This window comes from Hydrogenophilus islandicus, assembly GCF_054657095.1.
Window position 1 is genome coordinate 1 of the sequence record NZ_BAAHXE010000008.1, and the last position, 57,421, is coordinate 57,421.

48 protein-coding genes, 4 tRNA genes, 1 other RNA gene and 1 riboswitch (1 of these 54 cut by a window edge) are annotated in these 57,421 nt (G+C 64.5%); of the genes, 15 read left to right on the plus strand and 38 right to left on the minus strand.

Going from position 1 to position 57,421, the window contains the following annotated elements; genetic code table 11:
• Positions 1-30: 30 nt before the first annotated feature.
• The 13 genes from ACYQ6T_RS04045 to gyrA all read right to left on the minus strand — a co-directional run bounded on the left by ACYQ6T_RS04045 (position 31) and on the right by gyrA (position 19,682).
• Positions 31-1,497, minus strand: a complete 1,467-nt coding sequence (locus tag ACYQ6T_RS04045; RefSeq protein ID WP_459827975.1) for a glutamate synthase subunit beta — start codon at positions 1,495-1,497, stop codon at positions 31-33.
• A gap of 18 nt (positions 1,498-1,515) precedes the next feature.
• On the minus strand, positions 1,516-6,198 hold the full coding sequence (locus ACYQ6T_RS04050) for a glutamate synthase-related protein (RefSeq protein ID WP_459827978.1): 4,683 nt from the start codon (positions 6,196-6,198) through the stop codon (positions 1,516-1,518).
• 67 nt (positions 6,199-6,265) lie between these two features.
• The gene (gene cysM, locus ACYQ6T_RS04055) at positions 6,266-7,159 is read right to left on the minus strand and encodes a cysteine synthase CysM (protein WP_459827980.1); all 894 of its coding nucleotides are present in this window, start codon (positions 7,157-7,159) and stop codon (positions 6,266-6,268) included.
• A gap of 14 nt (positions 7,160-7,173) precedes the next feature.
• Positions 7,174-8,355 carry a hypothetical protein gene (locus ACYQ6T_RS04060; protein WP_459827983.1) on the minus strand — a complete coding sequence of 394 codons (1,182 nt, stop codon included), beginning with the start codon at positions 8,353-8,355 and terminating at the stop codon, positions 7,174-7,176.
• Positions 8,356-8,361: 6 nt separating this feature from the next.
• Positions 8,362-8,637, minus strand: coding sequence for a lipopolysaccharide assembly protein LapA domain-containing protein (locus ACYQ6T_RS04065; RefSeq protein ID WP_459827986.1), 276 nt, complete (start codon positions 8,635-8,637; stop codon positions 8,362-8,364).
• 9 nt (positions 8,638-8,646) lie between these two features.
• Positions 8,647-8,934 carry an integration host factor subunit beta gene (locus tag ACYQ6T_RS04070; RefSeq protein ID WP_459827988.1) on the minus strand — a complete coding sequence of 96 codons (288 nt, stop codon included), beginning with the start codon at positions 8,932-8,934 and terminating at the stop codon, positions 8,647-8,649.
• 11 nt (positions 8,935-8,945) lie between these two features.
• A complete protein-coding gene (gene rpsA / locus ACYQ6T_RS04075; RefSeq protein WP_459827991.1) occupies positions 8,946-10,652 on the minus strand; it encodes a 30S ribosomal protein S1 in 1,707 nt (568 codons plus the stop codon).
• Between the two features lie 40 nt (positions 10,653-10,692).
• A complete protein-coding gene (aroA, locus tag ACYQ6T_RS04080; RefSeq protein WP_459827994.1) occupies positions 10,693-12,690 on the minus strand; it encodes a 3-phosphoshikimate 1-carboxyvinyltransferase in 1,998 nt (665 codons plus the stop codon).
• Complete coding sequence (locus tag ACYQ6T_RS04085) at positions 12,687-13,592, minus strand: prephenate dehydrogenase (protein ID WP_459828001.1); 906 nt, start codon at positions 13,590-13,592, stop codon at positions 12,687-12,689. Before ACYQ6T_RS04085 ends, aroA begins: the two co-directional genes overlap by 4 nt.
• Positions 13,589-14,731, minus strand: a complete 1,143-nt coding sequence (gene hisC / locus ACYQ6T_RS04090; protein ID WP_459828004.1) for a histidinol-phosphate transaminase — start codon at positions 14,729-14,731, stop codon at positions 13,589-13,591. The genes ACYQ6T_RS04085 and hisC overlap by 4 nt, the downstream gene beginning before the upstream one ends.
• A 33-nt stretch (positions 14,732-14,764) precedes the next feature.
• The gene (gene pheA, locus ACYQ6T_RS04095) at positions 14,765-15,946 is read right to left on the minus strand and encodes a prephenate dehydratase (protein ID WP_459828009.1); all 1,182 of its coding nucleotides are present in this window, start codon (positions 15,944-15,946) and stop codon (positions 14,765-14,767) included.
• Between the two features lie 27 nt (positions 15,947-15,973).
• Positions 15,974-17,071 (minus strand): 3-phosphoserine/phosphohydroxythreonine transaminase, encoded by a 1,098-nt coding sequence (gene serC, locus ACYQ6T_RS04100; protein WP_459828011.1) that lies wholly within the window; start codon positions 17,069-17,071, stop codon positions 15,974-15,976.
• 22 nt (positions 17,072-17,093) lie between these two features.
• Positions 17,094-19,682, minus strand: a complete 2,589-nt coding sequence (gene gyrA / locus ACYQ6T_RS04105) for a DNA gyrase subunit A (protein WP_459828014.1) — start codon at positions 19,680-19,682, stop codon at positions 17,094-17,096.
• A 59-nt stretch (positions 19,683-19,741) separates the two neighbouring features.
• Between gyrA and ACYQ6T_RS04110 the strand changes: the two genes are divergently transcribed.
• The 7 genes from ACYQ6T_RS04110 to ACYQ6T_RS04140 all read left to right on the plus strand — a co-directional run bounded on the left by ACYQ6T_RS04110 (position 19,742) and on the right by ACYQ6T_RS04140 (position 27,184).
• Positions 19,742-21,112 carry a TRZ/ATZ family hydrolase gene (locus ACYQ6T_RS04110; protein WP_459828016.1) on the plus strand — a complete coding sequence of 457 codons (1,371 nt, stop codon included), beginning with the start codon at positions 19,742-19,744 and terminating at the stop codon, positions 21,110-21,112.
• Positions 21,113-21,191: 79 nt separating this feature from the next.
• Positions 21,192-21,878 carry an OmpA family protein gene (locus ACYQ6T_RS04115; protein ID WP_459828018.1) on the plus strand — a complete coding sequence of 229 codons (687 nt, stop codon included), beginning with the start codon at positions 21,192-21,194 and terminating at the stop codon, positions 21,876-21,878.
• Between the two features lie 59 nt (positions 21,879-21,937).
• Positions 21,938-22,663, plus strand: coding sequence for a bifunctional 2-polyprenyl-6-hydroxyphenol methylase/3-demethylubiquinol 3-O-methyltransferase UbiG (gene ubiG, locus ACYQ6T_RS04120; protein ID WP_459828021.1), 726 nt, complete (start codon positions 21,938-21,940; stop codon positions 22,661-22,663).
• Positions 22,664-22,679: 16 nt separating this feature from the next.
• Positions 22,680-23,054: a transfer-messenger RNA gene (gene ssrA, locus ACYQ6T_RS04125) on the plus strand.
• 88 nt (positions 23,055-23,142) lie between these two features.
• Positions 23,143-23,361 (plus strand): GDCCVxC domain-containing (seleno)protein, encoded by a 219-nt coding sequence (locus tag ACYQ6T_RS04130; protein ID WP_459828023.1) that lies wholly within the window; start codon positions 23,143-23,145, stop codon positions 23,359-23,361.
• Between the two features lie 193 nt (positions 23,362-23,554).
• Entirely contained in the window at positions 23,555-24,337 is a 783-nt protein-coding gene (locus ACYQ6T_RS04135) for a phosphate/phosphite/phosphonate ABC transporter substrate-binding protein (RefSeq protein WP_459828025.1), read from the plus strand.
• 54 nt (positions 24,338-24,391) lie between these two features.
• Positions 24,392-27,184, plus strand: a complete 2,793-nt coding sequence (locus ACYQ6T_RS04140) for an EAL domain-containing protein (RefSeq protein ID WP_459828028.1) — start codon at positions 24,392-24,394, stop codon at positions 27,182-27,184.
• Between the two features lie 42 nt (positions 27,185-27,226).
• Here ACYQ6T_RS04140 and ACYQ6T_RS04145 read toward each other — a convergent pair.
• The 3 genes from ACYQ6T_RS04145 to ACYQ6T_RS04155 all read right to left on the minus strand — a co-directional run bounded on the left by ACYQ6T_RS04145 (position 27,227) and on the right by ACYQ6T_RS04155 (position 30,205).
• Positions 27,227-27,302, minus strand: a tRNA-Phe gene (locus ACYQ6T_RS04145).
• Positions 27,303-27,441: 139 nt separating this feature from the next.
• A complete protein-coding gene (locus ACYQ6T_RS04150; RefSeq protein WP_459828031.1) occupies positions 27,442-29,712 on the minus strand; it encodes a heavy metal translocating P-type ATPase in 2,271 nt (756 codons plus the stop codon).
• A 10-nt stretch (positions 29,713-29,722) separates the two neighbouring features.
• Complete coding sequence (locus ACYQ6T_RS04155) at positions 29,723-30,205, minus strand: SPOR domain-containing protein (RefSeq protein WP_459828034.1); 483 nt, start codon at positions 30,203-30,205, stop codon at positions 29,723-29,725.
• Positions 30,206-30,518: 313 nt separating this feature from the next.
• On the opposite strand from ACYQ6T_RS04155, the gene ACYQ6T_RS04160 reads away from it, so the two are divergent.
• Both ACYQ6T_RS04160 and ACYQ6T_RS04165 read left to right on the plus strand, forming a co-directional pair.
• Entirely contained in the window at positions 30,519-31,607 is a 1,089-nt protein-coding gene (locus tag ACYQ6T_RS04160; protein WP_459828037.1) for a peptidoglycan-binding domain-containing protein, read from the plus strand.
• On the plus strand, positions 31,608-32,057 hold the full coding sequence (locus tag ACYQ6T_RS04165; RefSeq protein ID WP_459828040.1) for a DUF1178 family protein: 450 nt from the start codon (positions 31,608-31,610) through the stop codon (positions 32,055-32,057).
• A gap of 42 nt (positions 32,058-32,099) precedes the next feature.
• On the opposite strand, the gene ACYQ6T_RS04170 is transcribed toward ACYQ6T_RS04165, so the two are convergent.
• From ACYQ6T_RS04170 to ACYQ6T_RS04190, 5 genes are all read right to left on the minus strand, one after another.
• A tRNA-Gly gene (locus ACYQ6T_RS04170) sits at positions 32,100-32,175 on the minus strand.
• Between the two features lie 15 nt (positions 32,176-32,190).
• A tRNA-Cys gene (locus ACYQ6T_RS04175) sits at positions 32,191-32,264 on the minus strand.
• Positions 32,265-32,267: 3 nt separating this feature from the next.
• Positions 32,268-32,343, minus strand: a tRNA-Gly gene (locus ACYQ6T_RS04180).
• A 39-nt stretch (positions 32,344-32,382) separates the two neighbouring features.
• A complete protein-coding gene (locus ACYQ6T_RS04185; protein ID WP_459828140.1) occupies positions 32,383-33,300 on the minus strand; it encodes a lysophospholipid acyltransferase family protein in 918 nt (305 codons plus the stop codon).
• Positions 33,301-33,340: 40 nt separating this feature from the next.
• Complete coding sequence (locus ACYQ6T_RS04190; RefSeq protein WP_459828043.1) at positions 33,341-34,216, minus strand: lysophospholipid acyltransferase family protein; 876 nt, start codon at positions 34,214-34,216, stop codon at positions 33,341-33,343.
• Positions 34,217-34,386: 170 nt separating this feature from the next.
• Between ACYQ6T_RS04190 and metK the strand changes: the two genes are divergently transcribed.
• From metK to ACYQ6T_RS04220, 6 genes are all read left to right on the plus strand, one after another.
• Positions 34,387-35,553, plus strand: a complete 1,167-nt coding sequence (metK, locus tag ACYQ6T_RS04195; protein WP_459828045.1) for a methionine adenosyltransferase — start codon at positions 34,387-34,389, stop codon at positions 35,551-35,553.
• Positions 35,554-35,610: 57 nt separating this feature from the next.
• The gene (locus ACYQ6T_RS04200; RefSeq protein ID WP_459828048.1) at positions 35,611-36,708 is read left to right on the plus strand and encodes a calcium/sodium antiporter; all 1,098 of its coding nucleotides are present in this window, start codon (positions 35,611-35,613) and stop codon (positions 36,706-36,708) included.
• Positions 36,709-36,725: 17 nt separating this feature from the next.
• Positions 36,726-36,796, plus strand: a riboswitch (S-adenosyl-L-homocysteine riboswitch).
• Positions 36,797-36,863: 67 nt separating this feature from the next.
• Positions 36,864-38,297, plus strand: a complete 1,434-nt coding sequence (gene ahcY, locus ACYQ6T_RS04205) for an adenosylhomocysteinase (protein ID WP_459828051.1) — start codon at positions 36,864-36,866, stop codon at positions 38,295-38,297.
• Positions 38,298-38,318: 21 nt separating this feature from the next.
• On the plus strand, positions 38,319-39,281 hold the full coding sequence (locus ACYQ6T_RS04210) for a TlyA family RNA methyltransferase (protein WP_459828142.1): 963 nt from the start codon (positions 38,319-38,321) through the stop codon (positions 39,279-39,281).
• A gap of 10 nt (positions 39,282-39,291) precedes the next feature.
• Positions 39,292-40,104 (plus strand): methylenetetrahydrofolate reductase, encoded by an 813-nt coding sequence (locus ACYQ6T_RS04215; protein ID WP_459828054.1) that lies wholly within the window; start codon positions 39,292-39,294, stop codon positions 40,102-40,104.
• Positions 40,105-40,143: 39 nt separating this feature from the next.
• Positions 40,144-41,268 (plus strand): C40 family peptidase, encoded by a 1,125-nt coding sequence (locus ACYQ6T_RS04220; RefSeq protein WP_459828057.1) that lies wholly within the window; start codon positions 40,144-40,146, stop codon positions 41,266-41,268.
• 9 nt (positions 41,269-41,277) lie between these two features.
• On the opposite strand, the gene ACYQ6T_RS04225 is transcribed toward ACYQ6T_RS04220, so the two are convergent.
• From ACYQ6T_RS04225 to ACYQ6T_RS04305, 17 genes are all read right to left on the minus strand, one after another.
• Positions 41,278-42,453: an acyl-CoA dehydrogenase gene (locus tag ACYQ6T_RS04225; protein WP_459828060.1), complete on the minus strand. Its 1,176-nt coding sequence runs from the start codon at positions 42,451-42,453 to the stop codon at positions 41,278-41,280.
• A gap of 15 nt (positions 42,454-42,468) precedes the next feature.
• Entirely contained in the window at positions 42,469-42,954 is a 486-nt protein-coding gene (locus ACYQ6T_RS04230) for a DUF1850 domain-containing protein (protein ID WP_459828144.1), read from the minus strand.
• 40 nt (positions 42,955-42,994) lie between these two features.
• Entirely contained in the window at positions 42,995-44,980 is a 1,986-nt protein-coding gene (locus tag ACYQ6T_RS04235; protein ID WP_459828147.1) for a TRAP transporter permease, read from the minus strand.
• Between the two features lie 147 nt (positions 44,981-45,127).
• Positions 45,128-46,087 (minus strand): TAXI family TRAP transporter solute-binding subunit, encoded by a 960-nt coding sequence (locus tag ACYQ6T_RS04240; protein ID WP_459828063.1) that lies wholly within the window; start codon positions 46,085-46,087, stop codon positions 45,128-45,130.
• A gap of 39 nt (positions 46,088-46,126) precedes the next feature.
• Positions 46,127-47,377, minus strand: a complete 1,251-nt coding sequence (locus ACYQ6T_RS04245; protein WP_459828066.1) for a CaiB/BaiF CoA transferase family protein — start codon at positions 47,375-47,377, stop codon at positions 46,127-46,129.
• On the minus strand, positions 47,374-48,087 hold the full coding sequence (locus ACYQ6T_RS04250; RefSeq protein ID WP_459828149.1) for a uracil-DNA glycosylase family protein: 714 nt from the start codon (positions 48,085-48,087) through the stop codon (positions 47,374-47,376). The genes ACYQ6T_RS04245 and ACYQ6T_RS04250 overlap by 4 nt, the downstream gene beginning before the upstream one ends.
• Before the next feature lie 80 nt (positions 48,088-48,167).
• Positions 48,168-48,887: a dienelactone hydrolase family protein gene (locus ACYQ6T_RS04255; protein ID WP_459828069.1), complete on the minus strand. Its 720-nt coding sequence runs from the start codon at positions 48,885-48,887 to the stop codon at positions 48,168-48,170.
• 26 nt (positions 48,888-48,913) lie between these two features.
• The gene (locus ACYQ6T_RS04260; RefSeq protein WP_459828072.1) at positions 48,914-49,312 is read right to left on the minus strand and encodes a DUF2237 family protein; all 399 of its coding nucleotides are present in this window, start codon (positions 49,310-49,312) and stop codon (positions 48,914-48,916) included.
• 18 nt (positions 49,313-49,330) lie between these two features.
• A complete protein-coding gene (locus tag ACYQ6T_RS04265; RefSeq protein ID WP_459828075.1) occupies positions 49,331-49,771 on the minus strand; it encodes a DsrE family protein in 441 nt (146 codons plus the stop codon).
• A complete protein-coding gene (mobB, locus tag ACYQ6T_RS04270) occupies positions 49,768-50,418 on the minus strand; it encodes a molybdopterin-guanine dinucleotide biosynthesis protein B (protein ID WP_459828078.1) in 651 nt (216 codons plus the stop codon). The genes ACYQ6T_RS04265 and mobB overlap by 4 nt, the downstream gene beginning before the upstream one ends.
• The gene (locus tag ACYQ6T_RS04275; protein ID WP_459828081.1) at positions 50,415-51,443 is read right to left on the minus strand and encodes a formate dehydrogenase subunit gamma; all 1,029 of its coding nucleotides are present in this window, start codon (positions 51,441-51,443) and stop codon (positions 50,415-50,417) included. The genes mobB and ACYQ6T_RS04275 overlap by 4 nt, the downstream gene beginning before the upstream one ends.
• A gap of 13 nt (positions 51,444-51,456) precedes the next feature.
• Entirely contained in the window at positions 51,457-51,684 is a 228-nt protein-coding gene (locus ACYQ6T_RS04280; RefSeq protein WP_459828083.1) for a hypothetical protein, read from the minus strand.
• Complete coding sequence (fdh3B, locus tag ACYQ6T_RS04285; protein WP_459828086.1) at positions 51,681-52,322, minus strand: formate dehydrogenase FDH3 subunit beta; 642 nt, start codon at positions 52,320-52,322, stop codon at positions 51,681-51,683. Before fdh3B ends, ACYQ6T_RS04280 begins: the two co-directional genes overlap by 4 nt.
• Before the next feature lie 15 nt (positions 52,323-52,337).
• Positions 52,338-55,226, minus strand: a complete 2,889-nt coding sequence (locus tag ACYQ6T_RS04290) for a formate dehydrogenase subunit alpha (RefSeq protein WP_459828088.1) — start codon at positions 55,224-55,226, stop codon at positions 52,338-52,340.
• Positions 55,227-55,277: 51 nt separating this feature from the next.
• Positions 55,278-55,484: a hypothetical protein gene (locus tag ACYQ6T_RS04295; RefSeq protein ID WP_459828091.1), complete on the minus strand. Its 207-nt coding sequence runs from the start codon at positions 55,482-55,484 to the stop codon at positions 55,278-55,280.
• 17 nt (positions 55,485-55,501) lie between these two features.
• Positions 55,502-56,119, minus strand: a complete 618-nt coding sequence (locus ACYQ6T_RS04300) for a TorD/DmsD family molecular chaperone (protein WP_459828093.1) — start codon at positions 56,117-56,119, stop codon at positions 55,502-55,504.
• Position 56,120: 1 nt separating this feature from the next.
• Positions 56,121-57,421: the 3' portion of a 4Fe-4S dicluster domain-containing protein gene (locus ACYQ6T_RS04305; RefSeq protein ID WP_459828096.1), read on the minus strand. 340 nt of this gene lie beyond the right edge of the window; 1,301 of the gene's 1,641 nt are visible here — the last part of the coding sequence; its start codon lies off the right edge, out of view; it ends in the stop codon at positions 56,121-56,123.

The window sequence follows — 57,421 nt, forward strand, 5'->3', positions numbered from 1 at the left end:
TTAAGGCCTCACCCGCGGTTCATCATGCGCTTAACGGGGGAGGATCGAACGGCCCATCAACGCTTCATCCACGGCGCGGGCGCATTGCCGCCCCTCGCGAATCGCCCAGACGACGAGCGACTGTCCACGACGGCAGTCGCCCGCGACGAAGACGCCGGGAACGTTGGTCGCGTAGGCGTTGCCTCCATCGGTTGGCGCCGCGGCATTCCCGCGCGCATCCTTGGCGATGCCAAAAGCGTCAAGCAGCTCCTGCGCGGGGTGGAGGAACCCCATCGCGAGGAAGACGAGATCGGCGGGGAGCTCAAATTCGCTCCCCGGAATCTCGACCGGTTTGCCGCTCGACCAGTCGAGCCGCGCCAAACGGATCGCGCGCACGTGCCCCTTTTCGTCGCCGATGAACGCCTTTGTCGTCACCGCCCACTCCCGCGTCACATTCCCCTCTTCGTGCGAACTCGAGGTGCGCAACTTGTGCGGCCAGTAGGGCCAGGTGACGAGCTTCTCTTCCTTCTCCGGCGGCTTAGGCAGTAGCTCAAGCTGCGTCACCGAGAGCGCCCCGTGACGCAGACTCGTCCCAGTACAGTCGGCGCCCGTGTCGCCCCCGCCGATGACGATCACGTGCTTGCCTTGCGCGTTGATCGGGTTGGGCCCATCGCCGGCAACCGCCTTGTTCTGCGGCGCAAGAAACTTCATCGCGAAATGGATCCCTGCAAGCTCCCGCCCGGGGACGACGAGATCGCGTGGGACTTCCGCGCCGACCGCGAGCACCACCGCGTCGAACTGCGCGCGCAGCTCCTCGGGGGTGATCGTCTCCACCGCGTCATCATTGACCGACTCCGGCAGCTTCGGCCCGACGCGAACCCGCGTGCGAAAGAGCACCCCTTCGGCCTCCATCTGCGCGATGCGGCGGTCGATCTGCCACTTTTCGAGTTTGAAGTCGGGAATCCCGTAACGGAGGAGCCCGCCGATGCGATCGCTCTTCTCAAAAACGGTGACGCTGTGGCCGGCACGCGCGAGCTGTTGCGCACACGCCAACCCCGCGGGGCCAGAGCCGACCACCGCGACGCGCTTGCCGCTCTTTTCACTTGCCGGTTCGGGGAAGATCCACCCGTGTTCCCAGCCACTATCGGCAATATAGCGCTCGATCGATTTGATCCCCACCGGATTGTCGTCAAGGTTGAGCGTGCAGGCCGCCTCGCACGGCGCCGGACAGATCCGGCCGGTGAACTCCGGGAAGTTGTTGGTGCTGTGGAGCACCGTCACCGCCTCGCGCACTTTACCGCGATAGACCAGGTCGTTCCAGTCGGGGATCAGGTTATTGACCGGGCAGCCGTTGTTGCAAAAGGGGATGCCGCAGTCCATACAGCGCGCCCCTTGGATCTTCGCTTGCTCGTCGGTAAGGCGCGAGACAAACTCTTTGTAGGAGTGGACACGTACCTCTGGCGGCTCGTAGGCCTCCGCGACGCGCGCAAATTCCAGAAAACCGGTTGGTTTACCCATCGTCAGTTCCTTTATCGATCAAGCCGACTGCGTTTCGCGCGCTTGGGCCATCTCGCCCAGCGCCCGGCGATATTCGTGCGGGAAGACCTTGACGAAGCGCGACCGCCAATGGCTCCAGTGCGCAAGGATCTCTTTCGCACGGCGGCTGCCGGTAAATTGAGCGTGGCGCTCGATCAGCCCTTTGAGGATCAGCTCGTCGCCCATCGTCAGATGGTCGATGCGGACGAACCCGTGCGCTTCGAGCTCCGGCCCGCAGTCGCACTGGGCGCGCGCCTCGATCTCGTCCGGCAACGGTTCGAGCGCGACCATCGCCAGGTTGCACCGATCGGCGAAGGTGCCCTCCTCGTCCAACACATAGGCGATCCCTCCCGACATGCCTGCGGCGAAGTTGCGTCCGGTACGCCCGAGCACGACGACGGTTCCACCGGTCATATACTCGCAGCCGTGGTCGCCGACCCCCTCGACCACCGCAACAGCCCCCGAGTTGCGCACCGCAAAGCGCTCGCCGGCAACGCCACAGAAGTAGGCCTCACCCTCGATCGCGCCATAGAGCACCGTGTTGCCCACAATAATATTCTGCGTCGGCTCACCCCGGAATTGGGGATCAGGACGGACGATCACCCGGCCACCCGAAAGCCCTTTGCCGACGTAGTCGTTCGCCTCGCCAATCAGATCGAAGGTGACGCCGCGCGCGAGGAACGCCGCAAAGCTCTGCCCTGCGGTGCCGCGCAACGTCACATGGATCGTGTCGTTGGGAAGTCCCGCGTGGCCGTAACGCTTTGCCACCTCGCCCGAGAGCATCGCGCCCACCGTCCGGTTGATGTTGCGCACTGCGACGTCGATCCGCACCGCCTCCCGGCGCTCGAGGGCCGGTTGCGCCTGCCGGATCAGTTGATGGTCAAGCGCTTTCTCCAAGCCATGGTCTTGCGACTCACAATGGAAGTGGGGGGTCTCGCCGTACCCTTTGGGTTTGGCGAGAATCCGCGAAAAGTCGAGTCCCTTCGCCTTCCAGTGGTCGATCGCCGGCCGCATCTCCAAAAGCTCGTGGGCGCGGCCGATCAGCTCGTCAAACCGGCGTACGCCCAATTCGCTCATCAACTGCCGCACCTCTTCGGCGACGAAGAAGAAGTAGTTGATCACATGCTCGGGTTGTCCGACAAAGCGGCGGCGGAGCTCCGGGTCCTGCGTCGCGACCCCAACGGGACAGGTGTTGAGGTGGCACTTACGCATCATGATGCACCCTTCGGCAACGAGCGGCGCGGTCGCAAAACCGAACTCGTCGGCACCCAAGAGCGCCCCGATCACCACGTCCCGCCCCGTCTTCATCTGCCCGTCGACCTGAACGCGCACGCGGCCGCGCAAGCGGTTGCGCACGAGCGTCTGCTGGGTCTCCGCAAGCCCCAGCTCCCACGGGGTTCCCGCGTGTTTGATCGACGAGATCGGGGAGGCCCCCGTGCCGCCGTCGTGACCGGCGATCACAATGTGGTCCGCTTTCGCCTTCGCCACCCCCGCAGCAACGGTGCCGACGCCGACTTCAGAGACGAGCTTCACCGAGATCGACGCGCTCGGGTTGACATTTTTGAGGTCATGGATCAACTGCGCCAGATCTTCGATCGAATAGATGTCGTGGTGGGGCGGTGGCGAAATGAGTCCGACGCCCGGCACCGAGTGGCGCAGAAAGCCGATGTACTCAGAGACCTTGTGGCCGGGGAGTTGCCCCCCTTCACCCGGTTTCGCCCCTTGCGCCATCTTGATCTGGATCTGGTCGGCGTTCACCAGATATTCGGTGGTGACGCCAAAGCGGCCCGACGCCACCTGCTTGATCGCCGAACGGAGGCTGTCGCCCGCTTTGAGCGGGAGATCCCGCACCACCCGGTCTTGGCCGAGTACTTCGGCAAGGGTCGTGTCGCGCTCGATGGGGCGAAAACGGGCGGGATCCTCGCCCCCTTCACCGGTGTTCGACTTGCCGCCGATGCGGTTCATCGCGATCGCCAGGGTGGTGTGCGCCTCAGTCGAGATCGACCCGAGCGACATCGCGCCGGTGGCGAAGCGCTTGACGATCTCGCTCGCGGGCTCGACTTCGTCCAACGGAACCGGTTTTTCCGCCTTCTTGAACTGGAAGAGGCCGCGCAGCGTCATCAGCCGCTTCGACTGGTCATTGATGATCCGCGCATACTCGGCGTAGGTCTCGAACTTGCCGGTGCGCACTGCGTGCTGCATCTTCGCGATCGCCTCGGGCGTCCACATGTGCTCTTCGCCGCGGTGGCGCCAGGCGTACTCGCCGCCGACGTCGAGCATTTTCGCCAGCGTCAAATCTTTGCCGTACGCCGCTTGGTGCATCCGGATCGCCTCCTCCATGATCGTGAAGAGGTCGATCCCTTCGACTTGGCTCACCGTACCGGTGAAGTACTTGTCGCACACCGCCTGCTGGATCCCCACCGCTTCGAAGATCTGCGCCCCGGTGTAGGACATGTAGGTGGAGATCCCCATCTTCGACATCACCTTCATCAACCCCTTACCGACGGCCTTGATGAAGTGTTGGGTGTACTTCTCCTCAAGCGCCTCGTCGCCGTTCGCGAGCTCTTTGAGGGTCATGAGCGCCAAATAGGGATGGACTGCCTCAGCGCCGTAGCCCGCGAGCACGGCAAAATGGTGCACTTCGCGCGCGGAGCCGGTCTCGACCACCAGCCCCGTACGGGTCCGAAGCCCCTTATTCACCAAATGTTGATGAACCGCCGAGAGTCCCAGGAGCGCGGGAACGGCAACTCGATCGCGGTCGACCTTGCGGTCGGAGAGAATCAAAATGTTGTAGCCGTTGGTGACCGCATCCTCAGCCTGCGCCTGGAGCGACGCAAGGAAAGCTTCGACCGCCTCTTTCCCCCACGCCACGGGGTAGGTGAGGTCGAGCTCGAAGCTCTTGAAGCGGCCGTCGGTGTAGCGGGCGATGTCGCGCACCTTGGCCATCGCCGCAAAGTCGAGCACCGGTTGCGGTACCTCGAGGCGGTAGGGGGGGTTGATCTCGTTGAGTTCGAGGATGTTGGGTTTGGGGCCGATGAACGAGACGAGCGACATCACCAACTGTTCGCGGATCGGGTCGATCGGCGGGTTGGTGACCTGGGCAAAGAGTTGACGGAAGTAGTGGTAGAGCGGTTTGGGACGGTGGGAGAGCACCTCAAGCGGCGCGTCGTTCCCCATCGATCCCACCGCCTCTTCACCGGTCTTGGCCATCGGCTCGAGGATGAACTTGAGGTCCTCTTGCGTGTAGCCAAACGCCTGCTGCAAATCAAGGATCGGCTGCGGGCTCAACCCTGCGGCGATCGCGGTGGCGCTCGGCACCGGCAGCGAATCGATGTGGATATTGATCCGCTCGAGCCACTCGCGGTAGGGTTTGGCATTCGCAAGGGTCGTCTTCAGCTCTTCGTCTTCGATGATCCGTCCCTGCGCCATGTCGATCAGGAACATCCGCCCAGGCTGCAGCCGCCATTTGCGGACGATCCGCTCTTGCGGAATCGGCAATACGCCCGCCTCTGAGGCCATCACGACGACGTCGTCATCGGTGATGAGGTAACGCGCCGGCCGCAGGCCGTTGCGATCGAGCGTCGCGCCGATCTGCCGCCCGTCGGTAAACGCCACCGCTGCGGGACCATCCCACGGCTCCATCATCGCCGCGTGGTATTCGTAGAAGGCGCGGCGGCGAGGATCCATCTTGGTGTGGGCTTCCCACGCTTCGGGAATCAGCATCATCATCGCGTGGGCGAGCGAATAGCCCGCCATCACCAGAAGCTCGAGCGCGTTATCGAACGAGGCGGAGTCGGACTGTCCGGGGTAGATGATCGGCCAGAGCTTCTCCAGATCTTGCCCGAGGAGCGTGGAGGAGACGCCGCGCTCGCGGGCGCGCATCCAGTTGTAGTTCCCCCGCAAGGTGTTGATTTCGCCGTTGTGGGCGATATAGCGGAACGGGTGGGCGAGGCGCCACTCCGGGAAGGTGTTGGTGGAAAAACGCTGGTGCACGAGCGCCAACGCCGATTCCGCACGGGGATCGAGGAGATCGCGGTAGTATTCGCCGACTTGATGCGCGAGAAGCTGCCCTTTGTAGACGATGGTCCGCGCCGACATCGACGGGACGTAGAACTCTTTCGCGTGTTCGAGCTTGAGCGCAAGAATAGCGTTCGCTGCCCGCCGCCGGATCACGTAGAGTTTGCGCTCGAGCGCATCGGTCACCATCACGTTGGGACCGCGGCCGATGAAGATCTGCCGGATCACCGGCTCTTTCGCCTTCACTGCCGGCGACATCTCCATCTCGTGATTGACCGGGACGTCGCGCCAACCGAGCACCACCTGCCCCTCGGCCACCACTGCCCGCTCGAGCGCCTCTTCGCACGCGCGGCGCGCCGCCGGCTCTTTGGGGAGGAAGATCATCCCGACTCCATATTCGCCCGCAGGCGGCAACGAGACGCCCTGCTTCGCCATCTCCTCGCGATAGAGGCGATCGGGAATCTGAATCAAAATGCCTGCGCCGTCGCCCTGGAGGGGGTCAGCGCCGACCGCACCGCGATGGTCGAGATTGCACAAAATCTCCAGACCTTGCCGGATGAATTCGTGCCGCTTCTCCCCGCGAATGTGGGCGACAAAACCCACACCACAGGCGTCGTGTTCGAAATGGGGGCGATAGAGCCCACTCTCTGTCGTATGCTCGGACATCGTGTTTCCTTCGTTCGTGCGGATCGAGCCAAAAGGCGGACAAACCAATCTATTTTAGCGCAAAATGTCAAGCAGGGAAAACCCCAGTGGAGAGGTAGCGGTCGCCGCGGTCACAGACGATAAAGACAATCACCGCGTCAGAGAGCTCCTCGGCAACGCGCAGCGTCACCGCGAGCGCCCCTCCCGAGGAGATACCGGCAAAGATCCCCTCCTCTTGCGCCAACCGCCGCGTCATCGCCTCCGCCTCAGCCTGAGAGACATACTCCAGCCGGTCGACCCGTCCCGGGTCGTAGATCTTCGGCAAATATTCGGGAGGCCACTTGCGAATTCCGGGGATCTGCGACCCCTCCTCAGGCTGGCAGCCGATGATCTGAATCGCCGGATTCTGCTCCTTGAGAAAACGGGAGACCCCCATGATCGTTCCGGTCGTCCCCATACTCGAGACAAAATGGGTGACCCGCCCCCCTGTCTGCTCCCAGATCTCCGGTCCCGTTCCCGTGTAGTGGGCGTAGGGGTTGTCGGGATTGGCAAACTGGTTGAGGATGATCCCTTTTCCCTCCCGCTCCATCTCTTCGGCGACGTCACGCGCAAGCTCCATCCCGCCATCTTTGGGGGTGAGCACCAACTCCGCGCCAAACGCCCGCATCGTCTGCCGCCGCTCGATACTCTGATTCTCCGGCATCACGAGGATCATGCGGTAGCCGCGGATCGCCGCCGCCATCGCCAGCGCAATCCCGGTGTTGCCGCTCGTTGCCTCGATCAAGGTGTCGCCCGGCTTGATCACCCCTCGCTCCTCAGCGCGTCGGATCATCGAGAGCGCCGGACGGTCCTTCACCGATCCTGCCGGGTTGTTCCCCTCGAGTTTCGCAAGGATCGTGTTGTTCCGCCCCGCCGTGATGCGCTGCAGCCGTACCAGGGGGGTCTTGCCCACAAACGCTTCGATCGTCGGAAATGGCTCCATCTTCGTTCCTTTCGTCACTGGCTTCTGCCCCCTTCAAAGGTGACTGTCCGATAGGGGGGGAAAGTTCCCCACTCGCCGCACGCGGGACAACGCCAATGGTGGCGTTTCGCTTTGAACCCGCAACGGCCACAATGATAGCGCGCAAGCCGTTCGACGTAGCCGTGGACGAGCGAGCGGACGCGGTCGACCTCGCCGCGCCACGTGGGCGGGGCAAGCCAACCGGCCAGACGGAGATACTCATCGAGCACCATCAAATTGGGTGCTGTGCGCATTGCCACCTGCAAGCGACGAAACGCCTCCTCGACTGAACCGTACTGCAGCTCAAAGTCGATATAGCGGTCCCAAGCGTCGATCTGCGGATAGCGGTGAAACCACCGCCGCAAGAGGGGCAACAGCTCAGGCAACCGCTCAAGCGGAAGCGCCGCAAGCGAGCGCTCCACCACCAACGCCAACCCTTCGGGTGCCGCGCGCTCGATCCGCTGCCAAACGGCGAGGGCAGCAGCGACGTCGCGCTGAGCCAACCGCCACTCCCCTTCGACGATCAGCGGGCGAAGCGCCTGGGCGCCCCCCGCGGCCACCGCAGCCGCGAGGTGTTCTTCGACCCCCCGCCACGCTTCGGCAGCAATCGCCTCCTGCGCGAGCTCGCAATGGAGGTGCATGATGAGCGCCGTCGCGCCGGGAACCTGATCAGGAGCCGCTTCGATCAGTTCAAGACAGCCGCGCCAGTTCCGTTCCGTCTGCAGGATCGCGATGAGTGCCGCTCGCGCCCAACTGCCGCGCGGTCCATCCAACATCTGACGGTAGGCCGCTTCTGCCCGGTCGAGAAAACCGGCGCGGTGGTAGTCGAGCGCCAGTTCCGCCTCCACCTCCTCACGCTCGCGCGGCGTGAGCTCGGGGCGAGCAAGGAGCGTGCGGTGAATCGCGATCGCCCGCTCATACTCACCGCGATCGCGCATGAGTGCGGCAAGCGCGAGCTGCAGTTCAACCGGTCCGGGATGGAGCTCGGCGGCGGCAAGGAGTGCCTCGAGCGCCTGGTCGCGGCGGCCGTGGAGGAGGTGGTTGAGACCGTTGAGGTAAGCGCGCGGCAGCTCGCTCGCTGCCCGAGTCACCGCTTTGAGGTCAATCCGACCGGCGACCCACCCCAAGGCAAAAAAAAGCGCCCCCAGAAGGAGCGCATACCACCATGAATCGAACATAGCGTGCTATTTCGCTTCGTTTGCGGCGGAAGGGAGCCGGGAAAGACGAAGGAGTTCGCGCCGTGCACGCCAAAGCTGCCAGCGGTGGCGGAGCGTCACCGGAAAGAAGAGGAGCACGGCGACGACCACCCCAAGAGCAAACGCGGCGACTAGGAGCCACACGAGCGGCACCTCACCCTGCCAGATCAGCCCGTGAAACGGGACCTCGTGGTGGTTACGGAACGCCAATGCCCCGGCAACGGCAAAAACCACCAAAAAAAGTGCAAGATTGAGTAGCCGCATCGGGCCTCCTTATCGTCTTGCGGCGTCAACGCGCTCGCGCAAAGTCTTGCCCGGTTTGAAATGGGGCGCCCACTTGGCCGGCACCGCCACCACCTCCCCCGTCTTGGGGTTCCGACCCAAGCGCGGGGGACGGCGATGGAGCGAAAAGCTCCCAAAACCGCGAATCTCGATTCGCCCGCCGCGGGCGAGCGTCTCGCTCATGGTTTTGAGCAAGACGCGCACCGCAGCGTCAATATCTTGCGGCGGCAGCTTGGCAAACTCGGCCGAGAGCGCGGCGATCAATTCCGAACGGGTCATCGCACGCCCATTTACCGCTTCTGTTCGTTGAGCTTCGCTTTGATGAGATCGCCAAGGGTCGCCGGTGCCGCAGGCTGCTCAGCGGAGAGGCGGCTCATCGCTGCCTCTTGCTCGGCGTGCTCTTTGGCCTTGACCGAGAGCTGGATCGAACGGTTCTTGCGATCGACGTTGGTGATCACCGCTTCGATCTCGTCGCCCTCTTTGAGCTCTTGGGTCAGGTCGTCGACGCGGTGGAGCGCAAACTCCGACGCGCGCAGATACCCTTCCACCTCATCGTCGAGCTGAATCACCGCACCCTTGGGATCGACCGATTTCACCTTCCCTTTGACGATACTCCCTTTCGGGTTCATCGCAATGTAGTTGGTGAAGGGGTCACCTTCGAGCTGCTTGATCCCGAGCGAAATCCGCTCGCGTTCGACGTCGATCCCAAGCACCACCGCCTCAACCTCGTCGCCCTTCTTGTAGCGCCGCACGGCGACTTCCCCCGGTTCGGTCCAGGAGAGGTCGGAGAGGTGCACGAGGCCATCGATCCCCCCTTCCAGGCCGACAAAGACGCCGAAATCGGTGATCGACTTGATCTGGCCGCGCACTTTGTCCCCTTTCTGGTGGTTGTGCGCGAACTCTTCCCACGGGTTGGGCTTGCACTGCTTGATCCCGAGCGAGATGCGGCGACGCTCTTCGTCGATCTCGAGCACCATCACCTCGACTTCGTCGCCCACCTGAACCACCTTCGAGGGGTGGATGTTCTTGTTGGTCCAGTCCATCTCGGAAACGTGGACCAGCCCCTCAATCCCCGGCTCGATCTCGACAAACGCGCCGTAATCGGTGAGGTTCGTCACCTTACCAAAGAGACGGGTCCCCGCAGGATAGCGGCGAGCGATCCCGACCCACGGGTCGTCGCCCAGCTGTTTGATCCCGAGCGAAACGCGCATCTTTTCGCGGTCGAACTTGAGCACCTTGACGGTGACCTCTTCGCCCACCGAAATGACCTCGGAGGGGTGACGAACCCGCCGCCACGCGAGGTCGGTGATGTGGAGCAACCCGTCGATCCCACCGAGGTCGACGAACGCGCCGTAATCGGTGATGTTTTTGACCACACCCTTGACCACCGAACCTTCGGCGAGCGCCTCCAACACCTTCTCCCGCTCGCTCCCCATCTGCTCTTCGAGCACCGCCCGGCGCGAAACGACGATGTTGTTGCGTTTGCGGTCGACCTTGATCACCTTGAATTCGAGCTCTTGCCCCTCAAACGGGGTGGTATCGCGCACAGGGCGAATATCGACGAGCGAACCCGGCAAAAAGGCGCGCAACCCCATGACGTTCACCGTGAGCCCGCCCTTGACGCGGCCCGTGACACGTCCGGTCACCGTCCGCCCCTCTTCAAAGACGCGCTCGATTTCGTCCCACGCTTCGAGCATCTTCGCGCGACGGCGCGACAGGCGCGTCTCACCGTAACCGTCTTCCAGCGCCTCGATCGCGACCTTGACGAAGTCGCCAACCTTCACCTCGAGTTCGCCTTGGGCGTCGAGAAACTCCTCTTTGGGGATAAAGCTCTCCGACTTGAGCCCGGCGTTGACGACGACAAAGTTGTCGTCGATATCGACCACCTCGGCGGTGATCACCTGACCCGGACGAAACTCCTGCATCAAGCTCTCTTCGAAAAGCTGGGCGAAACTCTCTTGAGTGGTCGGTTCAGCGACTGCAGTAACAGAATTCATGTTGCGTTGATCCAAAATAGAAAAGTATCGTGATTAACCCTTACACGCGCCGCTCATCCTCTTCGAGCGCCGCGTGCACCCTCATCAGCACCGCAGCGACTACTTCATCCACCGACATGGCTGTCGTGTCGAGAGCGTAGCTCCCAGGTGCCGCTTGCAACGGAGCCACGGCGCGCGCCCGATCCTGATGGTCGCGCGCCGCGAGCTCGCGACGCAATTCATCAATATTAGCATCGAATCCTTTTGCGATCAACTGCTTATAGCGCCGTTCGGCGCGAACCTCAGGCGAAGCGGTCAAAAAGATCTTGACGAGCGCATCGGGAAAGACGACGCTCCCCATGTCGCGCCCGTCGGCAACGAGCCCGGGACGCTGCCGACTCGCGCGCTGGAGCGCCAAAAGCGCCGCGCGCACCGCCGGCAACGCCGCGATCTGGGATGCCGCCGCCGAAACCCGCTCGGTGCGAATCGCTTCACCGATTTCGACCCCATTGACCGCCACCGACCCCTCTTCACAGGTGATCCGCGCCGCCTCAGCGAGCGCGACGAGCGCCTCGGCGTCGTCGAGCGCCACGCCCTTTTCGAGCGCAAGCCATGCGAGCGCCCGATAGACCGCACCGCTGTCGAGATAGTGCCACCCGAGCGCCGCCGCAACCCGCGCCGCAACGGTTCCTTTACCCGAAGCGCTCGGTCCGTCGATCGCCACCACCGGCACCGGGCGAACGATCGTTTGGTAATGGGTCCAGTAACCGGGGAAGGTCTTCGCGACGCAGCCAGGATCGAGGATCCGTTGGTAACAGTCGCCGAACGCCGCGAGCGACATCGCCATCGCCATGCGATGGTCGTCGTAGGTGGCGATCTCGGCCGAACGAAAGCGGCTCGGCGGGGTCACCGCGATCCAGTCGTCGCCACAGGCCACCGACGCGCCCACCTTGGTGAGTTCCGTTGCCATCGCGGCGATCCGGTCGGTCTCTTTCACCCGCCAACTCCCGATTCCGGTGAGCCGACTCGTACCGTCGCCAAACAGGGCAAGCGCCGCAAGGGTCATCGCGGCGTCGGGAATCGCCGTCGCGTCCCAGTCAATCCCCCGCAGCCGCGGCGCCGTCCGGCCATGGGGATCGAACCCGTGCGGCGCGCGCGCTTCGATCCAGTTGGGGCCTTTGGCGATCTCCGCCCCCATCTCGGCGAGCGCATCGGCAAACGCGACGTCCCCTTGCACGCTTCGCTCCCCCACTCCGACGACGCGCACCGGACCACCGCCGAGCGCCCCGAGCGCGAGGAAATAGGAGGCAGAGGAGGCGTCCCCTTCGACATACCAGATTCCGGGGCTGCGGTAACGGCTCCCTGCGGCGATACGGAAGCGGTCCCACCCCTCTTGCGCCACCGTCACGCCAAAATGGGCCATCAGCGCGATCGTCATCGCGACATAGGGGCGCGAAATGAGCGTCCCCTCGATCTCGATCACCGCCTCAACCCCAAGAAGCGGTGCCGCCAAAAGGAGCGCGGTGAGAAACTGGCTCGAGACGTTGCCGCGCACCCGCGTGACCGCCGGCGACGGAGTTGCGACACGACTCTTGACCGCAAGCGGCGGATATCCCGGCGTCCCGAGATAGTCGATCGCGCACCCCCAGTGTGCGAGCGCCGCGACGAGATCACCGATCGGCCGCTCGCGCATCCGCGCCACCCCGTCCAAGCGATACGCCCCCCCGAGCACCGCGAGCACCGCAGTGAGCGGGCGAAACGCGGTGCCGGCATTTCCCAGCATCAGGCTCGCTTCGCGGCGGGGGAAGCGCCCGGCGCACCCCTCGACCTCGAGCGACCCGTCGGGCTGCGGCCGCAACACCACCCCAAGCTGAGTGAGTGCCTCGCGCATCCGGGCGGTATCGTCGGCGTCCAAAAGGTCGACGAGTCGCGTCGTCCCTTCGGCAAGCGCCGCGAGGAGCAACACCCGGTTGGAGATGCTCTTGCTCCCGGGAAGCTTCACCTCACCCCGCGCGGCAAGCGCAGGAGGGAGATCGAGAAAAGGAAGGCGGTCGCTCACTCCAGCGCCTCCTCTTGAGCCGTTCCCCGTCCGGCCGCCCAACGGTTGCGCGCGTCACTAGCCGCCGCAAAAAGCTGGTAGAGCCCGTCGACGTTGCCGCTCAGCAAGAGCGCCCGAACCCACGCGAGCTCCGCCAGGTATTCGTCGAGCTCGGCAAGAATCGCGCGGCGATTGGCGAAACAGATGTCTCGCCACATCTCGGGGTGCGACCCGGCAATCCGGGTAAAGTCGCGAAAACCCCCGGCGGCGTAGTCAAAGAGCGTCGCGGCATTTGCGCGCCCAGCCAGCTCATGGACCAGGGCAAAGGACAACACATGGGGCAAGTGGCTCACCGCGGCAAAAACGCGGTCGTGCTCTTGCGGGCTCATCGTCGTCACTGCTGCGCCGCACGCCTGCCACAGCTCTGTGACGCGCTCGACCGCCTCCGGGTGGTTCTCGGGTAGCGGCGTCAGCACCACCTTACGGTCGACAAAGAGCGCCGCATCGGCCGCCTCGGGGCCGCTCGTCTCCTTTCCCGCGATCGGGTGGCCAGGAACCGCCCACGCAAGGTGGTTGGGAAGATCGAGGTAGAACGACTCGACCACATTCTGCTTCGTGCTCCCCGCGTCGGTCACGATCGCCTCGGGCGCGAGGTGCGGCGCGATCGCCTGCACCACGGCGCGCGTCTGACCCACCGGCATCGCGAGAAAGACCCAATCGCTCCCCTGAACCGCGCGCGCCGCGTCGGTCTCCCCGCGGTCGATCAACCCAAGCTGCTGCGCCCGCTCGAGCGTCTCCCACCGCCGCCCAAGCCCCACCACCTCACCCACGAGCCCCGCGCGGCGAAGCGCGAGCGCAAACGAGCCGCCGATGAGCCCGACCCCGACGACCGTGAGGCGCTTCACCACCACCGCGCCGCTCACGACCCCTCCCCGACGATTTCGCTCAGCGCGGCCAAGAAGCGGCGATTCTCTTCCGGCAACCCCACCGAAACCCGCAACCACTCGGGCATCCCGTAACCGGCGATCGGGCGGACGATGATCCCGCGATCCAGGAGCGCGTCATGGGCCCGCGCCGCATCCCCCACCCGCACCGCGAGGAAGTTCCCTTTCGACGGCAGATAGGTGAGCCCCAAGCGGTCGAAACCAGCCGCGAGCGCTTGGAGTCCCGCGCGGTTCACCGCCACACTCTCGGCCAAGAAGCGCTCATCCGCAAGCGCCGCAGCTGCAGCTGCCAGTGCGAAACTATTGACGTTGAAGGGCTGACGGATGCGGTTCATCGCGTCGGCGACCCGCGGGTCGGCCACCGCATACCCCACCCGCAACCCCGCCAACCCATACGCTTTGGAAAAGGTGCGGGTCACGACCAGGTTCGGGAAGCGATCGAGCCAGGCGAAGCTCTCGTAGCGGTCGGCTTCGTCGAGGTATTCGGTGTAGGCCTCATCAAGCACCACGAGCACGTCGCGCGGGACGCGCGTCAAAAAGCGCTCGATCTCGGCGCCAGTGACAAAGGTGCCCGTCGGGTTATTGGGGTTGGCGATGAAGACGATCCGCGTGTCGGGCGCGATCGCCGCGGCCATCGCGTCGAGGTCGTGGCCAAAGTCCCTCGCCGGAACGACCACCGCGCGCGCCCCAAGCGCCTGAGTCACGAGGGGATAGACGGCAAAGGCGTATTGGGAGAAGACCGCGCTCGTCCCCGGCCGCAACACGATGCGCGCGACGAGCTCCAGCACGTCGTTCGAGCCGTTCCCCAAGACGATCCGCTCGGGCGCCAAACCGAACCGGTCGCACAACGCCGCTTTCAAGATAAAGCCGTTGCCGTCAGGGTAGCGTGCGCCGTCGGCGAGCGCCGCCCCCACCGCGGCCATCGCCTTCGGGCTCATCCCGAGCGGATTCTCGTTCGAAGCGAGCTTGATGATCTGCGCGGGGTCGAGCCCGCGCTCGCGCGCGAGCTCCTCGATCGGCTTCCCCGGTTGGTACGGGGCGAGTGCCCGGATCGCTTCCGGCACATGGGCGAGAATCTCCGCGCCCCCCGCTTGCCCGCTCTGCTGCTCCGCAACCATTCCTACTCCTTTTCCGTTGTCCCGTTTCCCAACCTAAGCCACCGCAGCGGGGTAGGAGCCGAGCCGTTTGACGAACGCCGCCCGCTCTTCGAGCTCCGCCAGCGCTGCTGCGACCGCCGGATCGTGCTGGTGCCCCTCGATGTCGATGAAAAAGACATATTCCCACAGCCCCCCTTTCGCCGGGCGGGACTGGAGTTTGGTCATCGAGACGCCGTGCCGCGCCAGGGGCTCCAACAGCCGGTGCATCGCGCCAGGGCGGTTGGGGGCTGAACAGACGAGCGACGTCTTGTCTCTCCCCGAAGGGCCGGCGTCGTGTTTGGCGATCACCAGGAAACGGGTGGTGTTATTGGGATCATCTTCGATGTTGTGCGCCAAAATCGGCAACCCGTACCGCTCTGCGGCAGCCGCTCCGGCAATCGCCGCCCCGTCGGGATCGTCGCTCGCCAGCCGCGCCGCTTCGGCGTTGCTCGCGACTGGAATGCGCGCCGCGTCGGGGAGGTGAAGATTGAGCCACTCGTGACACTGCGCCAGACTCTGCGCGTGCGAATAGACCCGCTTCACCGCCCGCAGCGACGGCGCATGCCCCATCAAATGTTGATGGACGCGCAACATCGCCTCGCCACAAATCTTCAGAGGGTGGAGCAAAAGGAGGTCATGGGTGACGCCCACCGCCCCTTCGGCCGAGTTTTCGATCGGGACAACGCCGTAGTCGAGGTTACCCGCCTCGACCTCGCGAAAGACCTCGTCAATCGTCGCCATCGGGTGGAAATGGGGCGCTGAACCGAAGTGCTTGCGCGCCGCCATCTCGGAGAATGTCCCCCATGGGCCGAGAAAACCGACCTGCAGCGGCTGCTCGAGCGCCAGGCACGCCGACATCACCTCGCGGAAGATCACCCGGATCGCCTCGTTGGGAAGTGGCCCTGGGTTGGCGGCGATCAATCGGCGCAGCACCTCCGCCTCGCGCTCGGGGCGGTAGATGACCCCACCCCCTTTGAGTTCGCCGATCTGGCGGGCGCAGCTCCCCCGTTCGGAGAGGAGGCGCAAAATCTCGGCGTCGATCGCGTCGATCCGCTGCCGCACCGCAAAGAGCGCCTGCTCCGGCGACACCTGGCCTACCGGGTTGCGCGACTGCTCTTCTCCCCCCACAGTCCCTCGATCGCCCTCTGCGGGATTCCCGGCGTTACCCCTTTCACCGTTCTGCTCTTGCTCTCCCATCGCCACCCCCTTCACCCTCTGGCCACGTCAACCATACCGCTTGGCAAAGTCGTGGAGGAAGGCAACGAGCGCATCGACCCCTGCCTCCGGCATCGCGTTGTAGATCGACGCCCGCATCCCGCCCACCATCTTATGCCCCTTGAGGTACTTCAACCCCGACGCATCGCTCTCCTGCAAAAAGCGCTCGTTGAGTGACTCGTCGCGCAGCCGAAACGGCACGTTCATGCGGCTGCGCCACGGCCCTTCCACCCGGTTCTCATAAAGCGGCAGCGCGTCGATCGCCGCGTAGAGCTTCTCCGCCTTGCGCCGATTGACCGCCTCGATCGCGGCAACCCCCCCCTGCTCCTCGAGCCAGGCAAAGACCAGGTTGGCGACGTAGATCGCAAAGGTGGGGGGCGTGTTGAGCATCGACTGGTTCGCGTCCTGCGCCGCGTACTGCATCACCGAAGGGGTCCCTACCCACGGGTCGTCGATGAGATCGCGCCGCACGATGACGATCGTCAACCCCGCTGGCCCGACATTTTTTTGCGCGCCGGCGTAGATCAAACCAAAGTGGCGAATATCGATCGGCCGCGAGAGGAGATGAGAGCTCATATCGGCGACAATCGGCACCCCTTCTGCGGCGATCGCCTCAAGGTCGAGCCACTCGACCCCGTGGATGGTTTCGTTCGTGCAGAGGTGGAGGTAGGCGGCGTTCGGGTCGAGGTCGAGTTCGTCGCGGCGGGGGGCACGGGTAAAACCGCTCTCTTCGGTAGAACCAGCCAAACGGACCTTGCCGCCGAGCGCCGGGGCCAAACGGAGCGCCTCACGGTAGGCCTTCTGCGACCAGGCACCCGTGACGATGTAATCGGCAGAGCCCCCCCGCAGCAGATTCATCGCCACCTGAGCAAACTGCAGCGTCGCCCCACCCTGGAGAAAGAGGACGGCATAGTCGTCGGGGATCTGCAACAGGGCGCGCAGCCGCGCCTCCGCTTCGTCACGGACCGCCGAAAAGTGCGGCCCGCGGTGGCTCACCTCGATCAGGCTCGAACCGATCCCGTGCCAATCGAGGAGCTCCTCTTGGACCTTCTCGAGTACCGCCTGCGGCAGCACTGCCGGCCCGGCGCTGAAATTAAAGACCCGCATCGCACCACCCCTTTCCGTTGCGCTATTGTCCCTCGACCTCGTCACCCTCGGCATCACCGTTCGGCCCTTTGGCGATCTTGACGACAGCGGCCAGGAGGTCGTTGGCGTCGAGCGCCATCAACGTCACCCCCTGCGTCGACCGCCCCATCTCGCGGATATCGTCGACCGAGGTGCGGATCACGACGCCATTTTGCGACATCAGCATCACCTCGTCGCCGCTACGCACCAGGCACGCCCCGACAAGCCGGCCGTTGCGCGCGGTCGTCTGAATCGCGATCATCCCCTTCGTCCCGCGGCTGTGGCGGGTAAATTCACTCACTGCGGTCCGTTTGCCGTAGCCATTCTCGGTGGCGAAGAGCAGGCTCGCCTCTTCATCGCTCTTGCCAACCACCGTCATCGCCACCACCCGCTGCCCCTCCTCGAGCTGCATCCCGCGCACCCCGCGCGCCTCGCGCCCCATCGGCCGCACCTCCTGCTCGGCAAAGCGCACCGCTTTGCCGGCGTCCGAAAAGAGCATCACGTCGGCCTGACCATCGGTCATCGCCACGCCGATCAGGCGATCGCCATCGTCGAGCTCCAACGCGATGATGCCCGCTTTCCGCGGATGGGCAAAAGCCTCGAGCGCCGTCTTCTTGACCACCCCCTGCGCGGTCGCAAAGAAGAGGTAGGCGTCGGTGGCAAACGATTTCACCGGAAGCACGGCCTGGATCCGCTCGCCCGGCTGGATCGGCAGCAGATTGACGATCGGTTTGCCGCGCCCGGTCCTCCCCCCTTCCGGCAGGTCGAAGACCCGCAACCAATAGACCCGACCCCGGCTCGAGAAGCAGAGGAGCCAGTCGTGCGAATTGGCCACGAAGAGCTGCTCGGCAAAATCGTCCTCTTTCGTCGTCGCCGCGAGCTTACCGCGCCCACCGCGCCGCTGCGCCCGATAGTCGTCGAGCGGCTGGCGCTTCACGTAACCGGAGTGGGTGAGCGTCACCACCGTCTCGTGTGGCGCGATCAGATCTTCGAGGCGAATCTCATCGGCGTCGGTAACGATTTCGCTCCTCCGCGGGTCGCCGAAACGCTCCTTCACTTCACGCAACTCGTCGGCGATGATCGCGGTGACCCGCTCCCGCCGCGCCAAGATATCAAGGAGATCAGTAATGCGGTCGATCACCTCGCGGTATTCGGCAAGGATTTTCTCCTGCTCGAGGCCCGTGAGCCGCTGCAACCGGAGCGCCAGAATCGCGTCAGCCTGTGCGTCACTCAACCGATACCCTTGCTGCGAGAGACCAAACTCCGCGGGCAACCCCTCCGGCCGGTAGGCCCGCGCGTCGGCAACCGCCCGCGCCAACATCTCTTCGACCAACGGGGAGTGCCAGCGCCGCGCCAAAAGGGCCTCTTTGGCCGCTTGCGGCGTGGGAGAGGCCTTGATGAGCGCGATAATCTCGTCGACGTTCGCGAGCGCCACCGCTAGCCCCTCGAGAATATGCCCCCGCTCGCGTGCTTTGCGCAGTTCAAAGACCGTCCGCCGGGTGACCACCTCGCGGCGATGGTCGAGAAACGCGGTCACCAGCTCTTTGAGATTGAGCGTCCGCGGCCGCCCATCGACGAGCGCCACCAGATTCATCCCAAAGGTATCCTGGAGCTGGGTCAATTTGAAGAGGTGATTCAACACCACCTCGGGATGCTCGCCGCGCTTCAACTCGATCACGACCCGCATCCCAGATTTATCCGACTCGTCGCGGATCTCGCTGATCCCTTCGATCCGTTTCTCATTCACCAGCTCGGCGATCCGCTCCAAGAGCACCCGCTTGTTCACCTGGTAGGGGAGCTCGTCGATGATGATCGCCTGCCGCTCAGACGCGCCCCGCCCCACCGTCTCGAAGTGGGTCCGCGCGCGCATCACCACGCGCCCACGGCCCGTACGGTACCCCTCGCGCACCCCTTCCAGACCGACGATCAAGCCGGCGGTAGGAAAATCGGGCGCCGGAATGAAGCGCATCAGCTCATCGACCGTCAGCGCGGGATTTTCGAGGAGCGCAAGCGCCCCATCGACCACCTCGCCCAAATTGTGCGGCGGAATGTTCGTCGCCATCCCCACCGCGATGCCGCTCGCGCCGTTGATCAAGAGGTTCGGCACCCGGGTGGGCAACACCAGCGGCTCGCGTTCGGAGTTGTCGTAGTTCGGGCCAAAATCGACCGTCTCCTTGTCGATGTCGGCAAGGAGCTCGTGGCCGATGCGCGCCATCCGGATCTCGGTGTAGCGCATCGCCGCCGCCGCGTCGCCGTCGACCGAACCGAAGTTCCCCTGACCATCGATGAGCGGATAACGCAAACTGAAATCCTGCGCCATCCGCACGATCGTGTCGTAGACGGCCGAGTCACCGTGCGGGTGGTACTTCCCGATCACGTCCCCGACGATCCGGGCCGACTTTTTGTAGGGCTTGTTCCAGTCGTTCCCCAGCTCGTACATCGCGTAGAGCACCCGGCGATGGACCGGTTTCAGACCGTCCCGCGCGTCCGGAAGCGCCCGCCCCACGATCACGCTCATCGCGTAATCGAGGTAACTGCGGCGCATCTCCTCTTCCAAACTGATCGCCAGGGTTTCCCGAGCAAACGACTCCATACGGTACACTCACACTTTTCGTTGCGGCGATTTTACCACCCTGAGGAAGGGAACGACCGATGATCTCTGCGACCGAACCACCAACTCCCCCGCACACCGCCCCCCCGTCAGAGCCCTCCCGTTTCGTCCTCGCTGCCGCCTGGGTGATCCCTGTCGACCCTCCGGGGGTGGTGCTCACCGACCACGCGATCGTCGTTGCCGACGGGCGGATCGTCGCGCTCCTCCCCACCGCGGAAGCGCGCCACCGCTACCCACCCACCCAATGGGCGTGGATCACCCGCCCCCACCACGCCGCCCTTCCCGGCTGGGTCAACGCCCACACCCACGCCGCGATGACCCTCTTGCGGGGCGCTGCGGACGATTTACCGCTCGAGCGGTGGCTCACCGAAGCGATCTGGCCCCGAGAGCAGGCGCTGGTGAGCAGCGACTTCGTCTATGAAGGGAGTTGGATTGCCGCAGCCGAGATGATTGACGGGGGCGTCACTACTGCGCTTGACATGTACTTCTACCCCGACGCCGCGGCCCGCGCCTTTAGTGAAGCGGGACTGCGGGCGACCATCGGCCTCGTTGTCCTCGAATTCCCCACCCCCTACGCGACCAACGCCGACGACTACCTCACGAAGGGACTCGCCACCTGGGAAAAGTGGCGAGACACGCCGCTCCTCTCCTTTGCGCTCGCGCCGCACGCCCCCTACACCGTCAGCGACGAAACCTTGACACGAATCGCGGCGCTTGCGAACGAACTGGAGCTCCCCGTTCACATCCACCTCAACGAAACCTCAAACGAAACCCCCCAGTCGCTCACCCAATACGGCGTCACGCCGTTGGAGCGGCTGAGCCGAAGCGGGCTCCTCGACACCCCCCGCCTCATCGCTGCCCACGGCGTTCACCTCGACCGCGACGAGTTGGGGCTGCTTGCGCACCACCGCGCGGCGCTCGTCCATTGCCCGACCTCAAACATGAAGCTCGCGAGCGGTGCAGCAAACGTCCCCGCGTGGCTCGAAGCAGGGGTGATCGCGTCGCTGGGAAGTGACGGGGCGGCAAGCAACAACCGCCTCGACCTCTTCTGGGAGATGCGCCACGCCGCGCTGATCGCGAAACTCACCCACTTTGATGCCGCAGCGCTTCCGGCGGCGACCCTTCTGACGATGGCAACCCTGGGTGGTGCGCAAGCACTCGGCCTGGAGAAGGAGATCGGTTCGCTCACCCCAGGCAAGCGCGCCGACCTCATCACCGTCTCGTTCGCCTCGTTCGCCACCCGCCCCGTTTTCGACCCGATTGCGCACCTCATTTGGGTTGCCGACCGCGAAGCAGTCTGTGACGTCTGGATCGACGGGGTCGCCAAAAAGCGCGACCACACCCTCTTGTTGCAAAAAAACAACACAGAATTGGCCTATTGGGCCGAAAAATGGGGTCAACGCGCACCATGAATGCCCCTCCCTGTTGGAATTTTGCGCAAAAGGTCTATAATGGAGCAGTAGTGATCCCAAACAACGAAAGGAAGGAGCTATGAACGTGCGTAACCTTTTGGCAGCGGCACTCGTTGCCGGTTTCTCGATGGCCGCTTTCGCCCAGGATGTTGTCGTCGATCCCAAGCAAGGCAATATTCCCTACGTCATCGATAGCCGTGGCGTTGTCGCGCGCAGCGGCACGGGTCTCTGCTGGCGGACGGGCTTCTGGACCCCGGCCCTTGCCGAACAGGTGAAGGACACCAACGGCAAACCGCTCGCCTGCTCGTGCGATCCTGACGTCATCGCCAAAGAGAAGTGCGAAGCGCCGAAAGCGCAACCCGCAGCGAAAGCGGCGCCGAAACCTGTTGCCGACAAGATCAAACTCTCGGCCGACACCCTCTTTGACTTCGACAAAGCGACGCTGCGCCCCGAAGGCAAACGCACGCTCGACGAGCTTGCGCAGAAAATCAAAGGGATCAACGTCGAGGTGATCCTCGCCGTCGGTCACGCCGACCGCATCGGCTCCGACGCCTACAACCAGAAACTCTCCGAGCGCCGTGCGGAAGCGGTGAAGAAATACCTCGTGAGCAAAGGGGTCCCGGCGAACCGCATCTACACCGAAGGCAAAGGCGAGAAGATGCCGGTCACGGGCAACAAGTGCGACAAGATCAAAGAGCGCAAAGCGCTGATCAAGTGCTTGCAACCGGACCGTCGCGTCGAAGTCGAAGTGATCGGTACCAAGTAACCTTCAACGCCACTGCTCATCAACGCCCTGCTCGATGCAGGGCGTTTTTCTCTCACGCCATGTCCGCTATTCCCAACGTCGACCCAGACGAGATCGCCAAATTCAGCGAGCTCGCCCACCGCTGGTGGGACCCCACCAGTGAATTTCGCCCGTTGCACGAAATCAACCCGCTGCGCCTCGGGTGGATCATCCATGAGTGCGGGACGCTCGCGGGCAAGCGCGTCGTCGATGTCGGATGCGGCGGCGGGATTCTTGCTGAGGCGATGGCACAAGCCGGTGCTGAAGTAACCGGAATCGACCTCTCGGAAAAGGCGCTCACCGTCGCCAAACTCCACGCGCTTGAAAGTGGTGCTCCTGTGCGCTACGAAGCGGCAAGCGCCGAGGAGTTTGCCGAACGCCACCCGGGTGCATTTGACGTCGTCACCTGCATGGAGATGCTCGAACACGTCCCCGACCCGGCGAGCACCATTCGCGCCTGCGCCACTTTGGCCAAACCGGGCGGCAAGGTCTTCTTCGCCACCCTCAACCGGACGGCAAAATCCTACCTCTTTGCGATCATCGGCGCCGAATACCTCCTCAAGCTCCTCCCCAAAGGGACCCACGACTGGCGCAAATTTCTCCGCCCGAGCGAGATTACCGCGTGGGCGGAAGCAGCCCACCTTACTCCGACCGCAATCACCGGGATGACCTACAACCCGGTCACCCAGCGCTATCGACTTTCACCCGACGTTGCGGTAAACTACCTCATCGCTTTCAGCAAATGGCCGGGAACTTCTGGTCGCTGATCGCGTCTCTCCACGTGGGGCCGTACTTGGCTTCGACGGGGACTGCAAAGCAGTCGAGGGCATGCCGAGGTCCAGTTACCTCGTAAATCCACTGGCAAAAAACAAACGCCAACGACGAGCGTTTCGCCGTCGCCGCCTAATCCCGGCGACGCGCTGCACCGGCTTCGCCTCACGGCCGGATGGTGACTTCGGTCACCTCTGCAGCGTCATCCTTTGAGGCTAGCGGGAGCTCCTTCGCCGTTTGGGAGTTCCACGCGAAACCCAAAACGGCTCGCGCAGACGTGGCGGGCGCCTTGGCCGGCGTCGGCGCTAAAACCAACAAGGCGATAAGCATGTAGTCCTCGCTGTGGAGGGTTTCCGGACGGGGGTTCGACTCCCCCCGGCTCCACCATTTTGACTCGCGCACGAGAGCCCCGCCTGTGCGCAAGGCACCTGTGCGGCAGCGCTCGATTTTCCAAAAGAGGCTGGAGGGGGTGGATATGGGTGAGCTGATCCTGCAATCGACGCTGACCTGCCCGGTCTGCGGCCACGTGACCACCGAGACGATGCCCACCGACGCCTGTCAGTGGTTCTACGAGTGCGAAGCGTGCCACACGGTATTGAAGCCTAAACCGGGCGATTGCTGTGTCTTCTGCTCCTACGGTTCTGTTCCCTGCCCGCCGATTCAGGAGCGTCGCAAGAACGACTCTCTCCGCTAGCCGATTCCGGCAGTTGCACGGGCGAGCTCTCTCCTCCGCGAGTCCGTCCTGGCAACGGCCATTCACTCCCCGACAAAAATCTTTACTCCACCGAGTGACCCGCTACGGAAACCTCGCCACGGCGATTTTTCGGCTAGAATCGGCGCGTAGCCCTGCTGAAATCCAGCCTGTTAGCGCCGCCGGGGAGAGTTCCATGACTCGTCTTGCCACTGTCTTCATCGCCCTGCTGTTGCTCCTCGCTTCCCCTGCCCGTGCAGAGAACAGCTACACCTTCGGCGTGGTGCCCCAGCGCACACCCCAGCTCACGGCCCAATACTGGAACCCCATCCTCGCCTACGTGAGCAGCAAGGCCGGCGTGCGGCTTGAGCTCGTCACCCGCAAAAATGCGGTGGAATACTCCCAGGCGGAGGCGCGCGGGGAGTTCGATTTCACCTACAACAACCACATCTTCGCCCCCGACCACGAGGCAGCCCACTACCGCGTGCTGGCGCGCCCGGCGGGCGAGCCCATCCATGGCCAGATCGTAGTGGCCGCCTCTTCCCCGCTTCGCAACCTCGAAGATTTGCGCAGCCAGGAGGTGGGCTTTCCCAGCAAGGCCGCCTTCGTCGCCTACGCCGTGCCCATGGTGGCGCTGGCAAAAGCGGGCATCACGGTCAAGCCGGTCTTCGGCGGCAATCAGGAGGGGGTAATGGCGCAACTGCGGGCGGGAACGATCCAGGCCGCCGCGGTCAACGCCCGGGTGATGGCCGAATATGCGGCGCGGGAGCAGTTCTCCTACCGCGCGCTGTGGACCTCGGAACCCTTCCTCGACCTCCCCATCGCCGTCCACCCCCGCGTCCCGCCAACGGTGGCCGAGGCGGTGCGGGAGGCCTTGGTGGGCATGGCGAAGGACCCCGATGGGCTGCGCATCCTGGAAGCCGCGGCCCGGCTCGTGGGGATGAGGCCCCCCCTACGGCTTCGTGCCGGCCCGGGATGAGGAGTACGCCAACCAGCGGGAGGTCTATCGCCAGCTGTGGCAACTGGAGGGGCGATGAGCGTACGCGCCCCCCACGCCGCCCCATGGCAGCGGCTCACGCTGCTGCAGCGCGTCCTCTTCATCAGCGGACTTGCCCTCGCCGTGGCGGGGGCGCTGCTGCTCTTCGTGTCCACGGCGCGGGATGCGGAGCACCTGCGTGACCAGATGGCGGAGAACCTCACGCTGGAGATGGAATCCTTGCTGCTCGCACTCGCCGACGACGTGGTCACCGGCGACTTCGCGAGCATCGAACAGGAGCTGAGGGAGCGAGTCAAGCGCCGCGACATCGCCCGCATGGCCTTCCTGCCTGCCCGCGGCGGCGCGGTGGAGGCGACGGACAAGGTGGAACCGCCCCGTGCCCCCACCTGGTTCGCGGCCCTCGCCCGGCTGCCCGCCCCGGAGATGCGCCGGCCCTTGGTGGTGGGGGGGCGAAACTACGGCGAGGTGGTGATCCGCATGACCACCACCCCGGCCCTCGATCGCCTGTGGCAAAACTTCGTCAGCCACCTCTCGATCCTGCTGCTGGCGGTGGCCATCGACTTCACCGGCATCTTCCTCGTCTTGAAGAGCGCCACCCGGCCCCTGGCGGCCCTGGGCGAGGGGGCACGGGCGCTGGAGCGGGGCGATCTTTCCCATCGCATCCCGCGCCAGGGCAGCCCCGAGCTCCTCGAAGTCATCGACGCCTTCAACCGCATGGCCGCGGCGCTCTCCGCGGCGCGGGAGGCGCTCCACGACGAGTCGGAACGTCTGCGGGTCACCCTGGAATCCATCGGCGACGGTGTCATCGCCACCGATACCGAAGGCCGGGTCGAATTCATGAACCGGGTCGCAGAAGCCTTGACCGGCTGGACCGCCGGCGAGGCGAGGGGCCGCTCCATCCTGGAGGTGTTCGTCATCGTCAACGAGACCACGCGCGCGGAAGTCGAATGTCCCGTCGGCCGCTGCCTGCGCGAAGGAGTGATTGTGGACCTGGCCAACCATACGCTGCTCATCGCCCGGGATGGCCGCGAGCGCCCCATCGCCGATTCCGCCGCTCCCATCCGCGGCGCGGATGGCCGCACCCACGGCGCGGTGCTGGTGTTTCGCGACCAGAGCGAAGAGCGTGCACTCATCGAGCGCCTGCGCCTCACAGCGAGCGTCTTTGAGCATTCCCTGAACGGTGTGATGATTGCCGATGCACAAAAACACCTCGTGGAGGTGAACCCTGCCTACACGCGCATCACCGGCTTTACCCGTGAGGAAGCCATCGGCGCGCCGCCCAAGTGCTTCGTTTCCGGAATCAACGATGCCCGATTGATGCAGACGGTGTTCGCCGAACTGGAAACACGGGGCCACTGGCACGGCGAGATGAACAACCAGCGCAAGGACGGAACCCTCTTTCCCATGGAGCTCGCGGTCGTCGCCGTGCGTGACGAGGAAGGCCGCCCCACCCATTACATCGGCATCTTCCGCGACCTCACCCAGATCAAGGCCCAGGAAGCCCAATTGAGGCACCTGGCCTACCATGACGCCCTCACGGGGCTGCCCAACCGGGCCTTGCTCGCGGACCGCATGCGCATCGCGCTCGCCCACGCGCAGCGCAGCGGTGAGCGGCTGGCGGTGTGCTACCTCGATCTCGATGGCTTCAAGCCCATCAACGACCGCCTGGGCCACGCCGTGGGCGACCGCCTGCTGCAGGAGATCGCCCGGCGGCTGGAGCAGGCTGTGCGCGGCGGCGACACGGTGGCGCGCCTGGGGGGCGACGAGTTCGTGCTGCTCCTCAACCACCTCACCGGGCTCGAGCAGTGCAAAAACATTCTCGACCGCTTACTTCAGTCCGTAACCCAGCCCCTCCTCATCGACGGCGAGAGCCTCACCATTCACGCCAGCATCGGTGTCACCCTCTACCCCGACGATGCCGCCGATGCCGACACCCTGCTGCGCCATGCCGACCAGGCGCTCTACGCCGCCAAGGAGACGGGGCGCAACCGCTACCAGTTCTTCGACGTGCGAAATGCCTTCGTTTCCCGCGAGCATCGCTCGGTATTGGCCCGCCTGGAAGAGGCCCTGGAAAAGGGGGAATTCCGCCTTTACTACCAGCCCAAGGTGGATGTGCGTGAAGGCAAGGTAGTGGCGGTCGAGGCTCTGATCCGCTGGCAGCATCCGGAGCGGGGGCTGGTGCTGCCGGGGGAATTCCTGCCGCGCCTAGCCGGCTCGGAGCTGGAGCAGCGGGTTGGGGAATGGGTCATCAGCACGGCACTCGGCCAGATGGCAACCTGGCGTGCTGCGGGGCTCGACTTTCTGGTATGCGTCAACATCTCGCCCCACCATCTCGCCCAGCCGGACTTCCCCGTGCGCCTTGGGGAGCTCCTGCGCCGCCACGCCGAAGTGCCGCCGGAGAGGCTCGAGCTGGAGGTGCTGGAAAGCGCCGCGCTCGACGACATGGACAGTGTGTTGCCCTTGATGGAAGCCTGCCGCAGCCTGGGCGTGCAGTTCGCCCTGGACGACTTCGGCACGGGCTACTCTTCGCTCACCTATCTCAAGCGGCTGCCGGTAAGCGTGCTCAAGATCGACCAGAGCTTCGTGCGCGACATGCTGGACAATCCCGAAGACCAGGCCATCGTCGCCGGTATCATCGGCCTCTCTGAGGCGTTCCACATCGCCGTGGTCGCCGAAGGGGTGGAGACGAGCGCCCACGTCTGCGCCCTGTTGCGCATGGGCTGTGGTCTGCTGCAAGGCTATGGCATCGCCCGCCCCATGCCTGCAGAAGCGATTCCATCCTGGGTGGCAAACTGGCGGCCGGATGCAGCGTGGGTGAACTGTCCCTGATCGTCAGGGGACATTATGAGACACGCTGGGGACTGGAAATTTTGGTGGCCAGGGGCGGAATCGAACCACCGACACGCGGATTTTCAGTCCGCTGCTCTACCAACTGAGCTACCTGGCCGAGGAATCAAAATGATACACCAACTTCCCCCTGCCGTCAATCGTTCGAGCGCGCCGAACCACCCCTTACGAGGGTCTGCTCAACCAGAACCAATAGATGACGAACACGGCAAGCGCGATCAGCAGGATATTGAGTACGATCATCTCGCCCCCTTTTTCCCTGAGGAGGGTTGGAAAAAGCGCAGTCGGTTGGCGTTGGTAACGACGGTGAACGAGGAGAGCGACATCGCCGCTCCGGCCACCACAGGGTTCAACAACATCCCGGTGAAGGGGTAGAGGACGCCTGCGGCGATCGGAATCCCGAGGACGTTGTAGATAAACGCACCGAAAAGGTTCTGCCGGATATTGCGCACCGTCGCGGCAGAAATTTCGATCGCGTCGGCGACCCCGTGGAGCGAACCACGCATCAGTACGACGTCGGCGCTCTCGATTGCCACGTCGGTACCGGTGCCGATCGCAAAACCGACGTCCGCCTCGGCCAATGCCGGCGCGTCGTTGATCCCGTCGCCGACCATCGCCACCTTCACCCCCTGTTGCCGCAACCGCCGAACCTCCTCTGCCTTCTCGTGCGGCAGGAGCTCCGCCCGCACCTCGTCGATCCCGACCTGCTCCGCCACCGCACGAGCCGTTACCGCAAGATCCCCTGTGAGCATCACCACTTTGAGCCCGAGCCGATGGAGCCGCTCGATCGCTTCGCGACTATCGGCTTTGATCGGGTCGGCGACATAGATCACGCCGGCAATTCTCCCCGCCACCGCAACAAACAGGGGCGTCGCCCCTTGCGCGGCGTGGGCGCTTGCCCGATGCTCCCACGTGGCGCTGTCTACCCCTTCCTCACGCAACCAGCGCAGCTGCCCGATGCGCACCGACTCCCCGAGGACCGTTCCGCGCACCCCTTTCCCGGCAACCGCATGAAAGTCGGCGGCGGCTGGAATTGCAAGTTGCCGCTCGCGCGCCGCTTCGACCACCGCGAGTGCCAAGGGATGCTCCGAACCATTCTCCAAGCCGGCCGCAAGCTCGAGGAGCCGCTCCTCTGGGATTCCGTCACTCTCGATCGCGACCACCTTGGGGCGCCCTTCGGTGACGGTACCCGTTTTGTCGACGACGACAACGTCGAGTTCGCTCGCCCGCTGGAGTGCGTCGCCGTTGCGGATGAGCACCCCCGCTTCGGCCGCTTTGCCGACGCCGACCATCACCGACATCGGCGTCGCGAGCCCGAGCGCACACGGGCAGGCGATGATGAGCACCGTGGTGAGCGCCACCAACGCATGGGCCACCCGCGGCTCCGGTCCAAAGTTGAGCCAGATGAGCGCAGCGGCGATCGCGATGAGCAACACCGTCGGGACAAAGACCCCGGCGATTCTATCGGCAAGCCGCCCGAGCGCCGGTTTCGCGTTCTGCGCTGCTTTGACCATCTGGATGATCTGCGCGAGCACCGTATCCTTGCCCACCCGGGTGGCGCGAAAGAGGAAGCTTCCAGCGCCATTGATCGTCCCGCCGGTGACACGATCCCCCGGCCCTTTCGCAACCGGCATCGGCTCCCCGGTGAGCATCGACTCGTCGACGAAGCTACTTCCCTCGACCACCTCGCCGTCGACGGGGATCCGCTCGCCGGGACGGACGCGGATCAGATCCCCGACCTGGACCGCTGCGACCGGAAGGTCGCGTTCCCCCTCCGCGGTCACGACCCGTGCCTGCTTGGGCTGAAGGCCGAGGAGCCGTTTGATCGCCTGCGACGTCTTCCCGCGCGCCCGGGTCTCAAGCGCGAGGCCGAGGTTGACGAGGCCGATGATCATCGCCGACGCCTCGAAATAGACGTGCCGCGCCTCGTGCGGAACCGCCTCCGGGAAGAGCACGACCGCCATCGAGTAGAGCCAGGCAACCCCGGTACCGGTCGCGACCAGCGTGTCCATGTTCGCCGTATGTTGGCGAAAAGCGCTCCACGCCCCTTTGAAGAAGTGGCCACCGCTGTGGATGAGCACGGCGAGCGTGAAGAGGCCGACGACCAACCACCCCCAACGGCTCATTCCGGTATCGACGACCATCTCACCGCCGAAAACGCCGTAGAGCATGAGCGGCACGCCGACAAGGAGCGCGAAGATCATGTCGCGCAACCGCGCACGGGCAAAAGCCGCCTCTGCCGCCTCTTTCTCGTCAAGCGCCCGCGCCTCATCCTGCACCGGGGTGGCCCCATACCCCGCCGCCTCGAGCGCCGCAATGAGCGACGCTACAGGCGCGGTCCCTTCCACGAGCGCGGTCCGTTCAGCGAAATTGACGACTGCCCGTGTCACCCCCGGCACCCGGGCAAGCGTCTCCTCGACCTTCCGCACACACCCCGCGCACTTGACGCCTGAAAGGAGGAGTTGCACGCTCGCCTCTTCTTGCGACGCAACGACTGCTTGACTGTTCATACCTGACTCCTTAGCGATCCCACGGCTTTACCGCTTGTGCGGGGACAATCTGCGGCTGCGCGACGAGGAGCGCCGCCGGCACCGTAAAGAGCGCCTCCCGCGCCTCCACCTCTGTGGCAAAGGGACCCAAGAGCAGCAGCCACTCGCGCCGCCCGCGGGTGGTGTGGGGAACCCACACGAGGCGCTCGTCGCGCTCCGCGAGCTCCTTCTGCAGTTTGCGCAAAGCAGCCAGAGCCTCTGCCCGCTGTTCCTCCCGATACCGGCGCACGATCAACACCCACCGCTTTTTCGCCTGCCAGGAGCGCAGCAGATCGAGATTCTGCGCACGAAGCGCATCGTCCCCGTGCGGCTGTTCCTCATGAGGTGCATCTTCCCTGAGTGGCTGTTCCTCAGGAGGCGACTCCCAGGGAGAACGCTCCGGGGGAGAAGCAGTCCCCCCAGGAGCCCCCTCAGATTCGCCACTGGCCGCAACCTCCTTTGGAGGCAATGGCATGGCCAAAGGTTCCGGGGAACTTTGCGCGAGCACCCTCGGGCGTTCCGGCGATTCGAATCGATCGGCTGCGGGAGCAGTCATGACGCTAGGAACTACCCCACCCTCGTTGGCCTCCTCAGCGCCGAGGGACAACGACTGTCGCACGTCCCCTTCTTCCCACCAAAGGACAGCGAAAAACCCCGACCAAAACGCCATGAAAACCCAAACGCCACTCCACAGCCAGCGGGAAACTCGCCACGCGCTCTTTGGCATCCTTTGCCCCAGAAAAATTTCGTTACAATTCTACCCGTTTGTGCCACCTGGAAGAGCTAAAATGAGACACCCCCCCGTGAGTTTATGGATCGCCGTCGCGGCATCCCTTTCGGCCTGCGCGCAACTCAACGCCTCGAATGCAACCCCCGCCACCCCACTTCAGGCCACAGCACACCCTTCACCCACCGCACCCACCTCGTCGACAGCCACGAGTGCGCCGATTGCGGCGCAGCCGGTGCAGGGTTCGCCCGCCCCAACCCCTTCTGATCCACTGGCAACCCCCGTCGCACCGGGGCAGTGTTGGGTCCAGGCGGTCGTCTACCCCCTTCCCCGCAAGGAACCCCTCCCCGTCACCCTCCAAGAGGGGGCGACCACTTTTGAGGTCACGCCGGCGCAGCTCGCCAAAACCGAGAAGACGGTGACGATCCGCGAGGGAGGGACAACCTACCGGATCGAACCCCCCGTCTACAAAGCGGTGAAAGAGAGGGTGCTCGTCAAGCCCGAAATCCGGCGCACCATTACCATCCCGCCCGTCTATGAGACGCGCACCGAAACAGTGGTGATCGAAGCCGAACGAACAGTCCTTGAAAAGTGCCGGATCCCCGGCGTCAACCGCATGCTGGAAGGGGCGGTTCAACCGCTCTGTGCCCGCACGATCCCGGCCAAAACCCAACAGGTGAAACGGCGTGTCTTGGTGCAACCGGCAACGACCAAAGAGGAGGTGATCCCTGCCGAATACAAAGAGGTGACCCGCTGGGTGGTCGAGCGGCCCGCACGGGCGGTTCCAGTCGAAATCGAGCCGACGGTTAAGAAAATCCCCGCGCTCGAAGTCGCCCAGCCCGAAGAGGTCAAAGAGCGGGCGATCCCCCCGAAGGTGGTCGAGCTGGTTCAGACGCTCTATGAGGGAGAACCGAAGGTTGCGTTAAGGCAAGCGATCTGCGACAGCGACCTCACCCCAGAACTGGTCAAAACACTTCAAGAGAATCTCAAAGCGGCAGGTTACGACCCCGGTCCGATCGATGGCAAACTCGGCGTGGCCACAAGCCGGGCACTGATCGCCTACCAACGGAGCCACGGACTGGCGGCGGGCGCGGTGACCTTCGAGACCTTGGAGCACTTCCGTATCCCCTTACCTTCAGGTGGGCGCTGAATGGTCGTCTTCGATCTCGCCTGCGTCAACGCCCATCGATTCGAACTCTGGGTCCCTTCCGCCGAGACGCTCGACCAACAGATCGCCGCAGGGTGGGTCTCCTGCCCCCACTGCGGCACGGTCTCCGTCTCCCGCCTTCCCGCAGCGCCGGCAGTCCATACCGCTACCCAAGAGGCCGAAACTTCTCTCCCGCCCCCAAGTCGGCAAACAGGGGAACCCGAAGAAAACCTGGCGGCGCAACTCGCCCGTTTGTGGCGAGCGATGCGGCAACTCCAAAAAGAGGCGGAAGATGTCGGCGTGCGTTTCCCCGAGGAGGCGCGCCGGATTCACTACGGGGAGGCGCCACATCGCCCGATCAAAGGAAAAGCGGAGCGCGACGAGGTGGCGTCACTGCTCAATGAGGGGATTCTTGTGGTGCCACTCCCTCCCGACAAAGAGGAGATGCACTGAACTTCAGCTTAGAGGGAAAGGGGTTTCGAGAAGGGGAGATCGTGGAGCGGGAAACGGGACTCGAACCCGCGACCCCAACCTTGGCAAGGTTGTGCTCTACCAACTGAGCTATTCCCGCAGTGCTAACCAGCTCTGGAGGCGCGGGCCGGAATCGAACCGACGTCCAAGGATTTGCAGTCCTCTGCATAACCACTCTGCCACCGCGCCGCATGGAGCGGGAAACGGGACTCGAACCCGCGACCCCAACCTTGGCAAGGTTGTGCTCTACCAACTGAGCTATTCCCGCTCTGCGAGGGTTGCAATTATAACCAAGCGAGTGGCAAAGTCAACCGCTGCGCTGGCTTCGTGCCCTCCGATACCACGCCCCTTTCCCCTCGGGCTGCGTCTTGAAGCGCCGATGGACCCAGAGGTACTGCGCCGGCAGCTGCCGCACCGCCGCTTCGATCTCCCGATTCATCCGCTCAACGTCGGCAACCTCGTCCCCTGAGGGGTAGTTGGGCCACGGGGCGGAGAAGTGGGCGCAATAACCGCGGCCATTCGGCTCGATTTCGGCAACGCAGAGCACCACGGCTGCGCCCGTGAGCCGCGCGAGGCGCGGGAGCGCCGTGATCGTCGCTGCGGGTACGCCGAAAAAGGGAACGAAGATCGCCTCTTTTGCGCCGTAGTCGAGATCGGGGAGATAGTAAAACGGCCGCCCCGCGCGCAGTGCCCGCACCACCGGACGGATTCCGTCTTGCCGAGCGACAAGGAGCTGCGCCCCGAAACGGGTCCGGCCATGAAGCAACCAACGGTCGGCAACCACCCTGCGCCGCTGTCGCGAATAGACGCTGACGAAATCCCCTTCGAGGGTGAGCCTCGTCCCCACCAGATCAAGCCCGAGAAAGTGGGGCGTCACCAGAATCACCGGCCGCCCTTGCGCAATGAGCGGCGCCACATGCTCCGACCAGCCGTCGAGGGCCACTAACCGCCGAATCCGCGCCGGGGAGGCAAACCAGGCGATCCCCCGCTCCAGGAGACTTCGCCCCAACAAGCGGAAGTGGTCGCGCAACAACGCCTGCCGCTCCCGCTCACTCTTCTCCGGGAAACAGAGGGCGAGATTGACCGCCGCAATGTGGCGCCGCCGCCGTGCGAGAAGATAGAGGAGCACCCCAAACCCTTTGCCCACTTGGGCAAGGAGCGGCAAGGGCAACCACGAAAGGGTCCAGATGAGGGCCACCACCAGCCGGTCGGCCTGGCGCAGCAGCCAGAGGCGCAGCGGCGCATCCTTATGCCAAGCCCAGCGCTTACCCACGATCGACCCCTGCCGGCACTTTGAAGCGGGGATACCCCCACAGGTACTGCTCCGGCGCACGCCGGATCCACGCCTCCAACGCCCGGTTGATCTCCGCGGCACGATCGCTCACCGTGGCATCCGGCTGCGACCACGTGAGCGGCGCGAAATGGAGGCGAAACCCCTCGCCGTGGGGCAACCGCTCGCCCCAAACAAGGACGGTGGTGACGTGGGAAAGCAAGCTCAAGCGTGCCGCAAGCGTCATCGTCCACGCCGGCTGGCCGAAAAAGGGGGCCCAAACCCCCTCCCCCGCCTTCGGAGTCTGATCGGGCAGCAACCCCACCGCCTCGCCACGACGCAGCGCAGCGACGAGCTGCCGCACGCCGCTTCGCGTCGTCGGGGCCAAACGCACTCCCCCACGACCCCGCCCTGCCTCCATCATGGGTGCGAGCTCGGCGATGCGCGGCGGCCGGTAGAGCACCGTGAGCGGCACAAACTGCCCAGCCCAGAGCGAGGTGATCTCGAAGCAGCCGAGGTGGGGGGTGAGAAAGAGGATCCCCTGCCCCGCTTCGCGCGCTGCACAGACCTGATCCCACCCCTCCACGGCGCGCACCTCCGCCAATACCTCCTCGAAGGGGTGGAGCCAGAGCCAGAGGGCTTCGACGATCTGCGCCCCCGATTCGCCAATCACCCGTCGGCGAAGCGATCGGCGCCACATCCCCGCAGTTGCTAAGGTCTCATCGAGATCGCGCCGGTAGCGGGAGGAGGTGAGCCACCACACCCACCCCAAGAGCCGACCCAGCCGCTGCGCCCCCCGAAGATCGAGCCGGCGAAGCAAGCCGATCACGGTTGCGAGAAGGAGCTTTTTTGCCGTTGCCGTTGTTGCCAAAGGATGTTCCCGCCTGGACAAAATTTTGCTATGATAACTGCACATCCGCCGAGTTAATCCGACAACTTGCGGGGCGGAAGCGAAATACCGCTAAAGCGTCGGCAGCTCTGCCCCGATCCCCTCAGAGCCGCCTACGCAAGGGTAGGCGAGGGGATCGCTGGGAGAAAACCATGGGCAGAAGCTATCTCTTCACCTCGGAGTCGGTCTCCGAAGGCCACCCCGACAAGGTCGCCGACCAGATCTCCGACGGCGTGCTCGACGCCGTGCTCACCGACGACCCCACGGGGCGTGTCGCATGTGAGACCCTCGTCTCCACGGGCCTCGTTGTCATTTCGGGTGAAATCACCACGAGCGCCCACATCAACTACCGCGAGATCGCGCAGGAAGTGGTGAAGCGCATCGGCTACGACGACTCCGACATCGGCTTCGACTACAAGTCGTGCGCAGTGTTGGTCGCGATCAACCGCCAGTCCCCCGACATCGCCCAAGGGGTCGACCACGCCCACGACGATCCGCTCGATCAAGGGGCCGGCGACCAGGGGTTGATGTTCGGCTTTGCCTGCAACGAAACGCCGACCCTCATGCCCCTTCCCATCTACTACGCCCACCGCATCATGGAGCGGCAAGCTCAGGTGCGCAAAGACGGTCGTCTCCCCTGGTTGCGCCCGGACGCCAAAGCGCAGCTTACCGTCCGCTACGAAGATGGGAGACCGGTTGCGATCGACACCGTGGTGGTCTCGACCCAACACCACCCCGATGTCACTTACGACCAACTCAAAGAGGCGGTGATCGAAGAGATCGTCAAACCGGTGCTGCCGCCCGAGCTCCTCGAGGGGTCGGTGCGCTACCTCATCAACCCGACCGGCCGCTTCGTGATCGGCGGTCCCCATGGCGACTGCGGCCTCACCGGCCGGAAGATCATCGTCGATACCTACGGCGGCGCGGCGCACCACGGCGGGGGGGCATTCAGCGGCAAAGACCCGTCGAAGGTCGACCGCTCCGCCGCCTACGCTGGGCGCTACGTCGCGAAAAACATCGTCGCGGCAGGGCTTGCCGAGCGGTGCGAGGTCCAGGTCGCCTACGCGATCGGCGTCGCCCGACCGGTGAGCGTGATGGTGAACACTTTCGGGACGGGTAAAATCCCCGACGAGCGGATCGAAGCGCTCGTTGCCCGCCACTTCGACCTGCGACCGCGCGCGATCATCGAGGCGCTGAACCTTCGCCGCCCGATCTACTCGAAGACGGCAGCCTACGGCCACTTCGGTCGCGAAGAGCCCGAATTCACCTGGGAGATGACCGATAAAGCCGAAGCGCTGCGCGCAGACGCCGGACTCTAGGATGGAAGCCAGCGCTCTGACGAGGGGTGCCACCTACCGCACACACAGGGGCCTTTCATGACGCTACCCGCCTGGGGATTACTCGTCGCTGGACTGGCGGTGCTGACCGTGGGCGCCGACGCGCTCGTGCGCGGCGCTGCAAAGCTCGCCGTCCGCTTTGGCATCTCACCGCTCGTTGTGGGGCTGACCATCGTCGCCTACGGCACGAGCGCGCCCGAATTGGCGGTCTCAGTCGGCGCGGCGTTTCGCGGCAGTGGGGAACTGGCGATCGGCAACATCGTCGGGTCCAATATCGCGAACATTCTGATCGCGCTCGGCCTCTCCGCCCTCATCGCCCCCGTTGCCGTGCACCTTCAGGTGATCCGCCAGGAGCTTCCGGTTCTGCTCGGGACGTCGATCCTCTTTGCGGTGGTGGCGTTCGACGGCCGCCTCTCGCTCTTTGACGGGGCGCTCCTCTTTGCCCTCATCGTCGGTTATACGCTTTTTCTCCTCCGCCAGTCGCGCACCGCAGGGCGGGAAGCGGAAGAGGAGTTCGCCGCCGAGATTCCGCAAAGCCATTGGGACGACCCCCTACCGGTGCAGCTCGGGCTCATCGTTGCCGGGCTCGCGCTCCTCGTCTGGGGCTCCGACCTCGCGGTGAGCGGCGCGGTCGCGATCGCCCAAGCGCTCGGGGTGAGCGAGCTCGTCGTCGGCCTCACCGTCGTCGCGGTGGGAACGTCGCTCCCCGAGATCGCCACCTCGCTCATGGCCGTTTGGAAAGGGGAACGGGATATGGCGGTCGGCAACGTCATCGGCTCGAACGTCTTCAACATCCTTGCCGTGGGAGGGGCGTCGGCGCTCGCTGCGGCGCCCCACGGCGGGGTTACCGTCCCGCCTTCGGTGCTCACCACCGACCTCTGGGTGATGCTCGGCGCAACCATCTTGCTCCTCCCGATCGTCCTCGCCGGCTACTCGGTCAACCGCCAAGAGGGGGCGCTGCTTGTGGCACTCTACGCGGCCTACCTCGGTTACCTGGTGCTCGATGCGCTCGACCACCCGATGCTCCCCCTCTTTCGCGACTGGACCCTCGGCTTCGTCCTGCCGCTCTTGATCGCCGGGGTGCTCTTCCGCTACCTCGTTCACGTCGCGCGCGACCCTCGACCCCCCGCATCCTAGCTTGTGGTATCATTTTAGGTACCGAGGAGCGCTGCAAGCAGTCCCGTCTGCCCAGGCTCGGTGTCATCGAAAACGGCGCTCACCAAACCCAACCCGCCGGGTTGGGGGACTGGTGAGCCCCCGCCCGGCCACCGTTCAACGTGAAGGAGGTTCGAATGAACGCTGTGGCTGACCGTTATCCCCTGCTTGCCCAACCCTTTGCCGAGTGCGCGATCGCCGACCCGACGCTCGCGGAATGGGGGCGACGCGAAATCGCGATCGCTGAAACCGAAATGCCGGCGCTCATGGCGATCCGCCGCGAGTATGCCGGCCAAAAACCCCTTGCGGGCGCCCGCATCGCCGGTAGTCTCCACATGACGATCCAGACCGCGGTGTTGATCGAAACGCTCATCGAACTCGGCGCCGAAGTGCGGTGGGCCAGCTGCAACATTTTCTCGACGCAGGATCACGCCGCCGCGGCGATCGCTGCGCGCGGCATCCCCGTCTTCGCCAAAAAGGGGGAGTCGCTTGACGAGTATTGGGACTACACCCACCGCATCTTCGAGTGGGGGGAGGGGCGCTTTGCCAACATGATCCTCGACGATGGCGGCGACGCGACGCTGCTGCTGCACCTCGGGGTGAAAGCGGAGCGTGACCCGTCGGTGCTCGACAACCCCACGAGCGACGAAGAGCGAGCCCTCTTTGCCCGCATGAAAGAGCAGCTCGCGCGCGACCCCGCGTGGTATTCGCGCCGCATTCGCGAAATCCGGGGAGTGACCGAAGAGACGACGACGGGGGTCCATCGCCTCTACCAGATGCACGAACGGGGGGAGCTGCAGTTCCCCGCGATCAACGTCAATGACTCGGTCACCAAATCGAAGTTCGACAACCTCTATGGCTGCCGCGAGTCGCTCGTCGACGGCATCAAACGGGCCACCGACGTGATGATCGCCGGCAAGATCGCCGTCGTCTGTGGCTACGGCGACGTCGGCAAAGGGTCGGCGCAGGCGTTGCGCGCCCTCTGCGCCCAGGTGTGGGTCACCGAAATCGACCCGATCTGCGCCCTGCAAGCGGCGATGGAGGGGTACCGGGTCGTCACGATGGACTACGCCTGCGACAAAGCGGACATCTTCGTCACCGCCACCGGCAACTACCATGTGATCACCCACGACCACATGGTGCGGATGAAAGATCAAGCGATCGTCTGCAACATCGGCCACTTCGACAACGAGATCGACGTCGCGAGCCTGCGCCAATACCGCTGGGAGCGGATCAAGCCGCAGGTCGACCATGTGATCTTCCCCGACGGCAAACGGATCATCCTCCTTGCCGAAGGGCGGCTCGTGAACCTCGGCTGTGCCACCGGTCACCCGAGTTACGTGATGAGTTCGTCGTTCGCGAACCAGACGCTCGCGCAAATCGAGCTCTTCAACCACCCCGAACGCTATCCGGTCGGGGTCTATCGTCTCCCGAAGATCCTCGACGAGAAGGTCGCGCGGCTGCAGCTCACCCGGTTCGACGCCCAGCTCACCGCCCTCACCCCCGAACAGGCGGCCTACATCGGCGTCCCGGTCGAAGGGCCCTACAAACCGGAGCACTACCGCTATTGACGGGGAGTGCACCGCGTGGCGATGGACCACTTCCACGCCCGGGCGAAGCGGTGGCGACCTGCGCCCGTGCGCGCAACCGCAGAACCCCGCCGTCCGCCAGAGCACCAGCCGCTCCCCCGGGCGGCGGTCGAAGCAGCGGCGCTATCGGAGGAGCGGCTCGATAGCCGGCTCGTCGCGCTCGGGCTCGCCCCGTCGCGCACCGCCGCGCAGCGCCTGATCGCTGCGGGGGTGGTGACCGTCGACGGCGCGCCCTGCTACAAACCGGCGCAGCGGGTTGCTGCGACGGCGCAGGTCGCGCTCACGGCACACGATACCCTACGCTATGTCTCGCGCGCTGGCGAAAAGCTTGCTGCGGCGCTCGACGCGCTTGGCTGGAGGGTAGACGGCTTGACCGTGCTGGATGTTGGCCAATCGACCGGCGGATTCACCGACCTCCTCGTGCAGCGGGGGGCGCAGCGGGTGGTGGGGGTTGAAGTTGGGCACGATCAGTTGGCCGCAGCGCTCCGCGCACAGGCGCTCATCGTCCGCGCTCCGGCGCGCCCCTCGCCCGACGCGGTTGCCCGCGCGCGAATCGTCACCTTCGAGGGGATCAACGCCCGGTCGCTCACGCGCGAGCAACTCGGCGACGCCTACCCCGAAAGTGGGTTTGACCTCATCGTCGGCGACCTTTCGTTCATTTCGGTGCGGCAGGTCTGGCCAGCGGTGTTGCCGTTGGCCGCGGCAACCGGACGACTCATCTGGCTCATCAAGCCACAATTCGAACTCGGCGCTGCGGCGCTGGGGAAGAACGGCGTCGTCCGCGAGATCGCGCGCCATGAGGCGGCGCTACGCCACGCAATCGAAACGACCCTCGCCGAGCTCGGGTGGGCAAGCGTTCTCTGGCTGCCCAGCCCCCTCCGCGGCGCAGGCGTCGGCAACCAACCGGGGAATCAGGAGTTTCTCGTTGCTGCGGTTCGCCAAGCCACCGCGCCAACCCCAACGTAAGGATGATGTGATGGAATACTCGGTCGAATTTTTCCCCCCACAAACGCCCGAGGGGATGGCCAAGCTCCTTGCTGAAGCGGAAAAGCTGCGCGAAAGCGGCCTCTTTCGCTACGCCTCAGTCACCTACGGCGCGGGCGGAAGCACGCGGGAACGGACCTTTGCGTCGGTTGCAGCGCTGCAGGCTGCCGGTTGGGACGTCGCCCCCCACCTTTCGGGAATCGGCGCGGATGAAGCGAGCATCGTCGATATCCTCGACCGCTACCGCGCCGCCGGCATCCAGCGGCTGGTGCTGTTACGGGGCGACCTTCCCTCGGGCGTCGTTGATCCGGGCCCCTTTCGCTACGCGCGCGACCTCGTCGCGTTCGTCCGCGCCCGCTACGGCAACAGCTTCGCGATTGCGGTGGCCGCTTATCCCGAATACCACCCGCAAGCGCAGAGTGCCGAGGCCGATCTCGAGGCGTTCGCCGCCAAAATGGCTGCGGGCGCCGACTGCGCAATCACCCAATTTTTCTACAACCCCGACGCCTACGCCCACTTTCGCGACGAAGTGGTACGCCGCGGCGTCACCCAACCGATCATTCCGGGGATTATGCCGATCACCCAATTCATGCGCCTCGCGCGCTTTGCCGACAGTTGCGGCGCGGAGATCCCGCGCTGGATCCGGCGCAAAATGGAGGGATTCGGCGACGACACCTCGAGCATCCGGGCCTTTGGCCTTGAGGTGGTTGCGCGCCTCCTCGAACGGTTGCGCGCACTCGGCGCCCCAGGTTTTCACTTCTACACGATGAATCAGGCCGACCCCACGCTCGCCCTCTTGTCCTAACCCATTGCCAAAACGAACGTTTTCCGGCATCATACGGGGATGGCCCGTTTTTTCCCGCTCCCCCCGCTTCTTCTTGTGGCCCTTCTCCTCTCCGGCTGTGTCACGACGGGGGGAGAAAACCTCTTCTCACTTTGGGGCAAGGGCACCCCAAGCGCGGTAGCGAGTGGCGGTGCAACCTCCCCAGAAGAGGAGGAAGAAGAGGAGGGGGAAGAACCGCTCGACGCCTGGTTGCAGGCACTCACCTACCGCTCGCCCGATTACGGCCTCCAGCCCCCCGAACGTAAGCGCACACTCAGTGAAGCGCTCAAAACGGCTTTCGAACTCCAAGGTACTCCGTACCGTTTTGGCGGCAAGAGCGAAGAGGGGCTCGACTGCAGCGGGCTGGTCTGGCTCTCCTTTGCCAGTGCCGGCATCAAATTGCCCCGCTCGTCGCAAGAGCAGTTCTTCGCGACGGAACGCATCGGCCGCAACGACCTGCGCCCCGGCGATCTGGTCTTCTTCAAAACCGGGCGGACAAAAAAGCGAGCCGTTGATCATGTCGGCATCTACATCGGCAACAACCAGTTTCTCCACGCCCCACGGCGCGGGAAACCGGTGAGCGTTGCCTCGCTGGACGAACAGTACTGGACACAACGTTATGTCGGCGCGGGCCGTGTCCCCGCTGAGGGGGGCGATCGCGCCACTCTGGCGCTCGCGCAGCTAACGCCCGATTCTCGCCCACAACCGACGCTCTCCCATACCGCCACCACTGCCGAGAACAAAATAGCAGCCAAAGCAGCTGCGCCAACGGGGAGTGGCGCACGCTCCAGCGCGAGCGCGAGCCGTCACGAAGCGAAGCGGGTCGCCCAAAACCAGAAGAACCCCCCTCCCACGAAAGTGGCGTCGCACAACGCACCGCAAACGGCAAAATCGACCCAGCAAAAAAGCGAGCGTGCAACCAGTCGGCAGGATCGCGCCCCGAGGCAGGTCGCCGCCCAGCAACCGACAAGGGTCAAACCACCCTCATCGGCTCAAGCGGCTCAATCACCCTCACCTGCGAAGAGCACTGCGCAACCCGCGAACCGTTCCCGTTCCCCGACCCCGTCCGCATCGGTAACGGCGTCAGGGAAAGCGCCGGCGAAAAAAGAGGGCGCCAAACGGGACAACGCCGTCGCCTCCCGCTAACGCGAACGGCTAGAACGCGGCGATCCCGGTCTGTGCACGCCCCAGAATGAGCGCGTGGATGTCGTGGGTCCCTTCGTAGGTGTTCACCACCTCGAGGTTCACCACATGCCGAATCACCCCGAACTCATCCGAAATCCCGTTGCCGCCGAGCATATCGCGCGCATCGCGGGCAATCGCCAACGCTTTGCCACACGAGTTGCGTTTGAGGATCGACGTCGCCTCTGGGGCAGCGATCCCCTCATCCTTCATCCGTCCGAGGCGCAGACACGCCTGTAACCCGATCGCGATCTCGGTCTGCATATCGGCGAGCTTCTTCTGGATGAGCTGGTTCGCCGCAAGGGGCTTACCGAACTGTTTGCGATCGAGCACGTACTGCCGCGCGGTGTGCCAGCAAAACTCCGCCGCCCCCAACGCCCCCCACGCGATGCCGTAGCGCGCCGAGTCGAGGCAGGTAAAGGGACCTTTCAGCCCGCGAATTTCGGGAAAGAGATTCTCTTCCGGCACGAAGACCTCATCCATCACGATCTCGCCAGTGATCGAGGTGCGCAGCCCCACCTTGCCGTGGATCGCCGGTGCCGAGAGCCCTTTCATCCCCTTCTCCAGCACGAAGCCGCGAATCTTCCCCTCGTCGTCTTTCGCCCAAACCACAAAAACGTCGGCAATCGGGCTATTGGTGATCCACATCTTCCGCCCGGAGAGACGAAAGCCGCCCGGAACGGCGCGCGCCCGGCTCTCCATGCTCCCCGGGTCGGAACCGTGGTTGGGTTCGGTGAGGCCGAAACAGCCGATCCACTCGCCACTTGCAAGCTTCGGCAGGTACTTCTGCCGCTGCGCCTCGGTACCAAAGAGGTAGATCGGCAACATCACGAGCGAACTCTGAACGCTCAACATCGACCGGAACCCCGAATCGACCCGCTCGACTTCGCGCGCGATCAACCCGTAGCTGACGTAATTCATTCCGGCGCAGCCATACTCGGGGGGAAGCGTACAACCGAGGAGCCCCAGCTCCCCCATTTCGCGAAAGATCGCCGGATCGCTCTTCTCGTGGCGAAACGCCTCAAGGACGCGGGGAAAGAGCCGTTCGCGCGCGTAACGTGCCGCGGTATCGCGCGCCGCCCGCTCCTCGTCGGTGAGCTGCAGCTCCAAAAGAAAGGGGTCATCCCAACGAAACGGTGTTTGGTTCATCACGTCACTCCCTGGTTACTCACTGGATCCTGAAATCTCACACGGCTTCACCACCATCTGCCAAGAAACACTGCTCTCACCACCCGCGTCGCTGCCCCTTAAGCGGAGGTTGGGCGGCTCGAGCGGCCGGCAGCGGTCGCTCTCGTCGCACCATTCGTACGGAGCGACAAAGGGCGAGTGGGTGAGCGTCACCGCCGCAAAGAGCCGATCAGGATGATAAACCCACCCCTCCCCGTCGCGCACGGCGTCAGGAGGCGGCTCCATCCCCGCGCCGGCTCCCCACACCCGAGCCGTCACGAGACGCACCCCTCGGGGCTCTGCGCGGTACGTCTCTTCCCACAGCAGCTTCTCGATCGAGTGGCGCCAGCGCAATCTCCCCGCACGGCCCAACACTTGGACCACGGGCCAGTGGGCATCTTCGTCCGTGGGCTGCTGAAGCGGCGCCCCGCCGCGCTCCATCGGCGACCACAGGAGACAGAGGGTCGCAGCTGCCGTGATCATCGTCGCCACGAAGCCCCTCGCCTCTCTGGTTTCCCGCTCGTCACGCTGCCTTCGCCGAACGCGCAACCCACGCAAAGAGCACGGCAGCAGCAAGTACCCCAAGCAGGTCAGTCATCCCCGAAGGAGTCGCAACGAGCACGGCAGCGACCACCGCAACCAACCGCTGCGGCCAAGTGAGCGGTGCTGCGCCCCCCCAGCCGACCACCGCCATCCCCCAACAACCGATCGAGAGGAGCGCTCGCCCCACTGCCCATGCCACACCCCACCACGTTGCTTCTCCTTGAAGCATCAGTGCCGGGTCGTAGACGGCCAGATAGGGGACGGTAAACCCGGCGATCCCGAGCTGAAACGCCTTGAGGCTGGTGGGAAGTGGCGGCGACTTCGCGACGCTCGAGGCTGCGAACGCCGCCAACGCGACGGGCGGGGTGAGGTCGGCCATCAGACCAAAATAGAAGACGTACATGTGGCTGACAATGAGCGGCACCCCGAGGTCCAGAAGCGCAGGGGCGGCGATCGCGCTCACGATGATGTAGTTGGGTATCGTCGGAATCCCCATCCCCAACACCAAGCAGATCACCATCGTCAAGAGGAGCGCGAGCAACAGATGGTGTTCGCCGACGGTCAAAATGGCACTCGCCAGCGACGTCGCTGCGCCCGTGAGGGTCAAGACGCCGATGATCACCCCGACGATCGCACACGCCACCCCCACCGGGAGCGCCTGCATCGCCCCGACGATAAGGCTCTCCCTGACCAAGAGAAGGGTGTGGCGCCCCTCACGGCGCCACAGCAGCAGAAGAGCGAGGAGCGCGAGCAGCAGCAGAATGGGCACCACCCCCCAGCGGACCACCAGCGCGCCAATGAGCCCCACCGCAATCCAAAAGGTGTAGCGAAAGAGACGCCGGGAAAGCAGCGCCGCAACCGCTGTTCCCAGCACCAGCACCGCGGTGAGTGCCAGCCCCGCCATCCCCGCGTACATCGGGGTATACCCCGCAAAAAGGAGCCAGACCAAGCCGACGAGCGGCAACACCAGATACCACCGCGCTTTCAGCGCCTGCCACGCACTGGGGCACTCCTCTGGCGCAAGGCCACGCAGCCCCTGCCGTTTCGCTTCGAGGTGGACCATCCAGAAGACCGCGGCGAAGTAGAGGAGCGCCGGGATCACCGCCGCGCGCACGATCTCCGCGTAGGGGACGCCGATATTCTCCGCCATGATGAAGGCGACCGCCCCCATCACCGGCGGCATGATCTGCCCCCCCATCGACGCGGTCGCCTCGACCGCGCCGGCAAAGACCGGCGAAAACCCGCCCCGCTTCATCAGCGGGATCGTAAACTGCCCCGTCGTCAGGACATTCGCCACAGCCGAGCCGCTGATCGTCCCCATCAGCGCCGAGGAGAGGACCGAGACCTTCGCCGCACCGCCCGCAGCGCGCCCGACCAGCCCCAACGCGACATCGTTGAAGAGCTGGACCATCCCCGCGCGCTCGAGAAAGGCGCCAAAGAGGATGAAGAGAAAGATGTAGGTCGCCGAAACGAAGATCGGAATACCGAAAATCCCTTCCGCACCGAAACTGAGCTGCTCGACCACCTGCTGCCACGAATAACCGCGGTGCGCCAAAGCCCCTGGCGCCCACTGCCCGAAGAGGGCGTAGAGGAGAAAGAGGAGACAGAGGAGCGGCAACGGCCACCCCAGAATGCGCCGCGCCGCCTCAAAGCAAAGAAGAAGTAACGCCACCCCGACAACGAGGTCAGAAGCAGTTGGATCCCCAGCGCGGGCGATCAGGTCGTGCTCGAAAAAGCCGTAGTAAGCGGCAAGCAGTGCGACAACGCCGGCAAGCAAGAGCCCGAGATACCCACCGCCCAACTGGGGGAACCGTTCGTCGCCACTGCGCCGCACCGCTGGGTAGAGCAGAAAGGTGAGCACGAGGAGAAAGGCAACGTGCCACTCCCGAATCAGCTGCGACGACCACGGGTGGAAGGTGGCCACGGTCAGCTGAAAGAGCGAGAAGGCGAGCGCAACAAAGCCCACCAACCCCCGCCACGCGCGCGCGAGGGCTGCAAGGCGCGCAAGCGCCTCCGACTCCTCGGCGTGGGCAAAAGTCTGCGGGGCCGAAGGGGCATCGTCACCCCCTTCGCCTGGCAACGATGAACGGCTCACTGGACGCCTCCTGCAGGATTACGCCAAGACACCCCGTTCGCGGTAAAACCGCTCCGCTCCCGGATGGAGCGGAGCAGGAGGATTTTTCGCGGCATTTTCGAGGCGGATCGCCTTCGCAGCGCTGTGCGCGGCGACAAGCGCGTCGAGATGGTCGAACATCGCCTTCGTGATCGCATAGACCGTCGCCTCGGGAACCCCCGCATGGGTGGCGAGAAAATTGCCGATCGCAACGGTGGGCACCGCCTCCCCCTGCCCCTCGTAAGTCCCCGCGGGAACGGTCGCCGCTTGGAAAACCGGGTCACCGATCCGCTGGATGACCGACTCAGGCACGGGAACGATCACAATCGGCAACGCAGTGGCCAAGTCGCGCACCGCCGCCACCCCGAGACCGGCGGAGATCAACGTCGCGTCGAGCTGCCGGTTCTTCATCAGCTCGACCGACTCGCCGAACGAGACATACTCCACCTTCGCGAGGTCGCTGTAGGAGAGGCCGGCAGCGCGAAAGATCGCGCGCGCGTTGAGTTCGGTGCCGCTTTTCGGTGCCCCTACCGCCACCCGCTTCCCTTTGAGGTCGGCCAGTGAGCGAATCCCCGAATCGCGGGCAGCGACGATCTGAATATAGTTGGGATAGATCGCTGCGAGCGTGCGCAACGTTTTGAGCGGCTGCGGGAAGCCCGCCTCTTCGACGCCGTTCCACGCGTGCGAAAAGGTATCCCCGAGCGTGAAGGCGACCTCCCCGCGGCCCTTCGCCAGCAGATTGAGATTTTCAGACGACGCTTTGGTCGCCTGCACATTGACCTTTGCGTCGGGCAACGCCTGGCCAGCGAGCTGAGCCAGCGCAACCCCCAACGGATAATAGACCCCACTCGTCCCACCGGTGAGGATCGTCACAAAGGTCTGCCCCTGCGCATGGGCGAATCGGGCAAAGGGGAGCAGAGTCGAGGCCACCGAAAGGGTGAGAAATTGACGCCGTTTCATCGCTGTCTCCTTATGGTGTGGTTAGAAAAATAGGATAACTCAAATCACCCCTTTTTCCCGCAACGCGCCGATCTCCTCGCAAGAGTAGCCGACCGCCGTCAACACCGCGTTGGTATCGGCACCCAGCAGCGGCGGGGCGTTTCGATAGGTCACCGGTGTTCTCGAAAAGCGAATCGGGTTCGCGACCTGTGGCACGCTCCCAGCGAGCGGGTGGGGAAGAGAGCGATGCATCTCGCGCGCGATCACCTGCGGATCGGCAAAGACTGCCGCAAGATCGTTGATCGGACCACACGGCACCCCCACCTCCTCCAGCGCTGCAACCCAGTGAGCCGTCGGGCGGCGGCGTGTCTCCGCGGCAATGAGCGGAATCAACAGATCGCGATACGCGACCCGCGCGGCGTTCGTCGCGAAGCGCGGGTCATCCGCCCACTCGGGGTGGTCGAGTACGGCAGCAAGGCGCGCAAACTGTGCATCGTTGCCGACGGCGATGATGAGGTAACCGTCGGCAGAGGGGAAATCTTGATAGGGGACGATGTTGGGGTGGGCGTTGCCCATCCGCTGGGGCACCTGCCCGGAAACCAGATAGTTGAGCGCCTGGTTCGCCAGCGACGCCACTTGCACGTCCAGCAGCGCGAGATCGATCGCTTGCCCACGGCCGCTGCGCGCCCGCTCCGCCAGCGCGGCGAGAATCGCCACCGTGGCGTAGAGCCCAGTGAGGATGTCGGTGAGCGCCACCCCCACTTTGATCGGCCCGCCTCCCGGTTCGTCGTCGGGGCGACCGGTGATGCTCATCAACCCCCCCATCCCCTGGATCAGGAAATCGTAACCCGCGCGGTGGGCGTAGGGCCCGGTTTGACCGAAACCGGTGATCGAGCAATAGACCAACCGGGGATTGATCGCCGCAAGCGAAGCGTAGTCGAGACGGTAGGGCTTCAACCCGCCGACTTTGAAGTTCTCCACCACGATGTCAGCCTTTTCGGCGAGGCGGTGGAGCACCTCCTGCCCCTCGGCCCGGGTAAAATCGACCGTCACCGAGCGTTTATTCCGGTTGGCGCTGAGAAAGTAGGCCGACTCCCGCGTCGCATTCCCGTCGCGGTCGCGGAGCCACGGAGGACCCCACTGGCGGGTATCGTCGCCACTCCCTGGGCGTTCAATTTTGATCACCTCAGCGCCCAGGTCGGCAAGGAGCTGCGTCGCCCACGGGCCCGCGAGGATCCGCGAAAGGTCAAGGACAACGAGGCCACTGAGCGGCCCGCTCGCGACCCCCTCAGCAGCTTCTTGCTCACTCATCGCCACACCCCTGCCTCCTGTAACTGCGCCACCGCCTGCGCCGCCCAGCCGCGGTTCGCTGCGGGGCTTGCGGGGCTGGGGTGGAGAATTGTGGTCACCCGCGGTGCGTCGCCCATTTCGGCAAGCGCCACCCGCGCCCGCTCCGCCGCCCACTGCCCAACCCCCACGACCCACTGCGGAGCGAGGAGCGCGACCACGGCGCGCAGATAGTGGTCGCACGCGGCAAGGAGTGGCGCACGTACCGCCTGGGGGAGCTTATCGGGGGTGACGTTGCGCCCGTCGGCAAGGAACGCCAGGGGGCAGTAGTTGACGACGAAATGGTCGGCGAAGAAAGCATCCGCCGTCCCAAAACGTTCGGCAAAGAGTCCCCAGAGGCGAGCCCCCGAGACTTCGCGCCTTGGGCAGGCAAACCCGAGGACCGGTTTGCGGGGATCCTCCGCGGGTGGCCGATCGACCTCGGCGACGATCTGGAGCCAATCCCGCACGCTCGGGACGTCGCCAAACGGAATCCCCGTCTGCACCATGCCAAAGGGGCCCGGGTTCATCCCCACGAAGAGGACGCGCTTCTGCCCCACCCCGTAGCGGCGGAGATACACTTCGTGCGCCCGCCACGCGTAGGTGAGCGGTGCATAGACGTGGGTAATCGCCGGGGCAAACGGGGCAACGCCCGAAGTGCACGACCACGGTGCAGTGCGCTCGCGCAACCGCACCGTCGCGGCGACGAGCGGCAGGTCCTCTACGCTTTCCCCCTCCCCGAGCTGTTCGTTCACAGTCCCGACTCGGTCCGCTGTTACGCAAAGAGCTCCGCAAGGAAGTTCTGCATCGCTTGCCACGAGCGGGCGTCGGCTTGGGCGTTGTAGACGGTACCGAAAGCGGGATCGTTCGCTTCGGGGTTGGTGAACGCGTGCATCGTATGGCCGTAGGCGTGAAGCTGCCAATCGGCACCCGCCGCGGTCATCTCTTTGGCAAAATCGACCACCGCCTGCGGAGGCACCATCGGGTCGTCCCAACCGTGGAGCGCAAGCACCTTGGCCGCGATTCTCTTGCCCGCGGTATTCCCGGGCGGGGTGAAGAGGCCGTGAAAGCTCACCACCCCTTTCACCGGCGCGCCGACGCGGGCGAGGTCGAGCACCGACAGCCCCCCGAAACAGAAGCCGATCGCCGCGATTCTCCCAGGATCGACCTCAGGTTGCAGCGCGAGCGCGTGAATCGCAGCAACAAGGCGCTTCTGCAAGAGCGTCCGATCCTGCACGAGTGGCCCCATCAGCGCGGCGTTCTCGTCGCGGCTTCGGCCCAAAACCCCTTTGCCATAGACGTCCATCGCAAAGCCGACGTAACCGAGTGCCGCCAACCGCTTCGCCTTCTCGACCTCGAAGGGGCTGCGGCCGGCCCACGCGTGGGCGACGGCAACCGCCGGACGCTTGCCGCTCGCGCTATCGTCCCACGCCAAGATCCCCTCGAAGGTTTTGCCGTCGACGACATACTCCACTGCTCGGGTTTGAATCGCCATCGTCTTCTCCTCTCTCCGAATACCATTCACTCCAACCAGGCGTGCGCCAACAGAAGATCGAGCGAAACATGCTCGAGGACCGACTGGTCGGTTGCTGCGAGCACCACAGGGGGCGCCACGCCCGCCTCGAGCGCCTCGAGCCAGCGCCAGAGACAGACACACCAGCGGTCACCCGCTTTGAGCCCAGGAAAACGCCACTCCGGCCGCGGCGTCACCAGGTCGTTGCCCACCTCGAGCGAAAAGCGGAGAAACGGCTCGGTGACCCGCACACAGATCGTGTGCGCCCCGCGGTCGTCGGGGTGGGCCATACAATGGCCGTTGCGGGTAAAACCGGTGAGCGGGGCGAACGAACAGGGGGAGAGCGGCTCCCCCAGGACATTCACCCCCAGAACGACCGGTTCGTCATGATCAGTTGGGTTCGCCATGAGGCGTATCGTACCGCATCATGGGCGAATGTAGGCATACCCCTCTTTGGCTTGCAACCGCCCCACCTCGGCAACGCCGCTCGGGACGATTTTCGCTTCCATCGCCAGTTTTTCTTTCGGGATCTTGAACGCCGTGAGGGTGTTGTTGCATACCCGGAACTCGACGCCCCGGCTCGCCAGCGCGCTGATCCGCTCCGCAAAGGGCTTGCCGTTGTGGTCAACGGCATCCTCCAGGAGGAACTGGACCCCCTCTTTTCCGTTGGCCACTACGACGATCTTCGCGGTCGGATCGGCGTCGAGGTGGTTGCGGATATTGTTGAGGCCGCGCGCCGCCTCTTCGACGCCGTTGGTGAAGTGGTAAACCGCCTTCACCGGTTCATCGGCAAAGGCGGGGGAGAGGGTCACTGCGACGAATGCGCTTGCCAAAAAGGTTTTCAGGGCTGCTCTTCTCGAGATCATGGTGTGGTCTCCTCGTCTGCTGGGTGGGTCAAAGATTCAACCGAAGCGGCGCACGCCTCGACCCCAGCAAAAGAGAGGAGAGCGCGCGCCACGACTTCCGGCGAATCTAATGGTAGCATAAGGCAGTCACAAGGAAGATCGAGCGCCCACTCCGGGTTGGTCGCGACTGCAAAGACCCACGGGTCATCGGGCCACAACGGGGGGCCATAAACCCCTCCACGCCACACCTCGATTTTGGGAATCGCTTCCCGTTTGTACCCTTCGACGAGCACCAGAGCGCACGGGCGAAGGTGCGACAAGAGCTCAAAGAGTGTCGGCTCCTGCGACTCGTGTTCAAAGATCGCCGCCCAACGGCGCGGTGACGCGACGACGACTTGCCGCGCCCCCGCCTTGCGGTGGCGCCACGAGTCCTTACCCGGATGGTCGATGTCGCTCATGTGGTGGGCATGTTTGACCACCGCGACATCGAGCCCCCACGCGGTCAGGTGCGCCACCACCTGCGTCACCAGCGTGGTTTTGCCACTCCCCGACCACCCGGCAAAACCGATCACCGGTGCGCCGTTGGGAGCGAAAACCCGCGGCACCTCACGGGAAGCGCCGTTGGGCACCCCCCGTCGTCCGCTCCCGGGGAGGCGCCCCCCACTCATCGCCGGGTCCCTTGGAGTTCCTGATACCACAACTCATGGTGCTGTTTGGCCCACGACTCATCCACGTAGCCGGTCTTCATCCCTTCCAGGGAGCCCTCGGAGCCGATCGTGCCGATGTAGATATGGCCGAGCGCCATCGCCAACATCAGGAGCGCGGCGGTGGCGTGGATGACGTGGGCGAGCTGCATGTCGCTCCGGGTCTGGCCGAAGAGGGGAAAGTCGAGCACCAGGCCACTGGCCGCCACCGTCAACCCGAGCACCGTGACCCCCACCCAGAACCAGAACTTCTCACCGAAATTGAAGCGCCCCGAGGGAACCTCTTCATCGGAGAGGAGACCACCGAATTTCCTTGCCCACAACCAGTCGTTTGCGGTGAGGAGGTTATCTTTGGCCCACCGCACGATCATGAGGAGCAGGAAAATGGCAAAGAGCGGCCCGGTATAGTTGTGAACATTTTTCGCGACCCAGAGGAGCGCTGCATTCACGCTTGAGCCCAAAACCGGCTCGATCAGATGTTTGCCAAAGAGGAGTGACAAGCCCGACAGCGCCAGCAAGACGAAGGTGATCGCCACCACCCAGTGCACGACCCGCTCGTAGGCGGTGAACCGCAGCAGTTTCCGCCCGGTCTCGGGGTGGTGGAGCTTGATCGTCCCCCGCACCAGGTAGAAGAGGGTAATCGCCACCATCACCGCCAGGATCAACCATCCGCCCCAGACGGTGATCGGGCCATTACGGATCTGCCGCCAGGTGTTGCCCTCGGACTGGATGAGGACGTTGGCCTCAGGCGTCTGGATCGAGGTGACCCCAGGGGCGTAAAGCGTGCGGCGAACGCCGTCGAAAAAGGCAGCGTTGTTGTGCCCCTGAGGTACCACCATCTCCGCCGGCGCCTGGGGATCGATCCGCCCGCCGCGGGTCTCACCCACCTCCGCAGCGAAAGCGCCCATGCCGAAGAAGAACAACGCGAAGAGCGTGAGCAGCTGCCGCCACCCGAGCGGACGAGCTGCCGCCTGCACGATCTCGTTCATGACACGCCCTCCCTTATTGGGCACGCAGGTAGTCATTCTGCCCTTTCGCCCGTGTGGCCACCGCCTGTTCCCACTGCTGGCGGTTGCCGTTGAACTGCGGCGAGGCGTAGGGCGGAGTATCCGGCGCAGCGGTACTCTGACCCGGGGTGTAGACTTGGGGCTTCTCTTGGCAACCCGCTAGGAGCAGCCCCGCGATTGCCGCGCCAGCAAATGCGCACAGCCGTTTGGTAACCTGGCTCATTGCCCCTCTCCTTTCATTTTGCCCGATGCCGCACCTCTCTTCCCTTTGCCGTCACGCCCGTAGGCGACGCTCCAACCCCACATCTCAACCCCATAGCCGCGACGCAACACCCGCTCGCGCATGATGTCGGAGAGGATCGCAGCGTCCCCCGCAAGGAGCGCCTTCGTCGAGCACATTTCGGCGCAGAGCGGCAGCTTTCCTTCAGCGAGACGGTTGCGGCCATACTTCTTGAGCTCCTCTTCGGAGCCGTTCTCCCCCGGGCCGCCGGCGCAGAAGGTGCACTTGTCCATCTTGCCCCGTGCCGCGAATGCGGTTGCGCCGTTGGGGAATTGAGGGGCACCGAAGGGGCAGGCGTAGAAGCAGTAACCGCATCCGATGCACTTGTCTTTGTCGTGCAGAACCAACCCCTCTTCGGTCCGGTAGAAACAGTTGGTCGGGCAGACGGCCATACACGGCGCGTCGGAGCAGTGCATACAGGCCACCGAGATCGATTTCTCCCCCGGCTGCCCTTCGTTCAGGGTGACGACGCGGCGCCGCTGGATTCCCCACGGGACCTCGTGCTCGTTTTTACACGCGGTGACGCACCCGTTACAGTTGATGCACCGCTCGGCGTCACAGACGAATTTCAATCGGGCCATCGTTGTGCTCCTTCCTTATGCCTTCTTCAGACGGCAGAGGGTGGTCTTGGTCTCTTGCATCATCGTCACCACGTCATACCCGTAGGTGGTGCCGGTGTTCACCGCCTCACCGCGGACGATCGGGTGCGCCCCTTCCGGATAGAACGGCAACATATCCTGTCCCATCCAGTGCCCCGAGAAGTGGAACGGCAAAAAGACCGTTCCGGGAGGCACGCGATGCGTGACCCGCGCCTTCACCTTCAACCGCGCACCGGTCGGCGTCTCCACCCACACCCATTCGCCCGGACGGACGTTGGCGTTGTTGGCGTCGCGCGGATTGACCTCGACGTACATCTCTTGCTGCAGCTCTGCAAGCCAGGGGTTGGAGCGGGTCTCTTCCCCACCCCCTTCGTATTCGACCATCCGCCCTGAGGTCATGATGATCGGATACTCCTTGCTGATCTCCTTCACCTGCTGCTGCAGGGTCTTGAAGAGGGTCGGCAGACGCCAGAACTTCTTGTCGTCGTGGGTGGGGTACTTCTCGACCAGATCGGGCCGGGGAGAGTAGATCGGCTCACGATGTTTGGGCACCGGGTCGGGGAAATTCCACACCACCGCGCGCGCCCGTGCGTTCCCAAAGGGCAAGCAGCCGTGGTTCTTCATCACCACCCGGATGATCCCCCCTGAGAGGTCGGTCTTCCAGTTTTTCCCCTCGGCGGCCTTCTTCTCCTCTTCGGTGAGCTCATCCCACCAGCCGAGCTGCTTGAGGAGCTTGTCGTCGAATTCGGGGTGCCCCCCCTTGATGTCGGCCCCTTTGGGATAAGAGCCTTCGGCGGCGAGAAGGGAGACGCCGTTGCGTTCAATGCCGAAGTTGGCCCGGAAGTTGCCGCCCCCCTCCATCACCGGCTTGGAGGGATCGTAGAGGTTGGGTGTCCCCGGATGCCCCATTTCGGGCGTCCCCCAACAAGGCCACGGCAGACCGAAATATTCGCCGTCGCAGGGGCCGCCGTTGGCGCGCAGGGTCTTGACGTCGAAGGTGTGCATGTACTTCATGTGGCGCTTGATCCGCTCAGGCGAAATGCCGCTGTAGCCGATCGTCCACGTGCCCCGGTTGATCTCGCGCAGGATATCTTCGACGTCGGGCTCCTCCCAACCGCGCGCGTTCTTGCTGACCTTGATGTTTTTGCAGAGCTCAGTGGCAAAACCGAAGCGCTTCGCGAACGCATACATGATCACGTGGTCGGGCTGCGACTCGAAAAGCGGTTCGATCACCTTCTCCCGCCACTGGACCGAGCGGTTCGACGCAGTGCACGAGCCCTCGGTCTCGAACTGGGTCGCGGCGGGAAGGAGATAGACCCCATCTTTGCGGACCATCGCCGCCATCGCCGCTGTCGCCGAGGGGTAAGGGTCGATGACGACCAGGGTGTCGAGCTTTTTCATCGCCTCGACCATCTCTTTCCCGCGCGACTGGCTGTTCGGCGCATGGCCCCAGAAGACGACCGCTTTGAGGTTGGTCGGCTGATCCATTTTTGCGGGATCTTCCATGACGCCGTCGATCCAGCGCGACACGGTGATGCCCGGCCGCTCCATCAGCTCTTTGGAGGCAAACCGCCCTTTCATCCATTCGTAGTCGACCCCCCAGACGCGGCACCAGTGTTTCCACGACCCTTCGGCGATCCCGTAGTAGCCGGGAAGCGAATCGGGGTTGGGTCCGACGTCGGTCGCCCCTTGCACATTGTCGTGACCCCGGAAGATGTTCGTCCCCCCGCCCGAGACGCCGACGTTACCGAGCGCCAACTGCAGGATGCACATCGCCCGAACGATCGCGTTGCCGATCGTGTGCTGGGTCTGCCCCATGCACCAGACAACCGTGGAGGGGCGGTTCTCCGCCATGATTTTGGCGATCATGTAGACCTGGTCGTCGGGAACGCCCGTCACCTCTTGGACCCGCTCCGGCGTCCAGTATTCGACCTCCTTGAGCACCTCCTCCATCCCGTAGACACGGTCGGCGATGAACTTTTTGTCCTCCCAACCGTTGGCGAAGATGTGGCGCAGAACGCCGTAGATCAGGGGAATGTCACTTCCCGAACGGATGCGGACGTAGTAGTCGGCCTTGGCCGCCGTCCGGGTAAAGCGGGGGTCGACGACGATCACCTTCGTCCCGTTCTCTTTCGCGTGCAACACATGGAGGAGCGACACGGGGTGGGCTTCGGCCGCATTCGAACCGATGAAGAGGATCGCCTTGGAGAAGTGCATGTCGTTGTAGGAGTTGGTCATCGCGCCATACCCCCAGGTGTTCGCAACCCCCGCCACCGTGGTCGAGTGGCAGATGCGCGCCTGGTGGTCGCAGTTGTTCGTCCCCCACATCGAAACGAATTTCCGCAACAGATAGGCCTGCTCGTTACTGTGCTTCGACGAGCCAACCCAATAGACGCTGTCGGGTCCATGCTGCTCGCGCAACTTGAGGAGCCGCGCGCTCACCTCGTCGAGTGCCTCCTGCCAGCTGATCCGCTTCCACTTGCCATCGACGAGCTTCATCGGGTACTTCAGCCGGTGTTCGCCATGGCCGTGCTCGCGGACACTCGCCCCTTTGGCACAGTGCGCCCCCAGATTGATCGGCGAATCGAAGACCGGCTCTTGCCGCACCCAGACGCCGTTTTTCACCACGGCATCGATCGCGCACCCCACCGAACAGTGGGTGCAGACGGTGCGACGCACCACTTCGCCGCTCGCCGGATTGACCGCCGGCCCGCCCTCTGCTTGCGCCGGCGCAATCCACCTCCCCTCCGAGGTCGCAGCAAGAAAAGCACCCGCTGCCGACGCCAAACCGGCCCGCTGGAGAAATTCCCGCCGCGAGAGCGTCGGCGCAAAGACTCCGAGCGGACGGGAACCGACAGCCGCAGCCCCTTTTTTCTTCGTCAACATCGCTGATCCTCCTTCACCATTCTGCCAAGTGTCGCGGGTTCGAACCGGGCATCACAACCGGGCGGTTCGGTAATACTTCTGCTGGTGCTCCGAAAGCGGCTGCGTCCGCGCCGTGGGTGGGAGCTCCGCCACCGGAGCGGAGGCAGCAGCGCCCGTCACCGACGCCCAAAGCGCCCCTCCCCCCACGGTCGATACCGACAAAGCGCGGAAGAAGCGGCGACGCCCTTGATCGATCCCTTTTTGCACACGCTCACTCATTGCAATTCCCCTCCGTGTTACACCTCTAATTCCCAATAAAAGGCTTCCAACGTCAAAAACGCATCGAGCAGCTCGGCTACAGCCCGGTAGGCGGCAGCACCGGTTGCCGCGCCGAGCGCTGAAGCAAACTGTCCCGCCCACGGCCAGAGGAAGCGGGAGAAGAAGTGGCGTTCCGCCTCCTCATCCCCGCGCACCGCCAAGTGGCGCATCACTTCGAGCTCAGCGGCGATGTGGTCTTCTGGTTCGCTCACCTCGGCGCGACGATAGAGGCCGTTTTCCGCCCACCACGCGCGCAGCTCGGCAAGCGGCTCCTCCATCATGAAGCCGGCAAGATAGAACGAGCCGTAAGGAATCACCTCGGGGCGGGAGATCCCGTAAAAGAGTGACTCGTACTCCTCGCGCCACGCCTCGGGCGAGTAGCTGGAGAGCGCCGACGCGAGCCCCTGCCACGCAGCGGTGAGTCGTGTCGTTTCACTCCTCGCTGACCCATAATGGGCGGCCAGCGCTCTCGCCTCGTGCAAGAGCGCGTCCGAAGGGGGCTCGGCAAGGAGCGCAGCGAGAAGCGCGTAGTGTTCCGCCCGCGCCGCGGCGACCTCATCGCTCGTCGCCAACGCCATCGAGGAGTGTGTTTCCATCCTAAAGCTCCCAAACGCGCACGGGGTTCTCCTCGCGGAATTGCGCTTTGACTCGGCAATCGGCGCACAGCCGCAACAACGCCTGCTGCTCGGGGCGAGTGAAGAGCGGGTGAAGCTGAAGGGCAGCCACCATTTTGTCGATCACTGAACGGGGCCCGAGCACCACCCCACACTCGGCACAATAGGCCGGCTCCGACTGCCGCACCACTTGCGGCTGCGCCGCCGCAGCGGTGGGATTCCACCGGGGCTCGAGCGCGATCGCCCGCTCTGGGCAAGTCGCGAGGCAGAGACCACACTGAACACAGCGATTTTCGGTAAAAAGGAGAACCGGCTCCTCTTTCCCCGCCTGCAACGCCTGCGTGGGACAAACCCCTGCGCACGCGAAGCAGAGGGTGCACTGCTCGGCAACGGTCACTCCCCCCCACGCCGCTCCTCGGGGCAACGGAACGGGGCAACCAAGCCCCTGCTCCGCGGCAAGTTCCGCGAGGGCGTCGCGGATCAGGCGGAGCGAATCACTTTTGTTCGGTTGCAGCCGAAAAGCAAAACGCCCCGGCGTGACCCAATCGGGCAAGGGCGACGCCAACCGCTGCCACACCGCCTCGCTCTCCGCCCCCGAAAGGACCACCACCCGCTCCGCTGCGTGGGGATCACCCAGCGCGGCAAGGAGCGTGCAGACCACTTCTGAGGCGCGACGCGGCCCCTCTTCGTCGCGCTCGTCGACAGCGACTACCGCGACGCGATTGACCCCGCGCAACAACGCGTAGAGGAGAAGCTCCTCGTTAAAGATCGCTGCGCGCCAGATCGGCAGCGGCAAAAGATGATCTGGGAGCGGCTCGCCTGCTGCTTCCCGCTCGGCAAGCGTTCGCTGCCACCGTTCGTCGTAGCAGAGAAGCGTACAGGGCAGCCCCGCTGGCCACGCTTTGAGCGCCGTCGCCACCGTCTCCGCCCACTCCTCAGGCCGTGGATACTGGAAACGGAGGGCACCAATGGGGCAGACCCGAACGCAATCGCCGCACCCCTGACACCAGTAGGGGTCGACCACCACGTGGTCACCCTGAGGACGGATCGCTTGGGTGTCACAGGCCGAAAGACAGCGCGAACACCCCTCCACGCGATTGCGCGAATGGGCGCAGAGGGAAGGGGTGAGCCGGACGTAGCGCGGTTTTTCCCATTCGCCGACCGCTTGCACCAAAGCAAGCGCCGCCAACGCCTGGTCGAGGGGGTCACTGCCTGGCGCCCAATAGCCCTCCGGGAGTGTGAATCCGGACCAATGGGGATCGGGCTGCAGATCGAGAATCAGGT

What these genes read in the sequence shown, in the direction of transcription:
- ACYQ6T_RS04290 (WP_459828088.1), bottom strand. Translation starts at nt 55,226, where the DNA reads ATGTTGACGAAGAAAAAAGGGGCTGCGGCTGTCGGTTCCCGTCCGCTC.
- ACYQ6T_RS04150 (WP_459828031.1), bottom strand. Translation starts at nt 29,712, where the DNA reads ATGAACAGTCAAGCAGTCGTTGCGTCGCAAGAAGAGGCGAGCGTGCAA.
- ACYQ6T_RS04275 (WP_459828081.1), bottom strand. Translation starts at nt 51,443, where the DNA reads ATGAACGAGATCGTGCAGGCGGCAGCTCGTCCGCTCGGGTGGCGGCAG.
- ubiG (WP_459828021.1), top strand. Translation starts at nt 21,938, where the DNA reads ATGTCCGCTATTCCCAACGTCGACCCAGACGAGATCGCCAAATTCAGC.
- cysM (WP_459827980.1), bottom strand. Translation starts at nt 7,159, where the DNA reads ATGGAGCCATTTCCGACGATCGAAGCGTTTGTGGGCAAGACCCCCCTG.
- ACYQ6T_RS04115 (WP_459828018.1), top strand. Translation starts at nt 21,192, where the DNA reads ATGAACGTGCGTAACCTTTTGGCAGCGGCACTCGTTGCCGGTTTCTCG.
- ACYQ6T_RS04045 (WP_459827975.1), bottom strand. Translation starts at nt 1,497, where the DNA reads ATGGGTAAACCAACCGGTTTTCTGGAATTTGCGCGCGTCGCGGAGGCC.
- serC (WP_459828011.1), bottom strand. Translation starts at nt 17,071, where the DNA reads ATGCGGGTCTTTAATTTCAGCGCCGGGCCGGCAGTGCTGCCGCAGGCG.
- hisC (WP_459828004.1), bottom strand. Translation starts at nt 14,731, where the DNA reads ATGGTTGCGGAGCAGCAGAGCGGGCAAGCGGGGGGCGCGGAGATTCTC.
- ACYQ6T_RS04240 (WP_459828063.1), bottom strand. Translation starts at nt 46,087, where the DNA reads ATGAAACGGCGTCAATTTCTCACCCTTTCGGTGGCCTCGACTCTGCTC.
- ACYQ6T_RS04155 (WP_459828034.1), bottom strand. Translation starts at nt 30,205, where the DNA reads ATGCCATTGCCTCCAAAGGAGGTTGCGGCCAGTGGCGAATCTGAGGGG.
- ACYQ6T_RS04220 (WP_459828057.1), top strand. Translation starts at nt 40,144, where the DNA reads ATGGCCCGTTTTTTCCCGCTCCCCCCGCTTCTTCTTGTGGCCCTTCTC.
- ACYQ6T_RS04160 (WP_459828037.1), top strand. Translation starts at nt 30,519, where the DNA reads ATGAGACACCCCCCCGTGAGTTTATGGATCGCCGTCGCGGCATCCCTT.
- ACYQ6T_RS04200 (WP_459828048.1), top strand. Translation starts at nt 35,611, where the DNA reads ATGACGCTACCCGCCTGGGGATTACTCGTCGCTGGACTGGCGGTGCTG.
- ACYQ6T_RS04065 (WP_459827986.1), bottom strand. Translation starts at nt 8,637, where the DNA reads ATGCGGCTACTCAATCTTGCACTTTTTTTGGTGGTTTTTGCCGTTGCC.
- metK (WP_459828045.1), top strand. Translation starts at nt 34,387, where the DNA reads ATGGGCAGAAGCTATCTCTTCACCTCGGAGTCGGTCTCCGAAGGCCAC.
- ACYQ6T_RS04300 (WP_459828093.1), bottom strand. Translation starts at nt 56,119, where the DNA reads ATGGAAACACACTCCTCGATGGCGTTGGCGACGAGCGATGAGGTCGCC.
- ACYQ6T_RS04060 (WP_459827983.1), bottom strand. Translation starts at nt 8,355, where the DNA reads ATGTTCGATTCATGGTGGTATGCGCTCCTTCTGGGGGCGCTTTTTTTT.
- ACYQ6T_RS04260 (WP_459828072.1), bottom strand. Translation starts at nt 49,312, where the DNA reads ATGGCGAACCCAACTGATCATGACGAACCGGTCGTTCTGGGGGTGAAT.
- ACYQ6T_RS04110 (WP_459828016.1), top strand. Translation starts at nt 19,742, where the DNA reads ATGATCTCTGCGACCGAACCACCAACTCCCCCGCACACCGCCCCCCCG.
- gyrA (WP_459828014.1), bottom strand. Translation starts at nt 19,682, where the DNA reads ATGGAGTCGTTTGCTCGGGAAACCCTGGCGATCAGTTTGGAAGAGGAG.
- ACYQ6T_RS04255 (WP_459828069.1), bottom strand. Translation starts at nt 48,887, where the DNA reads ATGGCGATTCAAACCCGAGCAGTGGAGTATGTCGTCGACGGCAAAACC.
- ACYQ6T_RS04070 (WP_459827988.1), bottom strand. Translation starts at nt 8,934, where the DNA reads ATGACCCGTTCGGAATTGATCGCCGCGCTCTCGGCCGAGTTTGCCAAG.
- ACYQ6T_RS04215 (WP_459828054.1), top strand. Translation starts at nt 39,292, where the DNA reads ATGGAATACTCGGTCGAATTTTTCCCCCCACAAACGCCCGAGGGGATG.
- ahcY (WP_459828051.1), top strand. Translation starts at nt 36,864, where the DNA reads ATGAACGCTGTGGCTGACCGTTATCCCCTGCTTGCCCAACCCTTTGCC.
- ACYQ6T_RS04230 (WP_459828144.1), bottom strand. Translation starts at nt 42,954, where the DNA reads ATGATCACGGCAGCTGCGACCCTCTGTCTCCTGTGGTCGCCGATGGAG.
- ACYQ6T_RS04295 (WP_459828091.1), bottom strand. Translation starts at nt 55,484, where the DNA reads ATGAGTGAGCGTGTGCAAAAAGGGATCGATCAAGGGCGTCGCCGCTTC.
- ACYQ6T_RS04140 (WP_459828028.1), top strand. Translation starts at nt 24,392, where the DNA reads ATGAGCGTACGCGCCCCCCACGCCGCCCCATGGCAGCGGCTCACGCTG.
- fdh3B (WP_459828086.1), bottom strand. Translation starts at nt 52,322, where the DNA reads ATGGCCCGATTGAAATTCGTCTGTGACGCCGAGCGGTGCATCAACTGT.
- ACYQ6T_RS04050 (WP_459827978.1), bottom strand. Translation starts at nt 6,198, where the DNA reads ATGTCCGAGCATACGACAGAGAGTGGGCTCTATCGCCCCCATTTCGAA.
- ACYQ6T_RS04210 (WP_459828142.1), top strand. Translation starts at nt 38,319, where the DNA reads ATGGACCACTTCCACGCCCGGGCGAAGCGGTGGCGACCTGCGCCCGTG.
- pheA (WP_459828009.1), bottom strand. Translation starts at nt 15,946, where the DNA reads ATGGGAGAGCAAGAGCAGAACGGTGAAAGGGGTAACGCCGGGAATCCC.
- ACYQ6T_RS04130 (WP_459828023.1), top strand. Translation starts at nt 23,143, where the DNA reads ATGGGTGAGCTGATCCTGCAATCGACGCTGACCTGCCCGGTCTGCGGC.
- ACYQ6T_RS04225 (WP_459828060.1), bottom strand. Translation starts at nt 42,453, where the DNA reads ATGAACCAAACACCGTTTCGTTGGGATGACCCCTTTCTTTTGGAGCTG.
- ACYQ6T_RS04165 (WP_459828040.1), top strand. Translation starts at nt 31,608, where the DNA reads ATGGTCGTCTTCGATCTCGCCTGCGTCAACGCCCATCGATTCGAACTC.
- ACYQ6T_RS04265 (WP_459828075.1), bottom strand. Translation starts at nt 49,771, where the DNA reads ATGATCTCGAGAAGAGCAGCCCTGAAAACCTTTTTGGCAAGCGCATTC.
- ACYQ6T_RS04135 (WP_459828025.1), top strand. Translation starts at nt 23,555, where the DNA reads ATGACTCGTCTTGCCACTGTCTTCATCGCCCTGCTGTTGCTCCTCGCT.
- mobB (WP_459828078.1), bottom strand. Translation starts at nt 50,418, where the DNA reads ATGAGTGGGGGGCGCCTCCCCGGGAGCGGACGACGGGGGGTGCCCAAC.
- ACYQ6T_RS04245 (WP_459828066.1), bottom strand. Translation starts at nt 47,377, where the DNA reads ATGAGTGAGCAAGAAGCTGCTGAGGGGGTCGCGAGCGGGCCGCTCAGT.
- ACYQ6T_RS04280 (WP_459828083.1), bottom strand. Translation starts at nt 51,684, where the DNA reads ATGAGCCAGGTTACCAAACGGCTGTGCGCATTTGCTGGCGCGGCAATC.
- rpsA (WP_459827991.1), bottom strand. Translation starts at nt 10,652, where the DNA reads ATGAATTCTGTTACTGCAGTCGCTGAACCGACCACTCAAGAGAGTTTC.